The 57,201-nt window shown below is 73.4% G+C and carries 47 protein-coding genes and 2 pseudogenes (1 of these 49 only partly in view); 19 read left to right on the top strand and 30 right to left on the bottom strand.

What is annotated here, in order from left to right:
- Positions 1-506: the 5' portion of an ATP-binding cassette domain-containing protein gene (locus KM933_RS11915; protein ID WP_221351093.1), read on the bottom strand. It extends 460 nt beyond the left edge of the window; only the first 506 of its 966 coding nucleotides appear in the window; its start codon is at positions 504-506; the stop codon falls past the left edge of the window.
- A gap of 111 nt (positions 507-617) precedes the next feature.
- Between KM933_RS11915 and KM933_RS11910 the strand changes: the two genes are divergently transcribed.
- Positions 618-1,322, top strand: coding sequence for a TetR/AcrR family transcriptional regulator (locus KM933_RS11910; RefSeq protein WP_221351091.1), 705 nt, complete (start codon positions 618-620; stop codon positions 1,320-1,322).
- A gap of 168 nt (positions 1,323-1,490) precedes the next feature.
- On the opposite strand, the gene KM933_RS11905 is transcribed toward KM933_RS11910, so the two are convergent.
- The 3 genes from KM933_RS11905 to KM933_RS11895 all read right to left on the bottom strand — a co-directional run bounded on the left by KM933_RS11905 (position 1,491) and on the right by KM933_RS11895 (position 4,092).
- Positions 1,491-2,321, bottom strand: coding sequence for a PRC and DUF2382 domain-containing protein (locus KM933_RS11905; protein WP_221351089.1), 831 nt, complete (start codon positions 2,319-2,321; stop codon positions 1,491-1,493).
- 138 nt (positions 2,322-2,459) lie between these two features.
- Positions 2,460-3,107, bottom strand: a complete 648-nt coding sequence (locus KM933_RS11900) for a sigma-70 family RNA polymerase sigma factor (RefSeq protein WP_221351237.1) — start codon at positions 3,105-3,107, stop codon at positions 2,460-2,462.
- Positions 3,108-3,393: 286 nt separating this feature from the next.
- Positions 3,394-4,092, bottom strand: a complete 699-nt coding sequence (locus tag KM933_RS11895; protein ID WP_221351087.1) for a hypothetical protein — start codon at positions 4,090-4,092, stop codon at positions 3,394-3,396.
- A 195-nt stretch (positions 4,093-4,287) separates the two neighbouring features.
- Between KM933_RS11895 and KM933_RS11890 the strand changes: the two genes are divergently transcribed.
- Positions 4,288-4,728: an SRPBCC family protein gene (locus tag KM933_RS11890; RefSeq protein WP_221351085.1), complete on the top strand. Its 441-nt coding sequence runs from the start codon at positions 4,288-4,290 to the stop codon at positions 4,726-4,728.
- Positions 4,729-4,925: 197 nt separating this feature from the next.
- Positions 4,926-5,585, top strand: coding sequence for an ATP-dependent endonuclease (locus KM933_RS11885; protein ID WP_221351083.1), 660 nt, complete (start codon positions 4,926-4,928; stop codon positions 5,583-5,585).
- Between the two features lie 34 nt (positions 5,586-5,619).
- On the opposite strand, the gene KM933_RS11880 is transcribed toward KM933_RS11885, so the two are convergent.
- From KM933_RS11880 to KM933_RS11870, 3 genes are read right to left on the bottom strand one after another with little or no spacing between them, the layout of a single operon-like run.
- On the bottom strand, positions 5,620-8,016 hold the full coding sequence (locus tag KM933_RS11880; protein ID WP_221351081.1) for a xanthine dehydrogenase family protein molybdopterin-binding subunit: 2,397 nt from the start codon (positions 8,014-8,016) through the stop codon (positions 5,620-5,622).
- The gene (locus KM933_RS11875; RefSeq protein WP_221351079.1) at positions 8,007-8,609 is read right to left on the bottom strand and encodes a (2Fe-2S)-binding protein; all 603 of its coding nucleotides are present in this window, start codon (positions 8,607-8,609) and stop codon (positions 8,007-8,009) included. Before KM933_RS11875 ends, KM933_RS11880 begins: the two co-directional genes overlap by 10 nt.
- Positions 8,609-9,496 (bottom strand): FAD binding domain-containing protein, encoded by an 888-nt coding sequence (locus KM933_RS11870; protein WP_221351077.1) that lies wholly within the window; start codon positions 9,494-9,496, stop codon positions 8,609-8,611. The genes KM933_RS11875 and KM933_RS11870 overlap by 1 nt, the downstream gene beginning before the upstream one ends.
- Positions 9,497-9,803: 307 nt before the next feature.
- Here KM933_RS11870 and KM933_RS11865 point away from each other — a divergent pair, with 307 nt between their 5' ends.
- Positions 9,804-11,597 (top strand): PucR family transcriptional regulator, encoded by a 1,794-nt coding sequence (locus tag KM933_RS11865; protein ID WP_221351075.1) that lies wholly within the window; start codon positions 9,804-9,806, stop codon positions 11,595-11,597.
- Positions 11,598-11,803: 206 nt separating this feature from the next.
- Positions 11,804-12,583 (top strand): hypothetical protein, encoded by a 780-nt coding sequence (locus KM933_RS11860; RefSeq protein WP_221351073.1) that lies wholly within the window; start codon positions 11,804-11,806, stop codon positions 12,581-12,583.
- A gap of 25 nt (positions 12,584-12,608) precedes the next feature.
- On the opposite strand, the gene KM933_RS11855 is transcribed toward KM933_RS11860, so the two are convergent.
- Positions 12,609-13,355, bottom strand: a complete 747-nt coding sequence (locus KM933_RS11855; RefSeq protein WP_221351071.1) for a GntR family transcriptional regulator — start codon at positions 13,353-13,355, stop codon at positions 12,609-12,611.
- 620 nt (positions 13,356-13,975) lie between these two features.
- Between KM933_RS11855 and KM933_RS11850 the strand changes: the two genes are divergently transcribed.
- Together KM933_RS11850 and KM933_RS11845 are read left to right on the top strand one after the other, a co-directional pair.
- Entirely contained in the window at positions 13,976-14,890 is a 915-nt protein-coding gene (locus KM933_RS11850) for a (2Fe-2S)-binding protein (RefSeq protein WP_221351069.1), read from the top strand.
- A gap of 372 nt (positions 14,891-15,262) precedes the next feature.
- Complete coding sequence (locus KM933_RS11845) at positions 15,263-16,297, top strand: DUF2637 domain-containing protein (protein ID WP_221351067.1); 1,035 nt, start codon at positions 15,263-15,265, stop codon at positions 16,295-16,297.
- 50 nt (positions 16,298-16,347) lie between these two features.
- Here KM933_RS11845 and KM933_RS11840 read toward each other — a convergent pair whose 3' ends face one another.
- Both KM933_RS11840 and KM933_RS11835 read right to left on the bottom strand, forming a co-directional pair.
- Positions 16,348-16,848, bottom strand: coding sequence for an ATP-binding protein (locus KM933_RS11840; RefSeq protein WP_221351065.1), 501 nt, complete (start codon positions 16,846-16,848; stop codon positions 16,348-16,350).
- Between the two features lie 392 nt (positions 16,849-17,240).
- Positions 17,241-17,918: a hypothetical protein gene (locus KM933_RS11835; protein WP_260333402.1), complete on the bottom strand. Its 678-nt coding sequence runs from the start codon at positions 17,916-17,918 to the stop codon at positions 17,241-17,243.
- 255 nt (positions 17,919-18,173) lie between these two features.
- Between KM933_RS11835 and KM933_RS11830 the strand changes: the two genes are divergently transcribed.
- Positions 18,174-19,643 carry a helix-turn-helix domain-containing protein gene (locus KM933_RS11830; protein WP_221351063.1) on the top strand — a complete coding sequence of 490 codons (1,470 nt, stop codon included), beginning with the start codon at positions 18,174-18,176 and terminating at the stop codon, positions 19,641-19,643.
- 3 nt (positions 19,644-19,646) lie between these two features.
- Here the strand turns inward: KM933_RS11830 and KM933_RS11825 are convergent, their stop codons facing one another.
- The gene (locus KM933_RS11825; RefSeq protein WP_221351061.1) at positions 19,647-21,407 is read right to left on the bottom strand and encodes a protein phosphatase 2C domain-containing protein; all 1,761 of its coding nucleotides are present in this window, start codon (positions 21,405-21,407) and stop codon (positions 19,647-19,649) included.
- Between the two features lie 516 nt (positions 21,408-21,923).
- Here KM933_RS11825 and KM933_RS11820 point away from each other — a divergent pair.
- Both KM933_RS11820 and KM933_RS11815 read left to right on the top strand, forming a co-directional pair.
- Positions 21,924-22,940, top strand: coding sequence for a helix-turn-helix transcriptional regulator (locus KM933_RS11820; protein WP_221351059.1), 1,017 nt, complete (start codon positions 21,924-21,926; stop codon positions 22,938-22,940).
- Between the two features lie 100 nt (positions 22,941-23,040).
- Positions 23,041-23,415, top strand: coding sequence for a PPOX class F420-dependent oxidoreductase (locus KM933_RS11815; protein ID WP_221351057.1), 375 nt, complete (start codon positions 23,041-23,043; stop codon positions 23,413-23,415).
- Between the two features lie 42 nt (positions 23,416-23,457).
- Here the strand turns inward: KM933_RS11815 and KM933_RS11810 are convergent, their stop codons facing one another.
- From KM933_RS11810 to KM933_RS11785, 6 genes are all read right to left on the bottom strand, one after another.
- Positions 23,458-23,937 carry a methylated-DNA--[protein]-cysteine S-methyltransferase gene (locus KM933_RS11810; protein ID WP_221351056.1) on the bottom strand — a complete coding sequence of 160 codons (480 nt, stop codon included), beginning with the start codon at positions 23,935-23,937 and terminating at the stop codon, positions 23,458-23,460.
- On the bottom strand, positions 23,934-25,316 hold the full coding sequence (locus tag KM933_RS11805) for a DNA-3-methyladenine glycosylase 2 family protein (RefSeq protein WP_308013362.1): 1,383 nt from the start codon (positions 25,314-25,316) through the stop codon (positions 23,934-23,936). Before KM933_RS11805 ends, KM933_RS11810 begins: the two co-directional genes overlap by 4 nt.
- A 181-nt stretch (positions 25,317-25,497) precedes the next feature.
- Positions 25,498-26,664: a ribosome small subunit-dependent GTPase A gene (rsgA, locus tag KM933_RS11800; RefSeq protein ID WP_221351052.1), complete on the bottom strand. Its 1,167-nt coding sequence runs from the start codon at positions 26,662-26,664 to the stop codon at positions 25,498-25,500.
- Between the two features lie 345 nt (positions 26,665-27,009).
- A complete protein-coding gene (locus KM933_RS11795; RefSeq protein WP_221351050.1) occupies positions 27,010-28,557 on the bottom strand; it encodes a cellulose-binding domain-containing protein in 1,548 nt (515 codons plus the stop codon).
- A gap of 164 nt (positions 28,558-28,721) precedes the next feature.
- The gene (locus KM933_RS11790) at positions 28,722-30,053 is read right to left on the bottom strand and encodes a radical SAM protein (protein WP_221351048.1); all 1,332 of its coding nucleotides are present in this window, start codon (positions 30,051-30,053) and stop codon (positions 28,722-28,724) included.
- A gap of 283 nt (positions 30,054-30,336) precedes the next feature.
- On the bottom strand, positions 30,337-31,344 hold the full coding sequence (locus tag KM933_RS11785) for a hydroxyacid dehydrogenase (RefSeq protein WP_221351046.1): 1,008 nt from the start codon (positions 31,342-31,344) through the stop codon (positions 30,337-30,339).
- A gap of 174 nt (positions 31,345-31,518) precedes the next feature.
- Between KM933_RS11785 and KM933_RS11780 the strand changes: the two genes are divergently transcribed.
- From KM933_RS11780 to KM933_RS11750, 7 genes are all read left to right on the top strand, one after another.
- Positions 31,519-32,760, top strand: a complete 1,242-nt coding sequence (locus KM933_RS11780) for an FAD-binding protein (protein WP_221351044.1) — start codon at positions 31,519-31,521, stop codon at positions 32,758-32,760.
- A 203-nt stretch (positions 32,761-32,963) separates the two neighbouring features.
- A complete protein-coding gene (locus KM933_RS11775) occupies positions 32,964-34,235 on the top strand; it encodes an ROK family transcriptional regulator (protein ID WP_221351043.1) in 1,272 nt (423 codons plus the stop codon).
- Positions 34,236-34,507: 272 nt separating this feature from the next.
- The gene (locus KM933_RS11770; protein ID WP_221351041.1) at positions 34,508-35,773 is read left to right on the top strand and encodes an ABC transporter substrate-binding protein; all 1,266 of its coding nucleotides are present in this window, start codon (positions 34,508-34,510) and stop codon (positions 35,771-35,773) included.
- 24 nt (positions 35,774-35,797) lie between these two features.
- Positions 35,798-36,760 (top strand): carbohydrate ABC transporter permease, encoded by a 963-nt coding sequence (locus KM933_RS11765; protein WP_221351040.1) that lies wholly within the window; start codon positions 35,798-35,800, stop codon positions 36,758-36,760.
- A gap of 92 nt (positions 36,761-36,852) precedes the next feature.
- Entirely contained in the window at positions 36,853-37,671 is an 819-nt protein-coding gene (locus tag KM933_RS11760) for a carbohydrate ABC transporter permease (RefSeq protein ID WP_221351039.1), read from the top strand.
- A gap of 12 nt (positions 37,672-37,683) precedes the next feature.
- Entirely contained in the window at positions 37,684-40,653 is a 2,970-nt protein-coding gene (locus tag KM933_RS11755; RefSeq protein WP_221351038.1) for a glycoside hydrolase family 2 TIM barrel-domain containing protein, read from the top strand.
- Positions 40,654-40,698: 45 nt separating this feature from the next.
- The gene (locus KM933_RS11750) at positions 40,699-41,961 is read left to right on the top strand and encodes an MFS transporter (RefSeq protein WP_221351037.1); all 1,263 of its coding nucleotides are present in this window, start codon (positions 40,699-40,701) and stop codon (positions 41,959-41,961) included.
- 70 nt (positions 41,962-42,031) lie between these two features.
- Here KM933_RS11750 and KM933_RS11745 read toward each other — a convergent pair whose 3' ends face one another.
- The 9 genes from KM933_RS11745 to KM933_RS11705 all read right to left on the bottom strand — a co-directional run bounded on the left by KM933_RS11745 (position 42,032) and on the right by KM933_RS11705 (position 51,571).
- Entirely contained in the window at positions 42,032-43,252 is a 1,221-nt protein-coding gene (locus KM933_RS11745; RefSeq protein ID WP_221351036.1) for a cytochrome P450, read from the bottom strand.
- 19 nt (positions 43,253-43,271) lie between these two features.
- Positions 43,272-44,657, bottom strand: coding sequence for an aminotransferase family protein (locus KM933_RS11740; RefSeq protein WP_221351233.1), 1,386 nt, complete (start codon positions 44,655-44,657; stop codon positions 43,272-43,274).
- Between the two features lie 2 nt (positions 44,658-44,659).
- A complete protein-coding gene (locus KM933_RS11735) occupies positions 44,660-45,193 on the bottom strand; it encodes a pyridoxamine 5-phosphate oxidase (protein WP_308013353.1) in 534 nt (177 codons plus the stop codon).
- Positions 45,190-46,431 carry an aminotransferase-like domain-containing protein gene (locus KM933_RS11730; protein WP_221351035.1) on the bottom strand — a complete coding sequence of 414 codons (1,242 nt, stop codon included), beginning with the start codon at positions 46,429-46,431 and terminating at the stop codon, positions 45,190-45,192. Before KM933_RS11730 ends, KM933_RS11735 begins: the two co-directional genes overlap by 4 nt.
- Positions 46,432-46,434: 3 nt before the next feature.
- Positions 46,435-47,496, bottom strand: coding sequence for an LLM class flavin-dependent oxidoreductase (locus KM933_RS11725; protein WP_221351034.1), 1,062 nt, complete (start codon positions 47,494-47,496; stop codon positions 46,435-46,437).
- Positions 47,497-47,542: 46 nt separating this feature from the next.
- Positions 47,543-48,274: a class II aldolase/adducin family protein gene (locus tag KM933_RS11720; protein ID WP_221351033.1), complete on the bottom strand. Its 732-nt coding sequence runs from the start codon at positions 48,272-48,274 to the stop codon at positions 47,543-47,545.
- Between the two features lie 117 nt (positions 48,275-48,391).
- Complete coding sequence (locus tag KM933_RS11715) at positions 48,392-49,759, bottom strand: SUMF1/EgtB/PvdO family nonheme iron enzyme (protein WP_221351032.1); 1,368 nt, start codon at positions 49,757-49,759, stop codon at positions 48,392-48,394.
- A 238-nt stretch (positions 49,760-49,997) separates the two neighbouring features.
- On the bottom strand, positions 49,998-50,498 hold the full coding sequence (locus KM933_RS11710; RefSeq protein ID WP_221351031.1) for a tellurite resistance TerB family protein: 501 nt from the start codon (positions 50,496-50,498) through the stop codon (positions 49,998-50,000).
- A 500-nt stretch (positions 50,499-50,998) separates the two neighbouring features.
- Complete coding sequence (locus tag KM933_RS11705; RefSeq protein WP_221351030.1) at positions 50,999-51,571, bottom strand: helix-turn-helix domain-containing protein; 573 nt, start codon at positions 51,569-51,571, stop codon at positions 50,999-51,001.
- A gap of 87 nt (positions 51,572-51,658) precedes the next feature.
- Between KM933_RS11705 and KM933_RS11700 the strand changes: the two genes are divergently transcribed.
- Both KM933_RS11700 and KM933_RS11695 read left to right on the top strand, forming a co-directional pair.
- Positions 51,659-52,024: a hypothetical protein gene (locus KM933_RS11700; RefSeq protein ID WP_221351028.1), complete on the top strand. Its 366-nt coding sequence runs from the start codon at positions 51,659-51,661 to the stop codon at positions 52,022-52,024.
- Positions 52,021-53,085 carry an alpha/beta fold hydrolase gene (locus KM933_RS11695; protein ID WP_221351026.1) on the top strand — a complete coding sequence of 355 codons (1,065 nt, stop codon included), beginning with the start codon at positions 52,021-52,023 and terminating at the stop codon, positions 53,083-53,085. Before KM933_RS11700 ends, KM933_RS11695 begins: the two co-directional genes overlap by 4 nt.
- A gap of 105 nt (positions 53,086-53,190) precedes the next feature.
- On the opposite strand, the pseudogene KM933_RS11690 reads toward KM933_RS11695, so the two are convergent.
- From KM933_RS11690 to KM933_RS11675, 4 genes and pseudogenes are all read right to left on the bottom strand, one after another.
- A pseudogene (locus KM933_RS11690) lies at positions 53,191-53,553 on the bottom strand (VOC family protein); the annotation flags it as partial.
- Positions 53,554-53,819: 266 nt separating this feature from the next.
- Positions 53,820-54,323 carry a hypothetical protein gene (locus tag KM933_RS11685; protein ID WP_221351025.1) on the bottom strand — a complete coding sequence of 168 codons (504 nt, stop codon included), beginning with the start codon at positions 54,321-54,323 and terminating at the stop codon, positions 53,820-53,822.
- Positions 54,320-56,065, bottom strand: coding sequence for a PHP domain-containing protein (locus KM933_RS11680; RefSeq protein ID WP_221351022.1), 1,746 nt, complete (start codon positions 56,063-56,065; stop codon positions 54,320-54,322). The genes KM933_RS11685 and KM933_RS11680 overlap by 4 nt, the downstream gene beginning before the upstream one ends.
- A 248-nt stretch (positions 56,066-56,313) precedes the next feature.
- Positions 56,314-57,201, bottom strand: a pseudogene (locus KM933_RS11675) (hypothetical protein); the annotation flags it as partial.

Raw genomic sequence — 57,201 nt, 5'->3', positions numbered from 1 at the left:
GTCGTGGGCTCGTCGAGGAAGATGATCGGGGGCTGGTCCAGGAGGGTCAGGGCCAGATCGAGTTTGCGGCGCATACCGCCGGAGTACGTGTGCAGGGGCTTCTTCGCCGCGTCACCGAGTTCGAACAACTCCAGCAGGGCGTCGATCCGGCGGCGGGCGGCCGTCCGGTCGAGGTGCCGGAGCTTGGCGATCAGACGTAAGTTCTCCTCACCGGTGAGGAGCCTGTCCACCGCTGCGAACTGGCCGGTGAGACCGATGGCCGAACGGATGGCGTTCGGCTCTTTCCGCAGGTCGTGGCCGGCGATACGGACCTGTCCCTCGTCGGCCTGGATCAGGGTGCTGAGGATGTGCACCGCGGTTGTCTTTCCCGCGCCGTTCGGCCCCAGCAGGGCGAACACACTGCCGGCCGCCGCGTCGAGGTCGATGCCTGCCAGCACCTCCTTCGCACCATAGGACTTACGTAACCCCCGCACCCACACGGCAGGTACGTCCTGGGTGTCGTTCATCTGCGCCCAACTCCTCTCGTACGGTGTTCAAGTTGCGACTTGAACACCGTACGACAGGACTTGAACGGTGTGCAAGTGCGACTTGGACAGTGTTCAAGTTAGGCTTGGCACATGACACGTCGAACCATGAGCCGGGCTCAGATCGTCAGTGCCGCCATCGACCTGCTCGACGAGGAAGGGCTCGACGGTCTGAGCATGCGACGACTGGGCCAGCGTCTGGGCTCGGCCGCGACGTCGGTGTACTGGCACGTGCAGAGCAAGGAAAATCTGATCGCGTTGGCCAGCGACCGGATCTGGAGTGAGATCTCGATGCTCGACCCCGTGCGGGTGGGGTGGCGGCAGGCAGCCGTCGAGCTGGCGCGCAGCACTTACGCGCTCGGCGTCACACATCACTGGCTGATCCCCGCGGTCCCCAGTTGCCTGGCCTACGGCGCCGGAATGGCCCGTTACCAGGACCACTGCTACGCCATCTTCGAAGCCGCGGGTTTCACCAGGACCGACCTCGACTGGGCGGTCAACACGCTCTTCACCTTCGTGATCGGCGCGACGTACCAGGACTCCACGCAGACCATGATGATGAAGGACGGGAAGAACGGGAAGGACGACGAGAAACTGCAGCTAAGGCTGCAGGAGGCCATGACCCACGCCAACCAGATCGTGGCCCAGTTCCCCCGTCTGCAGGCGAGGACGGCGGAACAGGCCCGACTGAACGCCGATCCGCGCGCCGCGCGCACCGAGGCACTCGAGTTCGGGCTCGGTGTCGTCCTCGACGGCCTGTCGGTCCGGCTCGGCAGGATCCTCGTCCCGGCGGAGTAGGGCCGGCGCAGCCGCGCCCACCGTGGTCACGCCGCGCCTTTCGACGGACCCGGGCGGCGCGGCAGGTGACCGGTGGCACGGCAGGTGACCGGTCCTGACGGCCCGGCCGTCGGCGGATGCGGACGCCCGCCCCATCGGTGGGGCGGGCGCGACCGTTCCGCGTGCCCGCTACAGGGGCGGGCGACCCCTCTCCTCGTCCTCCGCGCCCTCGGCGGCGATCCGCTCCTTGCGGACCTCGCCCGTGACGGTCTCCTCGTCCACGACTTCCTCGGTGTTCAGGCGCACCCGCTCCACCGGGACGGCCTCGGTGTGCACCACGGGGCGCTCCGCGTGCAGGGTGACCTCGTGCTCGGCCTCGGTGATCTCCGGGCCGGCCATGGCGTCGCCCCGGTTCGCGTCCGTGATCGGCTCCCGCTCGACGCGCACCTCCTCGTGGCGCAGGGGCACCGTCTGCTGGACCTCCTCCGTCACCACGTACTTGCGCAGCCGGGCCCGTCCCGCCTCGTACCGCTCGGCGCCGACGTGCATGTGCTCCTCGGACCGGGTCATCGCCTCGTCCCCGGCGGACGGCATGTCCTGTCCCGTGGTGCCGACGACCCCGGCGGTGTCGGTGGTGTCGGCGATCCCGGAGTGTGCCCAGCCGCCTCCGCCGGGCTGGTTGGCCTGCTGCCAGGCGTCGTCCCAGGCCATGCCGTAGTACTCGTACAGCCTGACCTCCTCCGTCTCGGACAGGTGGCCGCCGCTGTCGACGTCGACGTGGGGCGCGTCCTTGACCTTGCCCTTCGGGTAGGGCACCTCCAGGTGGTCCTCGACCATGACCGCTTCCCGGAGCGGTACGAACGACTCGCTGGTGCCGAAGAAGCCGGTCTTGATGCTGACCCACTCCGGCTGACCGGTCACGTCGTCGAAGAAGACGTGATTGGCGTCCCCGATCTTGCTGCCGTCGGCGTCGTACACGGGGTGTTCCAGTACGGCCGGGATCTGCTCCTGGGTGATCATCCTTCAGCACTCCCCTTCTGGGTCCGGTGTGCTGTCCGGGTCACCTGGTCACAGAAGTACGAAACATCACATAGGAGACATTGTGAAAGAGGTGACCGGTGCGGGGGTGCCGGCCCCGGTGGCCGGCACCCCCTGCCGTCAGGCGGCCAGGGCGGCGGGCGCGTCGGCCCCGGCGAACACACCGGCCCCGGAGGGCGAGCCGGTCCCGGCGGGCGGGTCCGGCTCGGCGAGCAGGCCGATGAGCGTCGCCCGGGCGCGCGCCACCCGGGAGCGGACCGTTCCGACGGGGCAGCCGCTGAGTTCGGCCGCCTCCGCGTAGGGCAGCCCCATCAGCTGGGTGAGGACGAACGCCTCACGGCGCTCGTCGGGCAGCCCGGCCAGCAGGTCGAGGAGCGCGATCCCCTCGTCGAAGCCGGGCAGGCCGCACGGCTGGGCCCGTTCGACCGCCAGCCGCCAGTCCGGTACGTCGGACAGACGCGGCCGGGCGGCGGCGTACCGGAGGCTGTCGACCACCGCGCGGCGTGCGATGGCCAGCAGCCACGTGCGGGCCGAGCAGCGCCCCTCGAACCGGTGCAGGCTGCCGAGTGCCCGCAGGAACGTGTCCTGGGCCAGGTCGTCGGCGGCCTGGGGGTCGGCGGAGAGGTACGCCACGTAGCGCACGACGTCACGGTGCAGGGCGCGCACGAACCGCTCGACTGCGTCCGGGTCACCGGTCCGGGCGGCCAGCGCCCAGGCGGTTATCGACTCGTCGGCGGATTCGGCGGCGGCGTCCGGCCGCCGCGGGATGCGCGCACCGCGCGGGCGGCCGTCGCCGTCGCCGCTGTTCCCACTGCTGCTGTTCTCGCCGCTGCTGATCTTGTTGCTGCTGATCTTGTCGCTGTGGTTGCTGCTGCTGTCGCTTCCGTCGCGTGGGACGGGCGGGGCAGGAGTGATCACCAGGTGTCCTTCTCGGGTCATCCGTGATCCGGACCGGCCGCGCGGACGCGCGTCGGCCCGGCGAGGGGGTGCGGCCGTACCGGGGTACGGCCGGGGCCCGAGGCGCGCGGGGCGGCACCTCGGGGATCCGGCTGTCTCAGATGGCAGCGGTCCCCACGGGCGGACCCCGGGAGGTGATGGCGTGGACGAGAAGGAGCCGTCGCGGCGACCGGTCGGAGGAACCGCGGCGGACGTGGAGGCGCGGGCGGTGCGGCGGTGTCGGCAGCGCGAGCAGCAGCCGCAGGGGCGCGGCCAGCCGTCCGGCCACCGCGCGCAGGATGCGGAAGGCGGCGCGCTCGCCGTACGCCAGCCACAGACCGCACAGCAGCGCGGCCAGGAGGTGGGCGGCGAGCATGCCCAGCGAGGACGCCGCGTCCATGTCGTGCACGGCGTGCCCGACCGGGCTCGCGTCCAGGTGACCGGAGCCCATGTGGCCCGCGTGACCCATGTGCCCCACGTCCATGGCGTCCACGGCGTCCATGGAGGAGTGGCGGTGGACCGAGCCCGCTTCCGCCCCCGCGCCCGGGGCGGCCGGTCCCGTCGCCGACTGCGCGAGCGAGAACGACCAGTGGAGCGCGCCCTGGGTGACCACCACCACCGACACGATCAGCGGGAGTCCGCGCTCCCGGCCGGCCAGGCACCAGCCCGCGGCGCCCGTCGCCGCGGTCCCGGCGGCCATGGCCCACCAGGCAACCGGGGAGCCGGACATCATCACGTGGCCGAGGGCGGCGAGCAGCACGCAGACGACCGCGAACACCGCGGCCCGCACCGTGCGAACACCCCACCCAGCAGTCATGACGGGCCTCATCCTCGCATTCGCCGTACGGGTGTCGTGGTGAGGTACGGGAATTGCCCCCGTTCCCCGCTCAACGCGGAGCACGTGATCCAGAGCACAGGACAGGCCCGGAACCCCAGTGGTGTCCGGACCGACGGGGGCGGGTCGGACCGCGGTTGCGGCGCGTTGCCGCTTCCGTGTGCATACGATTCCGGAGTGGTTCTCTTCCTCGTACGCCGGAACACCCCGCTGAGTGCCGACGAGGCATGGCGGCGGCTCACCGTGTGGGAACGGCACGCGGAGGTCGTGCCGTTGACGCGGGTCCGCGTCGTCACGCTGCCGCCGCGCGGGGCGGGCACCGTGTTCGTGGCCCGGACCGGTGTGGGCCCGGTGGCCTTCGACGACCGCATGGAGGTCGTCGTGTGGCGACCGCCGCATCACGGCGCCCCCGGCCTGTGCCGGCTCGTCAAACGCGGCCGCCCCGTCGTCGGCTGGGCCGAGATCGAGGTACGGCCGGAGCCCGGGGGCGGTGCGCAGGTGGTGTGGCGCGAGGAGCTGGGCGTACGGGGGCTGCCACGCGTCTTCGACCCGCTGCTGGAGCGGGCGGGCCGATGGATGTTCGGCCGTGCGGTGAAGGGGCTGCTGACGCGCCCGTGAGAACGCGGGAAGCGGGACGACGCCCCACGGGGGGCGCACGCCCGCCCGCGGTGGGCCGCGTCACGGGTGGGCCGTGTCATCGATGGGCGCGTCACGGATGGGTGCGTCACGGGTGATCCGGCGCGGCGTCCGCGGTCGCGGTTCGCCCCGTCGAAAGTCTGTGGAGCGCAGGCGCCCGCGGTTGCGAGACTGGGGGCATGAACGACACGGGACGGTTCCGTCGGGCGGTCGTCGGCTGGGCGGCCGGTGGTGCGGGGGCGGCCGGGGCGGAGGCGGCCGCGCGGGAGTCGGCGGCCGGCGCCGGGGTGCGTACCGTCGTGCTCGTCGAGGGCGGCAGCGACCGGGCCGCCGTCGAGGCATTGGCGGCCCGGCACGGGCGGGACCTCGACGAGGAGGGGGTCTCGGTCGTGCCGCTCGGGGGCGCGACCAGCATCGGCAGGTTCGTCGACCTGTGCGGGCCCCGGGGGCTGGGCATCCGGCTGGCGGGCCTGTGCGACGCCGCGGAGGAGCGGTTCTTCCGGCGGGCGCTGGAGCGGGCCGGGCTCGGTTCCGGTCTCACGGCCGACGGACTGGAGTCCCTCGGTTTCCACCTGTGCGACGCCGACCTGGAGGACGAGCTGATCCGTTCCCTGGGCACCGACGCCGTCCAGCGGGTCGTCGGGGAGCAGGGCGAGTCGCGGGCGTTCCGCACGTTCCGGAACCAGCCCGCGCAGCGCGGGTGGACCGAGGAGCGGCTCCTCCACCGCTTCATGGGCACCCATGCCGGCCGCAAGGCCCAGTACGCCCGGGAACTCGTCGCGCGCCTGGACCTCGACCGGACCCCGCGCCCGCTGGAACGCCTCCTCGCCCACCTCTGAGCGCCGGCTCACCGTGCCGGTCAGGCCGTGCCGGTCAGGCCGTGCCGGTCAGGTGTTCCGGCCGGACCGGCGTCCGGTTCAGCTCCAGCCCCGTCGCGTCGCGGATCGCCGCCAGGACGGCCGGGGTCGACGACAGGGTCGGGGCCTCGCCGACGCCGCGCAGCCCGTACGGCGCGTGGTGGTCGGCGAGTTCGAGCACGTCCACGGGGAGGTCCGGCGTGTCGAGGATCGTGGGGATGAGGTAGTCGGTGAAGGACGGGTTCCTGACCTTCGCCGTCCCCGGGTCGACGACGATCTCCTCCATCAGCGCCATGCCCAGGCCCTGGACCGTGCCGCCCTGGATCTGGCCGATGACCGACAGCGGGTTGAGCGCCTTGCCGACATCCTGCGCGCAGGCCAGTTCGACCACCTTCACCAGGCCCAGTTCGGTGTCCACCTCGACGACGGCGCGGTGCGCGGCGAACGAGTACTGGACGTGCCCGAAGCCCTGCCCGGTACGCAGGTCGAAGGGCTCGGTCGGCCGGTGCCGCCACTCCTCCTCGACCTCGACGGCCTCGTCCCCGAGCACGTCCGCCAGATCGGCCAGCACCTCGCCGCCGTCGGTGACGACCCTGCCGCCCTCCAGGAGCAGCTCGGCGGTGGCCCAGGCGGGGTGGTACGTACCGAACCTGCGGCGGCCGAGCTCCAGGACCTTCTCGCGGACGAGCCCGCACGCGTTCCTGACGGCGCCGCCGGTGACGTACGTCTGCCGGGACGCGGACGTCGAACCGGCCGAGCCCACCCGGGTGTCGGCCGGCTGGATCGTCACCCGGACGACGCCCAGCTCGGTGCGGGCGATCTGCGCGAGGACGGTGACACCGCCCTGGCCGACCTCCGCCATCGCGGTGTGGACGGTCGCGACGGCCTCGCCGCCGACGACCTCCATGCGCACCCTGGCGGTCGAGTAGTCGTCGAAGCCCTCGGAGAAGCCGACGTTCTTGATGCCGACCGCGTAGCCGACCCCCCGGACGACGCCCTCGCCGTGGGTGGTGTTGGAGAGGCCGCCGGGCAGCTCGCGGACGTCCGCCTGCTCACCGGCGGCGAGCCACTGCCGCCGCGGCGGCATGGGCATCGCCTTGACGCGGCGCAGGAGTTCGGCGACCGGGGCGGGCGAGTCGACGCGCTGACCGGTCGGCATGACCGTGCCCTGCGACATCGCGTTGAGCTGCCGGAACCCGACCCGGTCCATGCCGACCGCGTCGGCCAGCCGGTCCATCTGCGCCTCGTAGGCGAAGCACGCCTGGACCGCGCCGAAGCCCCGCATGGCGCCGCAGGGCGGGTTGTTGGAGTAGAGGGCGAGCGCCTCGATGTCGACGTCGTCGAGCACGTACGGGCCGGCCGACAGGGACGCGGCGTTGCCGACGACCGCCGCGGACGTGGAGGCGTACGCGCCGCCGTCGAGGACGATCCGGCACTTCATGTGGGTCAGCCTGCCGTCCTTCGTCGCCCCGTGCTCGTAGTGGATCCTGGCGGGGTGCCGGTGGACGTGGCCGAAGAAGGACTCGAACCGGTTGTAGACGATCTTGACCGGTCTGCCCGTGCGGAGCGCCAGCAGACAGGCGTGGATCTGCATGGACAGGTCCTCGCGGCCGCCGAACGCGCCGCCGACGCCGGAGAGCGTCATCCGGACCTTGTCCTCGGGCAGGCCGAGCACCGGGGCGATCTGGCGCAGGTCGGCGTGCAGCCACTGGGTGGCGACGTAGAGGTCGACGCCGCCGTCCTCGGCGGGGACGGCGAGGCCCGACTCGGGGCCCAGGAACGCCTGGTCCTGCATGCCGAAGGTGTACTCGCCCTCGACGACGAAGTCGGCGCGCCCGCGTGCCGCCGCGACGTCGCCGCGGACGATGGGCTGGCGGTGGACGACGTTGGGGTGCGGGACGTGGCCGGCACGGTGGTCGGCGCGGTCCTCGTGGAGCAGCGGCGCGCCGGGGGCCGTGGCGCTCGACTCGTCGGTCACGAGCGGGAGTTCGCGGTACTCCACCCTGATCCTGGCGGCGGCGCGCCGGGCGGTCTCGGGGTGGTCGGCGGCCACGATCGCCACCGGCTCGCCGTGGTGGCGCACCCGGCCGTGGGCGAGGACGGGGGTGTCCTGGATCTCCAGGCCGTAGGTCCGCACCCCGGTCGGCAGGTCGTCGTACGTCATGACGGCGTGGACACCGGGGGTCGCCAGCGCCTCGCCGGTGTCGACGGAGAGGATCTCGGCGTGCGCGACCGGGGAGCGCAGGACCTGGCCCCAGAGCATGTCCTCGTGCCACATGTCGGACGCGTACGCGAACTCGCCGGTGACCTTGAGGATGCCGTCCGGGCGGAGGGTGGACTCGCCGACGCCGCCGCCGGTCCGGGAGCCCTGGGTGACCTCGGCGGGGGTGCCGACGGCGGGTTTCACGGGCACGGCCGGACCGCCTCTCCCTGCCGTGCGGCCGCCAGGCGGACCGCGTCCATGATCTTCTCGTAGCCGGTGCAGCGGCACAGGTTGCCCGAGAGCGCCTCGCGGATGTCCGCGTCGGTCGGGGCCGGATTGCGCTCCAGCATCTCGTCGGCCGCGACCAGCAGCCCGGGGGTGCAGAAACCGCACTGGACGGCTCCGGCGTCGACGAACGCCTGCTGGACCGGGGAGAGCCGGGTTGCGCCCTCGCCGGGCGGACCGCCCGGCCCACCCTGCCCACCCTGCCCACCTTGCCCGTCCGGCCCGTCCGGCCCGTCCGGCCCGTCCGGCGCCCCGCGGGCCGCGCGTCGCCCGGCGAGGGCCGCGAGACCCTCGACCGTGACCACCTCGCGGCCCTCGGCCTGTCCGGCCGCGACCAGGCACGAGCACACCGGCACGTCGTCGAGGCGGACCGTGCAGGAGCCGCACTCGCCCTGCTCGCAGGCGTTCTTGGAGCCCGGCAGGCCCAGGCGCTCGCGCAGCACGTACAGCAGGGACTCGCCCTCCCACACGTCGTCGGCTTCCCGCGCACGGCCGTTGACCGTGAGACTGACGCGCATCACACGCCTCCCTCCGCCGCGGCGGTGCCGCGGTACGACTCCCAGGTCCAGGCCAGCGTGCGGCGCGCCAGGACGCCGACCGCGTGGCGGCGGTAGCCCGCGGTGCCCCGGACGTCGTCGACGGGGTTGCAGGCGGCGGAGCACAGTTCGGCGAACCGCTGCGCCACCGAGGGGGTGATGCTCCTGCCGTTGTCCCAGAAGCCGCCCTCGTCGAGCGCCGCGTTCAGGAACTCCTCGGCGGTCCTGGCCCGTACGGGCGTGGGCGCCGCCGAACCGATACCGGTGCGGACCGTGCGCGACGCCGGGTGCAGGGCCAGGCCGAAGGCGCACACCGCGATCACCATGGCGTTGCGGGTGCCGACCTTGGAGTACTGCTGCGGGCCGTCCGCCTTCCTGATGTGCACGGCCCGGATGAGTTCGTCCGCGGCGAGCGCGTTGCGCTTGACCCCGGTGTAGAACGCGTCGATCGGGATCAGCCGCGAGCCCCGTACGGACCCGGCCTCGACCTCGGCGCCCGCCGCGAGGAGTGCGGGGTGGGCGTCGCCGGCCGGGGAGGCGGTGCCGAGGTTGCCGCCGACTCCGCCGCGGTTGCGGATCTGCGGGGATGCCACGGTGTGGGAGGCCAGCGCCAGGCCGGGCAGTTCGCCGCGCAGGTGCTCCATGATCGCCGTGTAGGGGACGGCGGCGCCCAGGCGGACCGACTCCTCGCCGACCTCCCACTCGCCCAGCTCGCCGATCCGGTTCAGGTCCATCAGGTGCTCGGGGCGGCGGTGGTCGAAGTTGATCTCCACCATCACGTCGGTGCCGCCCGCGATCGGCACGGCGGCGGGGTGCGCCGCCTTCGCGGCGAGCGCCTCCTCCCAGCTGGCGGGGCGAAGGAAGTCCATGGCCGGCTCTCTTCTCCGTCTCGGGTGCCGTGCTGTCCGAGCCGGATCGTGTGCGGCGGACCGACTCGTTCCTATGGTGTTCACGTGGACCGGGGTCAGTACACAGCCCGTTCCGCCATCCGGGTCAGTCACCGAAACCATGAAGGAGTTGGCTGGCCAGGGCACGCATCTTGTAGATTCGTATGAACGGAGGTCGTCGGGCAGCCTCCGCGCGCAGGCCCCGGCCCGGGCCGGTTCTCATCCCCCACCCCACCCGTTCCACCCACCCCACCCACCACGGATTTCGAGACAGAACGGCGGCGACGAGATGCGGCTGCGCGCACTGCTGGACACGGACGCGCTGGGTCTGCGGCTGCTCGGCGGACAGGACGAGCTGGACCGCACCGTACGGGGTGTGATGACCACGGACCTGCGGGACCCGAGCCGTTACCTCTCGGGCGGCGAGCTGGTGCTCACGGGGCTCGCCTGGCGCCGCGGTCCCGCCGACTCCGAGCCCTTCGTACGGATACTCGTGGCCGCCGGCGTCACGGCGCTGGGCGCGGGCGAGGCGGAGCTGGGCGCGGTCCCGGGTGACCTGGTGGCGGCCTGCGCCCGGCATCGGCTGCCGTTGTTCGCCGTCAACGAGTCGGTGGCGTTCGCGACCGTCACCGAGCACGTCGTACGGCAGGTCTCGGGTGAGCGTGCGGGGGATCTGGCGGCCGTGGTGGACCGGCACCGGCGGATGATGACCTCGGGGCCCGCGGGCGGCGGGCCGGACGTGGTCCTGGACCTGCTCGGGTCCGATCTGGACCTGCGGGCCTGGGTGCTCTCGCCCACCGGGCGCCTCGTCGCGGGCTCGCACCTCGCGGAGGCACCGCTGCCCGCCGGTGTGCGCGCGACACTGGCCGGCGAGCACCTGGCGGCGGCCCGCACGGGCCGGCGCGGGCCGCACCGGGTGACGGTGGGCCCGGTGACGTACTCGCTCTTCCCGGTCCGCGGCGGCGGGCGCGGCACAGCGGGTGCGCGGGACGTGCGCGACGTGCGCGACGTGCGCGAGACGGTGTTCTCGGAGTGGCTGCTCGCGGTCGAGGCGGACGCCGGGGACTGGCCGGCCGAGCGGCTCGACCTGCTGGAGGGCGTCACGCAGCTGGTCGCCGTGGAGCGCGACCGCCGGGACGCGGCGCGCACCGTGCGGCGCAGGCTCGCCCAGGAGATCCTGGAACTGGTGCAGTCCGGTGCCGCGCCCGCCGAGATCGCGGCGCGGCTGCGGGTCGCGGCGCCCGTGCTGCTGCCCGGTCTCGGCGCGGCCCCGCACTGGCAGGTGGTGGTCGCCCGGATCGAGTGGGACGGACGGGACGGGGCGGCGGGCGGACCCGCGGGGACCTCGGCCGAATCCGGCGATGGCGCGGGCGACGGCGAGGGCGACAACAGCGGTGGCGGCGGTCGACGGACCGAAGGGCCGGCGGGCGGCCCGGTGGCGCAGGCCCTGCTGGAGGAGATCCTGGTCGGCCCCCTGTCGTCGGGCCCCGGGCCGTCCGACCGGATCGCCGTCGCCCACACGGACACGGAGGCCGTGGCGCTCGTACCGCTGCCGGCCGTCTCCTCGGAGCACGACGGCTCGGAGACCGGGCTGCTCGCCGAGGTGGTCCTGGAGACCGTACGCGATCCGCTGTCGGCCGGGCTCGACGGCGACGGGCGGCTCACGCTCGGCGTCAGCGCGGCCGTGCACTCGGCGGAAGGGCTGCGCGGCGCCCTGGAGGAGGCCCGGCACGCGCGCCGGGTGGCCGCGGCCCGGCCGGGGCGGGTGTGCGCGGCGGGCCACCAGGAACTGGCGTCCCACGTGCTGCTGCTGCCCTTCGTGCCGGACGACGTGCGGCGCGCCTTCACGGCCCGGCTCCTGGACCCGCTCCGCGCGTACGACCGGCGGCACCGCGCGGAGCTGATACCGACCCTGGAGGCGTTCCTCGACTGCGACGGGTCCTGGACCCGCTGCGCGGCCCGGCTGCATCTGCACGTCAACACGCTGCGGTACCGGGTGGGGCGTATCGAGCAGTTGACGGGCCGGGACCTCTCCCGGCTGGAGGACAAGCTGGACTTCTTCCTGGCGTTGCGGATGAGCTGAGGTCACACGGCCGGTGAGGTCATACGGCCGTGGACGGTGCGACCCCCGGGGCCCGGGTGCGGCGGGAGGCCGGGGGCGGCACCGGGTGTCGTCCCTGTCCCACGACTTTGTGAAATCCTTCACCCGCCCCCTTGGCCGGGCGCGATGATTCGTGCTGAGATGCCGCCACCACTCAACAGCTCAATGGCGTGCTCGGGGAGGGCAACGTGGCGCATCCCGCCATGTCCGGTTCTGGTTACGGAACGACCGCAGGCGAAGATCCCCTCCAGACCGCGGTGTGGCGGCTGCGCTCGCGTGCCTGCTGGGCCGACGCGGCGGCGCTCCTCGAACCGCACACGGCGTCGGCCGCTCTGCAACGGGCCTCGCTGCTCGTCGAGCGGTGCCTCTACACCGAACAGGGCTGGGCGGAGGCGGAGGACGCGCTGCGTACGGCGGAGGCGCTGGCCCGGAGTGACGACGAGCGGGGCGCGGCGGCGTGCGAGCGGGGGCAGCTCGCGTACGCGTCCACGCTGCTCGCGGTCCGCGACCGCGCCGACGAGGCGCGGGCCGCGCTCGGCCGGGCGGCGGCCCTGATCGCGCCGGGCGCCCGGGGGCGGGCGCTGCTCGACTTCCGGCGGGGCCTGCTCGCGGAGAACCTCGCCCGCTCCCCGCAGTCCGCGCGCGCCGCCTACCGGCGTGCGCATGCCGGCGCCACGGCGCACGACGACCCGCTACTCCTGTCCTTCACCTGGCGCCACCTCGCCGGACTCGCGCTGCGCGAGGGCGAGTTGGCGGAGGCCCGGCACGGCTTCGCCGAATCCCTGCGCATCCGCGAGGAACTGGGCTACCTCGTCGGCACGGCTCCGGCGCTGGCCTCCCTCGCCGACGCGGAGTCCGAACCGGAGGCGTCCCGCCTGCGTGCGGAGGCGGGCCGGCTGTTCCGCCTCCTGGGGGGCGTACCGACGTGGCTGGCGGAGCAGCTGACGCCGCCGGCGGCCACTGCGTGAGAGCGGGACCGCCGGTGCCCGCCCGCTACGCGCCCGGGAAGTGGTTCCGGATGAGGGACTGCGCCGTCGGCAGGTCCTGTGCGGCCAGTGCGTCGAGCAGGGCCGTGTGCTGGGCGGCGTCCGCCAGGAGGTCGGTGCGCGGGCGGCGGGCGGGAGCGCCCGCCAGGGGCCACTGGGCGCGGCGGTGGAGGTCGTCCGCGAGATGCACCAGCTGGCGGTTGCCGGAGAGCGCGAGGACGGCCGCGTGGAAGGCGCGGTCGGACTCGGCGTAGCGCGCGTGGTCGCCGGTGGCCGCCGCGGTCACCGTCGCCTCCGCCAGCGGGCGCAGCTCCGCCCAGCAGGGGGCGGCCACCGTACGGGTCAGCCGCAGCATCACCGGCATCTCGACGAGGGCCCGGATCTCGGCGAGCTCGGCCAGTTCCCGGGCTCCGCGCCGGATGACCCGGAAGCCCCGGTTCGGCACGACCTCCACCGCGCCCTCGTTCGCGAGTTGCTGCATGGCCTCGCGCACGGGGGTCGCCGACACGCCGAAGCGCTCGCCGAGCGCCGGGGCGGAGTAGACCTCACCAGGGGCGAGGTCACCGGTGACGAGGGCGGACCGCAGGGCGTCGAGGACCTGACCGCGGACGGAGGACCGCTGGATCACGGGCCGGGGGGCGGCGGAGGCGAAGGCAGAACCGGCACCGGCACCGGCACCGGCACCGAGGGACGGAGCCGGGGCGGGGGCGGGGGCAGGGGCCGGGGTCGTGAAGGGCTCGCGGGTCCCGGGCACGCACTGCCCGTACGGCGCGCCCTGCCCGTCGTGGGTGCCCTGGCCGTCATGGGTGCCGGGCGGCTGCGGGTCCGGTATGTCCCCTGCATCCTCTGCGTCCTCTGCGTCCCCCGCGCCCCCGCGCGCCCCCCGCGGCCGGGACGGCCGGGGTGTCGGGATCTCGCCGTGCGTGTGCTCGCCGCGTGCCGCCGGCCCGCCGGGACCGGCAAAAGGCGCGGCGGCCGCAGGCTCCACGGATCCTGCGGGGCCCGCGGGGCCTGCTGTCGCGGGGATGTCGTCCCGCGCGCCCCGGTCGCGGCTCGTCCGGCGTTGCCGCGCACCGTCCTCCGACCGTGCCTGAGCGGGAATCCGCACGGTGGCGACCCCGGCACGGGCCTCCTCCGCACGGGCCACCCCGGCGCCCGTCCGCACGCTGCGGCCCGCGGAGTGCCCCGCAGCGCCTGCCGGGCCCTGTGTCTCGCGTGAGTCCGGCTTCTGCACGGGAGCCTCCTGGCGGGGTGGGCGGTGGAGAGGGGAAATACGGACGGGGCGCGGTACGACCCCGACGGGACAGGGTAAACCGCGACCCTATCGGGTAAGGTAAGCCTTACCTGTCGATGATCGCGAAACGGGGTCCCCGCATGTCCGCTCCCGCCTTGGCCGAGAAAGCGCCCCGTGCCGTCGCGCACCCGGTCCACTCGGTGCTGACCGAGGCGTACACGCGGATGACCGAAGTGTTGCCGGCCCTGGGGGTCACGGAGCTCGCCCCGGGCGAACCGGCCCCGACGGGTGACGGCATGTTCGCCGTCGCCCGGCTCGCGGAGGCCGGGGCCGACCTCGACGCCTTCCTCGCCTGGGACGACGAGCAGGTGCTGGCCGAGCACGGCCGACGGGCCCGCCCGGACGTCGTCGCCAGCTTCGGCCTGCACCGGTACGCCTGGCCGGCCTGTCTGCTGATCACGGTGCCGTGGTTCGTGCTGCGCCGCGTCCCCCGCTTCCCCGTGCAGGACGTCACCTTCCAGCGCATGCCCGGCCGCATCGCCGTACGCGTGGGTGAGTTCGCCTGCCTGCCGGACGACCCGGCGGCGGCCCTGCCCGGTGCCCGCGTCGTCCCGGACGAGGAGGCCCTGCGCGCGGAGGTGCGGGCGTCCGTGGCCGAGCACCTGGAACCGGTCCTGAACGGTTTCGGCCCGCGCATGCGGCGCCGGGACCGCGCCCTGTGGGCCATGGCGACGGACGAGGTCGTCGAGAGCCTCTGGTACGTCGCCGGCCTCCTGGGCGAACAGCAGCGCGCGACGGTGGAGCTGGAGCGGCTGTTCCCCGGCTCCACCCGTCCGTACGTCGGTAAGGCCGGCTTCCGCGAGGTGACCGGTACGAACGGCCAGTGCCTGCCCACCCGGGACCGGGCCAGCTGCTGCTTCTACTACACCCTCGACGCCGAGGACACCTGCGCCAACTGCCCCCGCAACTCCGAGGCCGCCCGTATCGCGAAGCTGACGGCCCAGGCCACCGAGGCGGCAGCGGCACAGGCAGCACAGACGATGCAGGCCGCGTAGACCGCGCGGACCGCATGGGCGGCCCGGACCGCATGGGCGGCCCGGACCGCATGGGCGGCCCGGACCGCGAGCCGGGCCCCGCGTTCGCACCCCTCCGCATCCCGTAAGATCAACTCGCGGAAGCGGTCGCCCGGGTCACAACTGCTTCACGAATTCCTCACCCGGCGCAGGAACTTTCCGTGGAACCACCCGTAAGGGTAATCTGACTCGAACTCAACTCCTGCTCCTCAAGCGGCGGTTCGAGGAGAATGCCGCCCATGCGCATCCCCTTGCACTCTCCTGGCGGCCTCTTGCCCCGAAACCCCCTGAGGACCCGCGGGATTGGGCCACTATGACGGGCGTCACGCCCTATCCCAATGCAAGGGACCCCAGATGAGACTGACCGACATATCGCTGAACTGGCTGCTACCCGGCGCCGTGCTGCTCCTGGGCCTGCTGGCGGCGGTTGCGGTGCTCGCGCGTGGCAAGCGCGCCGGGGAGAAGACCCACGCCGAGGACTCGTGGGAGCGCTCGGAGGAACGCCGCAGGCGCAAGGAGGCCGTCTACGGCACCGCTTCCTACGTCCTGCTGTTCTGCTGCGCCGCGGTCGCCGCCGCGCTCTCCTTCCACGGCCTGGTCGGCTTCGGCGAGCAGAATCTGAACCTGTCCGGCGGCTGGCAGTACCTCGTGCCGTTCGGTCTGGACGGCGCGGCCATGTTCTGCTCCGTGCTCGCGGTGCGCGAGGCCAGCCACGGCGACGCGGCACTCGGCTCCCGGATACTCGTGTGGACGTTCGCGGCCGCCGCCGCCTGGTTCAACTGGGTGCACGCCCCCCGGGGCCTCGGCCACGCGGGCGCCCCGCACTTCTTCGCCGGCATGTCCCTGTCCGCCGCCGTCCTGTTCGACCGTGCGCTGAAGCAGACCCGCCGTGCCGCCCTGCGCGAGCAGGGTCTGGTGCCCCGGCCGCTGCCGCAGATCAGGATCGTACGGTGGCTGCGTGCCCCTCGTGAGACCTACGCCGCCTGGTCGCTGATGCTGCTGGAGAACGTGCGCAGCCTGGACGAGGCGGTCGAGGAAGTGCGTGAGGACAGGCGGGAGAAGGAGCAGGACCGGCTGCGCCGGCGCGACCAGGAGAAGCTGGACCGCGCACGGATCAAGGCGATCACCCGCGGCCACCGCGGAATGATCGGACGCGGCGGCCGCCAGGCGGAACTCCAGGCGGCCCAAGCGGCTCCCCAGACCGCCGCGGAGCCTGCCATAGCAGCGCCGGAACTGCCCTCACGCGCCGCCCGGCCCTCGTTGCAGCCCGTCCGCCGCGGCGGTGAGCCGTCGACGGTCGACCTCACCGCGGAGGACGACACCATGGCCCTCCCGCGGCTCGACTCCCTGGAGCGCAAGCTGAAGGACCTGGAGCAGCAGTTCGGCTGAGCGGGACCCGGGCCGTTCGACGGCCCTCCGCCGGACGGGGGCGCGGCAGTTCATGCCGCGCCCCCGTCCAGTTCGAACCACACCGCCTTTCCCACCCCGTGCATGCGTACGCCCCACGCGTCCGCGAGCGACTGCACCAGGACCAGGCCCCTGCCGTGCGTGCCGTCGTTCACGTTCGGTACGCGGAGCCTCGGCCTGCGTGCCTCGAAGTCCCGTACCTCCACCCGGAGTCCGCGCGGGCCGACGGTCGCCGTCACCAGCGCCTCCTCATCGGTGTGGACGAGCGCATTGGTCACGATCTCGCTGGTCAGCAGCTCCGCCGTCTCGGACCTGCCGGGCCTCCCCCAGTGGGTGAGCAGTTCCCGCAGCGCCCTGCGGACCTCGGGCACCGCCCGGAGGTCGCAGCGCCGCAGCCTGCGCCTGAGATGTGAAGGGCCCTGCCGGCCGGGCGTGCCCTCCGTCGGGTTCTCCACGGCCTGAGCCGTCTTCGCCGTTTCCGCCGAGAAGGCCCCGGATAAAACGGGACCGCCTCCTCGTGCATACCTGTTCATGACCCCCGCCGAGCTGTCGGTTCCCCCTGTAACTCGTTCACGGAATGCATGCCCCGTCCGGAATGGCGGCAGTCATGTCGAATCTTGAACGTCTTCTCGTGGGCGGGCAGTTGGGACATCCGCGTTCCGGACCGGCCCGGAACGCGCCATCCGTCCGGAACGTCCCGGGGCGCCACGGAGCACCCCGAAGCACCCCGAGGCGTCACGGAGGGCCCGGCGGGGCGCACCACCCGCAGCCGAGGTGCGCGGCCGGCGTGCCGACCGTCGGCGCTCGGCCCGTCCGCCGACGCGCACCTGCCGCACCGGCCGTACACGAACCGGTCGGCGACCGCTCCGGAACCGGTCGGAAGCCGACCGCGGGCCGCTTCCGCCGGTCCCGGCCTCCCGGTCGGTCAGTAGAGCTTGCCGACCGCGGTGGTCGTCGTCTTCCTGAACGCCTTCACCGGCGCGTCGGAGAAGTCGCCCATCTGGCCCCACCGCACGACGGTGACGGCCCTGCCGTCCCGGCCGACCGAGTAGAGGTGGATGTCGGTGGAGCCCCAGGAGCTGCTGGTGTGCATCCCGTGGACGTGGGCGCCTTCCTCGACGGGCAGCGTGCCGTAGTCCTTCGTCGTGGCCTCGGTCTCGGTGTCGCCCGCCTCGATCCTGGCCGCGCAGCCCTTGATCTCCTCGTTCAGCCGCTCGGCGAGGGCACCGGCCTTGGCGTGACTGCCGAGGACGAAGGTGAGTTGCTGGGCGTTGGTCTCCAGGTCGGTCCGGAAGTCGCGGTACGAGGAGTCGTAGCCCGGCAGCGCCTCCTCCAGGCAGAGCAGCAGTTCGCCGGGGACACCCGGGGTGACCTCACCCGCCGTCCAGGCGGACGTGGGGTGCGGCGGCAGTTCCGGGGCCGCGAGGAACCCGGGCGCGACGCCCTGCCGCACGGGGGCGGGTGCCGGGATCCTCGTCGTGGTGTCCGCCGCGGCACCGGCCGGGCCGGCGAGTGCCGTGCCGACGGCCAGTCCCGCGGCGGCGAGGGCGGTGAGCGTGACGGTCCGGGCGTGGTCGGTCATGGTCCGGGCGCGGTCGGTCATGGGAGGTCCCCCTGTGTCTGCGTGCCCCGCACGATTCGTGTGCCCGGGCATGTCGAGTACGTGTGTTCCGGCAGGTGTGTGGATGCCGCCGCGGAGGCCCGCCGTGGGCTGTCGCCGGCTGGTCGGTCCGGCGGCGGTCGGTGCGGCACCAAGAGCATCGGCCGCCACTCGGGGCCTGCGCAACCGGCGGCGGGGTTTCCGTCGTGATGGAACCATCCCATCCCCCTTGACGTGCAGACATATGGAGTGCCTGGGATGGTCATCCGGGACGGCAGACGCCCCGCCGGCCGGGGCGACGACGAGCACGGGGGAACAGTGTCGACTCGGGACGACGACGTCGAGGGGTTCGCGGCTCTGCTGAGACGTCTGAAGGCACGGACGGACCGCAGTTACGGTGCCCTGGCGCGCCGGGCGGACATGAACACCTCCACGCTGCACCGCTACTGCGCCGGGGACGCCGTGCCGGTCGACTTCGCCCCCGTGGAACGGTTCGCCAGGCTGTGCGGGGCGACGCCGGCCGAACGGCTCGAACTCCACCGGCTGTGGATCCTGGCGGTCGCGGCACGGCAGCGTCCGCGCACGCCCGCGGGCCGGCGCGACGAACCCGAGCCCGTACCCGTACCCCAACCCGAGCCCGTACCCGAGCCCGAGTGCGGCCCCGGAGCCGGTGCGGGGGACGCGTCCGCCGTGCGCACATCCGGTACTTCCCGTCCCCACCCCCACCCGCGTCCGTGGAGCACCCCGTCCCGGCGGCGGATCGCCGTCGCCGTCGCCGCCCTGGCCGCGCTGTTCGCCACGCTGGGCGGTCTGTCGGCCCTCCCCGCCGACGGGCCCGCCGACGGCGCTTCCGAGACCGCCGGCCCGTCGTCCCCCGTACCGGCGGTCGCCCCGGGCGCACGGCAGCGCCCGTCGGCGGACTCCTCGGCCGACGGGACCAGCCCTTCTCCCCCTGCCGGTGACGCCACCGGCAGGGCGTCCGAGTCCCCCGGCGGGGGCAGCGGCGGGGTGCCTCCGGTGCCTTCGAAGGAAGCGCGGGACTCGGGAAACCCGCAGGACGCCCGGGACACCGGGCCGGACGGCGGCGGTCCCGGCGCCGTACCGCTCACCTGGACCGCGAACTCGCAGGTCTGGCAGTCCGGTTGCGACCACGACTACGTCATCCGGAAGGACCCGCGGCAGGTCCCGCCGCCGCCCGCCCCGCAGGACGCCGGAGCCTGGGCCGCGACCCAGGCAGCCGTGCACGGGCGGCAGACCGACGTGGAGATCTCGGTGCAGGGCCGCACCTCCAGGGCCGTCGTCCTCACCGCGCTGCGGGTGCGGGTGGTCGGCCGCACCGCGCCCGTACCCGGCAACGTCTACGCCATGGACCAGGGCTGCGGCGGCGCGGTCACCCCCCGCTCCTTCGCCGTCGACCTGGACCGGAACCGCCCGATCGCCCGATCGGTCCCCGGCAACGACACCGGCACACCGATCCCGGCGGTGCGCATGCCCTACCGGGTGTCCGCCGAGGACCCCGAGGTGCTGCTGGTCACCGCGCGCACGAAGACCTGCGCCTGCTCCTGGTACCTCGAACTCGACTGGTCCTCCGAAGGGCGCACCGGCACGGTCCGCATCGACGACCGCGGCCGTCCGTTCCGTACGAGCGGCATCGAAGGGCTGCCGCGCTACTGGTACGCCCCGGACGGTTCCGACGGTGCGCGGCGACGCTGGGTCCCCGCCGGCTGACGGTCACGCCTCCCAGACGGCGGCGGCGGTCCGGTCGTCGGCGTACCCCTTGACCCGGACCGTGCTGTCCGCGAGGAACGCGGCCAGGCCCGGCGGGCCGTCGCCCGACCAGCGGGAGGTGAGGTGCTCGACCAGGCGCGGTTCACCGCGCAGGGGTTCGGCGAGGCCGCCGGTGCACAGGAGGAGCGCGTCGCCCGGACGGGCGACGGAGGCGCGGAAGCGGAAGGGGTCGCGGGCCGGGGCCTCGGGAGCCGGTTCGTAGGGGCTCGGGGGTGTGGTGATGCCCAGGTCCATGGTGAGCCGGTCGCCCGCGGGGGTCTCGTGGGGCAGCGAGCCGAAGCCGACGACCGCCTCGCCCGTGGTGTCGGCGGCGCGCGGTTCGAGGTCCTGCCACTCGCCGTCGCGCAGCCTGAAGAGACCGCCGGCCCCGACGCCGAAGAAGACGCGCGTACGGCACTCGGGGTCGGCGGGCAGCAGGAGGCAGCGCAGGCTCGCGGTGTACTCCTCCGGTTCGATACCGCGCTCCGCGGCACCGGCCCGCAGCTTGCCGAGACTGCGGTCGGTGAGGCGGTGCAGGCCCGACTTCAGGTCGCCGCGGCGGGCGGCCCTGATGTCCTCGGCCAGCCGGGCGTGGCTGCGGCCCACGGCCCTGCCGATCCACTGGCACGCCTCGGCCGCGGCGCGGTGGGCGTCGGGGGTGGCGCGGGCGCCGGTCGCCATCGCCACGAGGACGAGGGCGCCGTCGCCCGTGCCGAAGCGGGCGGTGAGCAGGGAGTCCCTGCGGGGCTCGCCCCGGTAGCGCGCCGAGTCCCCGCGCACCGACACGGCGCGCAGGGTGCACGTCCCGTACGACGCCCCGTCCAGCACGGTGTCGGCCACGAGGTCGTCGAGGGCGTCCGGGTCGGCGGAGGGCAGGGCGGTGGGTTCGGGGGCGTAGGTGGGCGGACCGGAACCGACGTGGCCGAGGGGATCGGGGGTGTCGGGGAACTGGAAGGGCTGGTCGGGCGGGGCGCCCGCGGGGGCGTCGCCGGCACCGGCACCTGTGTCCGTGCCCGTGCCCGCCGTCTGCCCGGCGACGGGGGCGTCCCCGTGCGTCGGCGTCCCTGCGGCGGTCGGCGGCCGGGACGTCGGTGCGGCCGATCCCGGTACCTCGGTGGACATGCCGGTGGACGGCGTCGCTCCGGGTCCCGGGAGGAAAGTGGTCGGGCGCGGGGGTTCGGCGGACGGGGCTTCCCAGGGGGCCCGCCGGCGCCGGGACCCGCCGCCGCGTTGCGAGGGTTCGGGGTCCGGGGCGGCGGGGACGGGGCCGCGCGGGTCGGCCGTCCGCGGCTTGCCCGCCGCGGGTGCCGCGCCCGGGCCGCTCGGGGGCCACCAGGGCGGAGGATCGTTTTCCGCGAAACCGGTCGGCGTCCCGCCGAGTCGTGTGTCCGGTACGGGTCGTGAGAGCTGGTCACGCCGTTCCCCGCGCCCCTGGGAGGACGCGGGGGGCACAGGGGTGCCGCCCTGCGCGGGTACGTTCCCGGTCGGCGTTCCGCCGGGGGCCGGGTCCGGTGCGGGGTGCGGGGGTCGGGCGTGGTGTTCCTCGCGGCCCCGGCGGGAGGGCTGTTCGGGCGTGGGTGTTTCCAGGGTGTTCGTCGCCGAGACGAACCTGTCGTCCAGGGAGTCGGACGCGGGCGCCGGCCCGGTGTCCTCCGTGGCGTCGTCGTACAGCTGCCCCCACCAGTCGTCCTGACGACCGGTCGGCCTCTCCCCCTGCTGGCTCATCCCCTAATTGTCACCGTGGAGGCCGGATGGAAACGGGGCATCGGGAAAAACCGGCCGCGGGGGCGGGGGCGGGCCGCGGCACGGGACCGCCGGGCGATCCCACCCCCCACGGGAGAACCGCCCGGCGGCGCCGGTGTGACCCGGCTCCGGTCGGGAACCGGGGCTCGCGTCACGCTCTGGGCGACCGGTTCCCCGGCGGCGCGCGGGGCACCGGTCCGTACGGCCCCGAGTGCGGCCTGCCCGGCCGGGGCCGTGCCGTGATCCGGTCCCGGAGCGGGTTCCACCAGCCGTCCCGTTCATCCGCCCCGGTGCCGTTCTCCTCGTCATTGGCCGGTCTTCGCCGGTCTTCGCCGCTCTTCGCCGGCCCCCACCCGTCCCCACCCGCCCTCACCCCCGTCCCCACCCGCCCCCACCGCCCTGGCAGACCCCCGGACCGTGCGGCGATGATGTGCCGAGGCGGTTCTGCGCCGTGGCCGTTTTCCGCCACGGGCCGGTCTTCGGGAAGGGTGTCGCCGCATGCTGGGAGCGACGGGTCTGGCCGCGCTGGGGCTGGACGAGGCACACGAGTCGGCGTACCGCACGCTGGTGTCCGCGGGCGCCGCCGACGTGCCCGACCTCGCGCGGCGGCTCGCACGCGCAGAGCCCGACACCGAGCGCGCGCTGCGCGGGCTGGAACGGCACGGGCTCGCCGCCCGGTCGTCGGCGCGGCCCGGCCGCTGGGTCGCCGCGCCGCCCGGTGTCGCGCTCGGCGCGCTCCTCGCGCAGCGGCGTCACGAGCTGGACCGGGCGGAGCTGACGGCCACGCTGCTCGCCGAGGAGTACCGCGCCCAGGCCACCGAGCCCGCCGCGCACGACCTGGTCGAGGTGGTGACCGGCGCCGCCGCGGTCGCCCAGCGGTTCCTGCAGTTGCAGCTCGGCGCGAGCGACGAGGTCCGCGCCCTGGTCACCGGCAGCCCCGAGGTCGTCCCGGCGGCGGACAACGCCGCGGAGGAGCAGGCCGCCGGCCGCGGGGTCCGCTACCGCGTGGTCGTCGAGCGGCCGGTCCTGCACCAGCCGGGCGGCATCGCCGGTCTGTCCGCCGCGCTCGGCCGCGACGAGCGTGTACGGGTCGTGGACACGGTGCCGACGAAGCTGGTGATCGCCGACCGGACCCTCGCCATGGTGCCGCTCACCTCGCGGGCCCCGGAACCCGCCGCCCTCGTCGTCCACGCGAGCGGCCTGCTCGAATCGCTGTCGGGCCTGTTCGAGTCCGTGTGGCGGGACGCCCTGCCGCTGCGCCTCGGCGGGCCGGGCGCGCCGGGCACGGTCGTCGAGGAGGAGCCGGACGGGCCGGACGGCACCGACCTGGAGATCCTCTCCCTGCTCCTCGCCGGGCTGACCGACGCGAGCGTCGCCAAACAGCTCGGGCTGGGCCTGCGGACCGTGCAGCGCCGGGTCAAACGGCTGATGGAGCTGACAGGTGTGACGACCCGGCTCCAGCTCGGCTGGCACACGTACGAGAAGGGCTGGGTGGCCCGGGGCCCGCTGGAGTGATCCGCACTCCGCCGGCGGAGCCCCGGGGGGGGGGGCGGCTCCTGGGACCCGCGGACGGGATCCGGTGCGCGGGACGCCGGAACCGTGTTTGGCTGCTGGCATGACCGCATTCAGTGAGGCCGAGCGGATGTACCTGAAGTCCCAGCGGCTGGGCCGGCTGGCCACCGTCGATCAGCACGGCCAGCCGCAGGCGAACCCCGTCGGCTTCCACCCGCAGGACGACGGGACGATCCTCATCGGCGGCTACGCGATGGGGGCCACCAAGAAGTGGCGCAATCTCCAGAAGAACCCGAAGGTCGCCCTGGTGGTGGACGACGTCGTCAGCGTCCGTCCGTGGAAGGTGCGCGGGGTGGACATCCGCGGGGACGCCGAACTCCTCACCGGCCCCCATACGCTGGGTCCGCACTTCAGTGAGGAGCTGATCCGCATCCTCCCCCGGCGGATCCACAGCTGGGGACTGGAACCGGAGGAGTAGCACGGGACCGGACGGGCGGGGGGCACGGGACCGGCGGATCCCTCAGCGGCCTTCCAGGGCCAGGAGCCGGATCTTGCGTTCCGGTCCGCCCGCGTAGCCGGTGAGGGATCCGTCGGCGCCGATCACGCGGTGGCACGGGCGGACGATCAGCAGCGGATTGGCGCCGAGCGCCCCGCCGACGGCCCGCACGGCGATGCGCGAGGCACCGATCCGGGCGGCGATCCCGCCGTACGTGGTGGTCGTCCCGTGGGGAACGGAGTCGAGGGCGTTCCAGACCCGCTCCCGGAACTCGGTGCCGCTCGTGCGCAACTCCAGCCGGAACTCCTTGAGTTCGCCGGCGAAGTAGGCGGCGAGCTGCCGTCCGGCCTCCGCGAAGGGTTCCGGTGCGCGCCGCCAGCCGGGCTCGACCGTGCGTCCGCCCTTCTGGCCGGGCACGGAGAGGGAGGTCAGCGCGCCGGACCCGTCGGCGGTCAGCAGGAGTTCGCCGACGGGGCTGTCGAGGGAGGTGTAGTACGTGGTCACGTCTTCTCGCCTTCCGGGCGGGCCGTTTCGAGGTGCCGCAGCGCGTAGGAGCGCCACGGCCGCCAGGCGTCGGGGACCGGCGCGCCGGGCGGAGCCGCGTCGGGGTCGCCGAGCGCACGGGTGCGGATGACGGTCACGACGCGTGCGTCCAGGCCGGGCAGGGCGAGCAGCGCGGCCTGCGTCGCCTCGCGGTCGGCCCCCGGGTCCAGCCGCAGGCTCCCGTCGGCGAGGGCGGTGGCGAGGGCGCCCGGTGGGCCGCCGCAGTCCGCGAGCGCGGCCGGCCCGGGGAAGAGGTGCGTGAGCGTCCCGCAGGGCGGGTCCAGCGTTTTCCCGTACGCCCGCACGAGCCGCTCGGCCCGGTGCCGTCCGACGAGCGCGCGGACGGCCAGTTCCTCCGGGTCGGCCGCGCCGGGCGACCGCAGTCCCGGCCTGGCCGCCACCAGCGGGGCGAGCCGCGGGTCCGCGCCGAGCCGCTCGTCGACCGCGTAGGGGTCGGCGTCGAGGTCGAAGAGGCGGCGCAGCCGCTGCACGGCGGTGGTGAGGTCCCGCAGGTCGGTGAGGTGCAGCCGGGCGTCGAGCCAGCCGCCGCCGTGGCCGGACGCGCCCGCCGTCCGCTCCCCGACGGCGACGATCCCCGTCCCGTACGGCAGCCGCAGGGTACGGCGGTAGGTGCGGGCCCCGGAGTCGCCCGTCACCTCCTCGATCCCGGGCACGGCCTCGGCGGCCAGCAGGTCGAAGACGGCGGTCGCCTGGTACGGGCCGCGGTGCGCGAGGCGCAGCGGGATGCCCGCCGAGGGGGTGGCCGGGGGACGCGCCCCGCCCCGGTGCGCGGCGGTGCGCAGTCCCGTCGGTGTGGTCGCGTACACCGTGCGGACCGTGTCGTTGAACTGCCGCACGCTCGCGAAGCCGGCCGCGAACGCGATCTCCGTGACGGGCAGCCGGGTGGTCTGCAGCAGGATCCGTGCGGTGTGGGCGCGCTGGGCCCGGGCCAGGGCGACCGGTCCCGCACCGAGTTCGGCGGTGAGCTGCCGCTGCACCTGGCGTGCGCTGTAGCCGAGCCGGACGGCGAGTCCGGCGACGCCCTCGCGGTCCACGACCCCGTCGCCGATCATCCGCATGGCGCGTCCCACGACGTCGGCGCGCACGTTCCATTCGGCGGATCCGGGCGCCGCGTCCGGGCGGCATCTGCGGCACGCCCGGAAACCCGAGCCCTGGGCGGCGGCCGCGGTGGCGTAGTACCGCACGTTCTCCCGCTTCGGCGTCACCGCGGGACAGCTGGGCCGGCAGTAGATCCCCGTCGTCCGCACGGCGAAGAAGAACGCCCCGTCGAACCGGGCGTCCCGGCTGCGTACGGCTCCGTATCCGGTCTCCTCGTCGATCACCCCTCCAGTCTGCGCCGCCGCCGGCGGCCGGACCGGCGGGTTTCGGACACGGCGTCACCGCTGCTCCGTGCACGGCGTCACCGCTGCTCCGTACCGGGCTTCCGGCGCCCGCGGCCGTCCGTCCTCGGCCGCCGCGGGGGCGGGACCCGCCGGGCCCCGCCCCCGCGTACGGGGAGCCTCAGCGCCAGGTCCGGGTCCCCCGCTTGGCCTCCATGGCGGCCCGCCCCTCGGCACCGCGGCGCTTCCACTCCCTGCGCAGTTCGGAGCGGACGCGGGCGTCGGTCTTGGCCACGATCCGCTGGTTCTCGCGCAGGAGCTTGCGGTAGCTCTCCAACCGGCGCTCGGGGAGTTCGCCCGAGTCCAGCGCGGCCAGTACCGCGCAGCCCGGTTCGGCCCCGTGCGCGCAGTCCTGGAACCGGCACGAACGGGCGAACTCCTCGATCTCCGCGAACACCTGCCCGACCCCGCTGCCGGCGTCGAAGAGCCCGACGCCGCGGAGGCCGGGGGTGTCGATGAGGACGCCGCCGCCGGGCAGCACGAGGAGGTTCCGGGTCGTCGTCGTGTGGCGGCCCTTGCCGTCGACGTCGCGTGCCGCGTTGACGGCCATCACGTCCTGCCCGAGCAGCGCGTTCGCGAGCGTGGACTTGCCCGCTCCCGACTGCCCGAGCAGGACGGACGTCCCGCCCGACACGACGGCGCCGAGCACGTCGAGACCGGCTCCGTCCGTGGAGCTGACCGGCAGCACCTGCACGCCCGGCGCCGCGGTCTCCACGTCCTGCACGAGGTACGCCAGGCCCACCGGGTCCGGCACAAGGTCGGCCTTGGTCAGCACGACCAGCGGCTGCGCGCCGGACTCCCAGGCCAGGGCGAGGAACCGTTCGATCCGGGCGAGGTCGAGCTCCACCGCCAGGGACACCGCGACGATCGCGAAGTCCACGTTGGCGGCGAGGATCTGCCCCTCCGACCTCTTGGACGAGGTGGAGCGCACGAAGGCGGTACGGCGCGGCAGGTACGCCCGCACGTAGCGGGGGTCCCCGCCGGCGTCGACGACGGCCCAGTCCCCGGTGCAGATGACCCGCAGCGGGTCGTTCGGGGTCACGAACTCGGTGTCGACCCGGACGGGGCCGCCGGCGGTGAGCACGTCGCACTGTCCGCGGTCGACCCGCAGGACCCGCCCCGGCACGAGCCCGCGTGCGAGGTGGGGGGCGGCTTCAGCGGCCCACGCGTCGTCCCAGCCGTAGGGGGCGAGCGGATGGTCCTCGGAAGCGGCACCAGGAGAGGCAGACGGAAAGGAGGAGAGGGAGGAGAGGGAGGAGGGGAAGGACGGAAAGGACGGGAAAGACAAGGGGTGACCCTTCGAAGGGTGGCCCCGGCCGCGCGCACTCGGGCGCGGAGAAGAAGGTCGTCAGCCGGTGACCACGGAGGTGGATTCGATGAACTTCCGGATGCGGGCAGCGCCCAGCGCCATGACAGCCATCGTTCACACCTCCTGTTGCTCGTCACCGAACCGGCCGCGGGGCCGGTGGGCCTCCGCGTGAAGCAGCACTCACGATAGGGGGGCGTCCTCGCGGGCGCCACCGGTTTTCCTCCGCGGGCGAACGGGATGCCGGGGGCGGCGCGCCGGTGCTGCCCCGGGGCCCCGAGGCCCCGGCAGGCGCCGGGCGACCCTGCCTTCGCCGATCCGGACGGCTCAGCCGGAATGCGTGCAGGGCCGGCCGTTCAGGGTGAAGTGGACCGGTGGCGAGTTGCCGCCGTGCCGTGAGCCGAGGAAGCCCACCGCGAGGGAGCCGCCCGCGGCGACGGACTTGTTGTAGTCGGCGGCGCGCGCGGTCACGCGCGCGCCGTCCTGGTCGACCTCTCCGTCCCACATCTGGGTCACCTGCTGGCCGTCACGGAAGGTCCAGCCGACGCGCCAGGTGTCCAGGGCGTGGTCGGACGTGACGGTGACGGTCGCCTGGAAGCCGTCGGGCCACTCGCTGACCACGTCGTACTCGGCGTGGCAGACGGCGGGTCCGCCGGAGTCGGCGCCGGGGGTTCCGGGGACGTCCCGCTCGACCGCGGACGAGGAGTCCCCCTGGACCGCCTTCTCCGACCCCGGACCCGTACCCGTGCCCGTGCCCCTGCCGGTGGCCGTGCCCGTGCCGGACCCCGGGGTGCGGGGCGCCGCGGTGGACGACGTCGACTCGCCCACCGAACCCGCCCCGGAACCCGAGGGCAGCGCGTCGAACGAGGGCACCGACTCCCCCGCGGGCTGCCGTCCCGACTCCGCCACCGTGCCGGAGCCGTCGTCCGAGCCGAACGGCACCAGCGTGACGGCGAGGGCCAGCAGCGACACCCCGGCGGCCGCGGCCAGCAGTCCGGCGCGGCCGATCCGGGCCCGGCCGCCTCCCTCCCCCACCCAGCCGGCCGGTTCGTCCTGGTCGGTGGCGGCGCTGCGGCTGAGCCCGGACTCGACGGCCCGGCGCCGGCGCTCCAGGTAGGCGAGCCCGCCCCAGCCGATCACCCCGCCCGCGAGCGCGGCGGGCAGCCCGCCGCCGGAGTGCTTGAGGCAGGCGGCGGCCTCCGCGCACTCGACACAGCGCGCGAGGTGCCGCGACAGGTCGTCCGGCACGTCGGCGGCGGGCGAACGGGTGACCGCGTCGAGCAGTCGCGCGTAGCTGCGGCACTCCCCGGCGAGCGGGGTGTCGAGGCGGTTGCGGTGGCAGCGGTCGCGGAACACCCCGCGCACCTGCTGGAGTTCCTCGGCGACGCCCGCCGGATCGAGCCCGAGCCGTCGGGCCACGGCGGCCGCCGGCAGGGCCTCGACCTCGGCCAGCCAGAGCAGCGCCGCGTCCGGTTCCTGCATGTCGCGCAGTCCGCGCAGGGCCAGCGGCCGGTGCAGGGGCGGCCCCGAGAAGCGCTCGGCCTTCTCCGAGTTGAGCCACAGCCGCAGGTCGGGGTCGAGGCGGGCGCCCTGGCCCCGGGACTCCCAGGCTGCGGCCGTCTGCCGTACGGCGGTCAGGAGGAGCGGTATGCGGGGCAGCCGGGGCGTGCGCGCCCGGCGTCCGAAGGTCCTGCCGCCGGTGTCGGCCTCCGCGGCACGCGCTTCGCGTATGCCGCGGGAGAACGCCTCGGAGGCCAGTGGGCGGGCGTCGGCGGAGCCGCCGGTGCAGAGGTCGGCGTAGGAGAGGACCGCGTCCCAGCACTCCGAGAACAGTGCGGCCTCGGCGGCATCCTGGGGGGTCGGCAGGTCTGGCATGGGCGGGAGCTTCACCTGCATCCACAAGGGGGGTCAACTCACCTTTTGAATACGGGAGTTGCGGGGGATGTCTCACGACCCGGCGAGCTTTTCACGACCCCCGCACAACTGACAAGCGGCACCGCCGAATCCGGTTGCCGCCCGCCATGTGCCCCACCGGCCCCTCAGCTCACGGAGATCTTCCCCGCCTCCTCGTTCGCCGGCAGGCTGTCCATGAAGGAGCTCACCGAGAACACCGCGTTCCCCGGTCCGGGCGGGCCGTATCCGGGCGGCGAGGAGAGCCCGAAGTCCTCCATCGTCGAGCGGTATGCCTCCAGCAGCCGGATGTGGTACTCCAGCGGTGCGCCCTGCGGGTTGGCCTTGCCCAGCGGGGTCGTCGGCTCCGGGCACCAGGTGGTGAAGCGGGGCGTGATGCCGTGCGACATGAAGAACCGCAGCCCCTCCGTGGTGGACGCGATGGCCTCGTCGACCGTGGTGAACCCGAAGGGCTCGGCCATCTCGACACCCGCGACGAAGTTGGGTATGACGTTGCGCGCGCCGAAGACCTCCGCGGAGTCCAGGATGCGCTTGTGCCACTCGTCGCGGCCGACGTAGCGCTCCTTGCCGGGGCAGTACATCTTGAACAGGTACTCGTCCCACACCTCGTAGTTGGGGTGGTAGATCTGCACGCCGTAGTCCTTGAAGCGCTGCACGTCGTCGCGGGGCAGCGCCTGGGCGACGACCTTGCCGATCCACCGGCCCGGGAAGTGCTCCTCGATGGCCTTGGCGTACATCCCGTAGAAGTCGGCCTCGTCGCGGCCCTGCAGCCTGGAGGTGATCGCGCCGCCGGTCAGCGTGTAGGCGGTGGACGCCTTCGCCGTGTCGTAGCGGTCGATGATCTCCAGCGCCTCCAGGACCTCGTCGACGTCCTTCACCCCCGTGTAGGGGCGGCCGGCCGCCTTGTGCTGGCGCCAGTTGTGGTTGATGTCGCAGTACTGGCACTCCTCCTTGGCGCCGAAGTACTGGCAGACCCGGAAGACCGTGAGGTAGACGAGGTAGCCCCACTGGATGGTCGGGGCCACCTCCATGACGGACTTCCCGTTGGAGAGCTTGTGCCGGTAGTACTCCGGCATCGGCGGCACCCCGACGTCCGAGATGCGCTTCCCGTCCAGGTACAGCCCGAGCAGGCCGTCCGGGCCCGCGGCGACCCGGTAGGGCGAGGACGGGTTGACGCGTACGGACACGACGGTGCGCCGCAGGTCGTACGGGCCGCCGGTGAGGATGATCTCCTCGGGCGGCCGGCGCAGGGCGGCCTCGCCCAGCTCGGGCAGGGTCCCGTGGTCGAAGGAGAAGATGAAGTACGACTTCGGCTTGACGTCGCCGCCCTCGTTGTCGCTGAGCGCGGAGTCGTCGAAGGCCACGCCCCCGCGGAGGAGGTCCTCCTTGAGGACGGCCTCCCGCGGTACGTGCGGGAACCTTTCCATCAGATCCTCGACCAGCGCGGTTCGGCTGCCCATCCCGTCCTCCTCGCTCCCGGCGACCATGTTCGACTCCTCACGGTATGCCCCGCCTCCCGGACGGTCCGTGCCGGGTCCCCCGACCAGCGGACGGGACAATAAAAATGCTGGTCAGAGACGTGGGACCGGCTGATCGACCGCCACGGTCACGACGGGGGCGCGGGTACCGCCGCCGACGGGCGGCGGGACGGCAGGACGGCAGGACGGCGGGACGGCAGGAACGGGAAGGGGAAGGGGGAACAGGGAAGGGGGGAGGGGAACGAGAGAGTGGACGGGGCCGGTGTCACGCGGTGCGCTCCAGTACGGCGGGGTCGACCGCGTGGGCCGGCCGCAGTCCGGCGGCCAGCCGTTCGGCCTCCTCGGTCACGGCCAGGCCCAGGCGGGCCACCTCGTTGCCCTGCGAGCCCGCGAGGTGGGGGGTGAGGAACACGTTCGGCAGGTCGAAGAACGGCGAGTCGGCGGGCAGCGGTTCGGGGTCGGTGACGTCGAGGACCGCCGAGAGCCGGCCCGCGCGCAGCTCGTCGATCAGGGCGTCGTGGTCGAGGAGGGCGCCGCGCGCGGTGTTGACGAGCACGGACCCCGTGGGCATCAGCGCGAGTTCGCGGCGGCCGAGGAGGTGGTGGGTCTCGGGGATCTGCGGGGCGTGCACGGTGACGATGTCGCTGGTGCGCAGCAGGTCGTCGAGCGGCAGCAGGGTGACGCCGAGGGCCGCGGCCTCCGCCTCCCCGACGTACGGGTCCGCCAGGCCCACCCTCAGGTCGAAGGGGCGCAGCAGGTCGATGAGCCGTCTGCCGACGCGGGAGGCGCCGACGACGCCCACACGGCGGCCGAAGTTGCCGATGCCCGGCACGATCGCGCCGTGCGGGAACGCGCGCCGGTCGCGGAAGCGGTCGCGGTGGGCGAGGACGTCCTTGCCGGCGAGCAGGATCATCGCGAGCGTGTACTCGGCGACGGGCAGCGCGTTGGCCCCGGCCGCGGAGGAGACGAGGAGGCCGCGTTCCCAGACGGCCGGCGAGACCAGGTTCTTGACCGAGCCCGCCGCGTGCAGCACGGCCCGCAGCCTCGGGGCCGCGTCGAGCACCGTCCCGTCGATACGGGGACAGCCCCAGCCGGTGATCAGGATCTCGGCGCGGGCGAGCGCGTGCCGCACGCCGGGTTCGGTGAAGTCCTCGACCACGAGGGCGGGATCGATCTCCACCGCGTTGCCGAGACGGGTCAGTACGTCCGGGGGGAAGACCTGGGGCACGTTCTGGGCCGTCATGGCGAAGACGGCGACGGGGCGCTCGGGCAAGACGGTGCCTTCCGGCTCGGTGGCGCTCCTCTGTGGCGACCGGTCTCCACGGTAGGTCTCGCGAAGTGGCGGGGCAACGGAGACCGTCCCGCGCCCCTGGGGCGGAACGGGGGGAGGTAGGTTCCAGGAGTGGCCGTCTTTCCCGGCCACGGGAACCTCCGGGAAGGACGAGGGATGGCCGAGGGCCTGACGAACTGGGCGGGGAACGTCACGTACTCCGCCAAGGAGCTGCAGCGGCCGGACTCCGTCGGCGCGCTGCGGTCGCTGGTCGCGCGCAGCGGGCGCGTACGGGTGCTCGGCAGCGGGCACTCCTTCAACCTGATCGCCGATCCGGGCAGCGGGGGCGTGCTGCTGTCGCTGACCGCGCTGCCGCCGTCCGTGGAGGTGGACACGGCGGCCCGTACGGTCCGGGTGGCGGGCGGGGTCCGGTACGCGGAGCTGGCGCGGGCGGTGCACGCGCAGGGGCTCGCGCTGCCCAACATGGCCTCGCTGCCGCACATCTCGGTGGCGGGCTCGGTGGCGACCGGTACCCATGGCTCCGGCAACACGAACGGTTCGCTGGCGTCCCCCGTACGGGAGGTCGAGCTGGTCCTCGCCGACGGGTCGGCCCTGACCGTCGGCCGCGACGACCCCCGCTTCGACGGGACCGTGACCTCGCTGGGCGCGCTCGGTGTGGTCACCGCGCTCACCCTCGACCTGGAGCCGGCCTTCGAGGTCGCCCAGCACGTGTTCGGGCGGCTCCCCTTCGCCGGCCTGGACTTCGGGAAGGTGTCCGCGTCGGCCTACAGCGTGAGCCTGTTCACCGACTGGCGGCAGTCCGGGTTCGTGCACGCGTGGGTCAAGCGGCGCACCGACGCGCCGTGGGACGGGTTCCCGTGGGCCGAGCCGGCGGCGGAAGCGATGCATCCGGTGCCGGGGATGCCCGCCGTGAACTGCACGCAGCAGTTCGGGGTGCCGGGGCCCTGGCACGAGCGGCTGCCGCACTTCCGGCCCGAGTTCACACCGAGCAGCGGGTCCGAGATCCAGTCGGAGTACCTGCTTCCGCGGCCGTACGCCGTCGACGCGCTGGAGGCGCTCGACCGCATACGTGACGTGATGGCGCCGGTGCTGCAGATCTGCGAGGTGCGCACGGTCGCCGCCGACCGGCAGTGGCTGAGCCCGGCGTACGGGCGGGACACCGTCGCGTTCCACTTCACGTGGGTGGACGACGCGGCGGCCGTGCTGCCCGTGGTGCGGCGGATGGAGGAGGCGCTGGCGCCGTTCGACGCGCGACCGCACTGGGGAAAGGTTTTTTCCGTGGCGGCGCCGGTCCTGCGGGAACGGTACCCGCGGCTGGCGGAGTTCGCGGCGCTCGCCGCGGAACTCGATCCGGCGGGCACGTTCCGCAACGCGTTCGTGGACGAGGTGCTGGGGTAGGCGGGGCGGTTCCGGCCGGGCGGGCTGACGGGCCGGTGGCCGGGCTGGCGGACGCCGGCGGCCGGGCGGGCCGACGGCGCCGGGGCTTCGTCCAGCCCTTTCGGCAAGGGGTTGTCGAAAGGAAGGCGCGGTCATAGCCTTGCGCCGCGTCGGGGACGGCGGGGTGGGGCTCGGGCCGGGCTAGCGCTAGGGGGCACGTTCTCGTGAAGCGCACGTCACGCGACATCCGCACCGCCAACCGCTACGGGGTGCTGCGCCAGATCATCGCCCGCTCGCCCGTCTCCCGGCAGGAGCTGGCCGCCGCGACCGGGCTGAGTCTCGCCACGGTCGCCACGCTCGTCGGTGAGCTGCTCGACCTCGGGATGCTCACCGAGGTCGGCTTCGAGGACTCCGCCGGGGGCCGCCCGCGGGGACTGGTGGGCGTCAACGCGTCCGGGGGCGCCCTCATCGGCGTCGACATCGCGGAGACGTACGTACGCGTCGAGCTGTTCGATCTCGCGCTGCGCGTGCTCGCCCGCGCCGGTGAGGACCTGCGCCCCGGCGGGAGCCGCCCGGAGCAGGTCGTCGGGCACGTCGTCTCCGCCGTCGGCTCGGTCGTCACGCAGGCCGGGGCCGGGGGCGCGCGCGTTCTGGGCGTCGGCGTCAGCGTGCCGGGGCAGGTGGACCGGGAGGCCGGTGTCTCGGAGTACGCGCCGAACTGGGACTGGCACGACGTGCCGCTCCTCGCCCTGCTCGCCGAGCACCTCGCGTACCCGCTGTACCTGGACAACCCGCTGCGCGCCTGCGCGGTCGCCGAGCTGTGGTTCGGGGCCGCGCGCGGACGCGGGGACGCCGTGGTCGTCAACCTCGGTACGGGGGTCGGCGCCGGTCTCCTCCTCGGCGGCGCCCTGCACCGGGGGGTCGGCAACAGCGCCGGCGAGTGGGGCCACACCACGCTCGTCCTGGACGGGCGGCCGTGCCACTGCGGCAACCACGGCTGCGTGGAGACGTACGTCGGGGCGCCCGGCATCATGCTGAACCTGCGGGAGGCGAGTCCCGGCAGCGCCCTGCTGCACCCCGAGGACCAGACGGCGACGATCGACGCCCTCGCGCGGGCGGTCGCCGCGCGGGACCCGGTGGCCACCGCGGTCCTCCGGGACACCGCGCGCTATCTCGGCGCCGCCGTCGCGGACCTGGTGAACCTGCTCAACCCGGAGGTGGTCGTGCTCAGCAGCTGGGTCGCGGCCGCGCTGGGCGAGCCGCTGCTGCACGAGGTGCGCGAGGCGGTGGCCCGGTACGCGCTGAAACGGCCGCTGGCCGGCACCGAGATCGTCCTCTCCCCCATTCCCACGGACCCGGTCTGCCTGGGCGCGGCGACGTTCGCGCTCGAAGGGGCCCTCGCCCCGGCGGGCCCCAGGCCCGCCGACGGCACGGCGGGCGGCACGGCGGGCGGCTGGTTCGTACGCGCTTCGTCCAACCCCTTGCCGAAGCGTTAGCCGAAGGTTAACGTCCCGCACCGCACAGGAATCCGCGCGCACAGCGCCGTCCCACGTACAGCGCCGTCCCACGTACAGCGTCATCGCACGCACTGCGCCCACTCACGTACAGCGCCTCCGCACGTACAGCGCCTGCGTACACACTGCGCATCCGCACGCACCTCGCGTCCCCCGCACCTCGCGTCCCTCCTGCATCTCGCCACCCCACGCCTCTCGCCGCCCCGCACACGGCGGCAGTGCGCCGCAGCCACACTCGAGACAAGGACGTCAGAATGCCGGCACCGAGCAGCAGCACCTGGGATCGTCGTTCCGTACTGCGGGCCGCCGCGGGCCTCGCCGCCCTCGGCCCGCTGGCCGCCTGCGGCGGCGACACCGGCCGCGAGGGCGGCGGCGGTTCCGGCAAGAGCCTCGTGCAGTACTTCCACGCGTACGGCGAGGCCGGTACGCAGGAGGCGATCAAGCGCTACGCCAAGGCATACGACGAGGCCCGGGTGACCACCCAGTGGATCACCGGCACCAACTTCGAGAGCAAGCTGTTCTCGGCGCTGCTCACCGACGACGCCCCGGACGTCTTCGAGTTCCACCCGCAGCTCCAGCTGATCAGGAGCGGTCAGGTGGCGCCGCTGGACGACATCATCGACCCCGTGAAGGCCGACTTCAATCCGGCGGACATCGCGTCGCACACCGTGGACGGCAAGGTCTACGGCGTCCGCATGATCGACGACCCGCAGTTCTTCTACTACCGCAAGTCCTTGCTGGAGAAGGCGGGTCTGGGCGTCCCCCGGAGCCTCGACGAGCTGGCCGAGGCCGCCGCCGCGCTCACCACGGACAAGGTCAAGGGACTGTTCATCGGCAACAGCATGGTGTCGACGAACCACGCCCTGGTCTGGGCGGCCGGCGCCGACCAGCTCGACGACCGCAACCGGATCGCGTACCACACCGACGACGTGGCGGCCGCGCTGAAGGTGTACCGCAGGATGTTCACGAGCGGCCATCTGCTCCTGGACGCGCCCGCCGACTACTGGGACCCCTCGGCCCTCGTCCAGGGACTCACCGCGATCCAGTGGTGCGGCATGTGGGCCATGCCCGTGATGCAGAAAGCACTCGGCGACGACCTCGGCATCTTCCCCTTCCCCCCGGCGGCACCCGGCGCGAAGCCCGCCGTCTACAACGGCGGCTGGTCGATGTTCGTCAACGCCAAGGGAGAGGACGTCGACCTGGCCAAGGACTACGTCAAGTGGCTGTGGATCGACCAGAAGGAGTACCAGGAGGACTGGGCGCTCGGTTACGGCTTCCACATCCCGCCGCGCACCTCGATCGCCGAGTCGGCCACCGAGCTCAAGTCGGGCCTGCCCGCCGAGGCCGTCAAGCTCTTCACCGACTACGGCCGCTTCGACAACATCTCCTGGACCCAGGCGATGATCACGGCGTTCGAGGAGGTCGTGGCCAACGCGGTCCGCAAGGGGACGGACCCGGAGAAGGCCCTGGACGCCGCGGACGAGAAGGTCGGCCGCGAACTCGAGAAGCTCTTCGCCTAGGCCGGCGGACGGACAGGCAGCGGCATGTCGACCACCACGACGCGTGACGCCACCCGCCCCGTCCCGGCCGAGGCCCCCGCGGCCGGGCCCCGCGGGGGCGTGCGGGGCAGCACGCTCAGCTTCTGGCTCTTCACCGGACCGTTCCTCGCCGGTCTGGTGGTCTTCGTCTACGTCCCCATCGGGTGGAGCGCCTATCTGAGCTTCTTCGAGGCGCGCTACACGGTGACCCCCGACAAGTTCATCGGCTTCGACAACTACGCGCTGATGCTGACGAACGGCGACTTCACCGGCTCGCTCGTCACCTTCACCGTCTTCGCCGCGATCATCGTGCCGGTCACCTGGGCGCTGTCGCTGGGTCTCGCGCTGATGGTGCACCGGCTGCGCTTCATGAAGGCGTTCTTCCGGTCGGTCTTCTTCCTGCCGACGGCGTGCAGCTTCGTCGCCGCCTCGCTGATCTGGAAGATGTCCATCTTCAGCGGCGTCCGCTTCGGCCTGATGAACACCGTCCTCGGCTGGTTCGGGGTCGAGAACACCGCCTGGCTGGCCGACCCGGACCCGCCCTGGTACTGGCTGGTCATCGTGACCGTCCGGCTGTGGCTCCAGGCCGGCTTCTACATGATCCTGTTCCTGGCGGCCCTGCAGAACATCCCACCGGTGCTCTACGAGGCCGCCGCGATCGACGGTGCCCGGCCGGGCTGGCAGACCTTCCGGCACATCACCCTGCCCCAGCTGCGGGCCACGTCGACCGCCGTGGTGCTGCTCCTGCTGGTGGCCGCGTACCAGGCGTTCGACGAGTTCTTCAACCTGCTGGCCAAGTCGACCTGGGGGCGCCCGCCCCTCGTGGAGCTCTACTACACGGCGCTGGGCGACGACCAGGACTACGGCGCCGGCAGCGCGGGCGCCGTCATCCTGACCCTGCTGATCTGCATGGTGACCCTGCTCCAGGGCCGGTTCCTCGGCTTCGGCAGGGGGGACGACTCCCGATGACGACCGTGCACCCGCCTTCACCCTCGCCTCCGCCCTCGCCTCCTCCTTCGTCCCCGCCACCGTCCCCGTCCCCGTCCCGCGTCCGGCGCGGTGTGCTCGGCTCCGCCGGCCTCCACTTCGCGACCGGCGTCTGCGCGCTGCTCTTCCTCGTCCCCTTCTACCTCATCGTCCGCAACGCCCTGTCCACGGACGCGGAGATCACCGGCGAGGACTGGCAGTGGTTCCCCGCCGACGTCCGGTGGGACAACCTCACCGAGCTGTTCGACGACACGACCGTGCCGTTCGGGCGGTCCCTGTGGAACTCGGCGGTGGTCGGGGTCCTGCACACCGTCGGCACGCTGCTGGTCTGCTCGCTCGCGGGCTACGGCCTGGCCCGTATCCCGTACCGGCACGCGGACAGGATCTTCTACGCGGTCCTGGTGACCCTGATGGTGCCGGCCGCCGTCACCTTCGTACCGAGCTTCGTGCTGGTCTCGTCGCTCGGCTGGGTGTCGAGTCTGCAAGGGCTCGTCGTTCCGGGGCTCTTCAGTGGTTTCACCTGCTTCCTGTTCCGGCAGTACTTCCTGGGGTTCCCCAGGGAGCTGGAGGAGGCGGCGCGCGTGGACGGGCTCGGGTACTGGGGCGCGTACTGGCGCATCGTCGTGCCCAACTCGCTGAACTTCTTCGCCGCGATCGCCACCATCACCTTCATCAGCGGCTGGAACGCCTTCCTGTGGCCCCTGGTCATCGGCCAGGACCAGGAGGCGTGGACCGTGCAGGTCGCGCTCTCGTCGTACATGACGAACCAGACGGTCAACTTCCACCTGATCTTCATGGCCACCGCAGTGTCCATCCTGCCCCTGGTGCTCGTGTTCCTGTTCCTCCAGCGCTGGCTGGTGCAGGGGGTCGCGCAGACCGGTATCAAGGGCTGACCGAGGAGAACGATGTCTGTCCGCACCACCTCGCCCATGTCCCCTTCCACCCCGGCAGGGGCCACGTCCGTCCCGTACGTCGAGGACGTCTCGCCCGGGAGCGGCGTGCTGCCGCCCCGGGCCTGGTACGCGTCCTCCGACGCCGCCTCCCTCTCGCTGAACGGCACCTGGCGCTTCCGGCTGTCGGCGACGGCGGACGCCGAGGACGACTCCTTCGCCGGGCACGGGTACGACTGCGGGGACTGGGCGGAGGTGACGGTGCCCGGTCACTGGGTCCTCCAGGGCGGCGGGGCCTTCGGCGCCCCGGCCTACACCAACCACCGCTATCCCTTCCCGGTGGACCCGCCACGGGTGCCGACGGAGAACCCGACCGGTGACCACCTGCGGTTCTTCGACCTGCCGGACGACTGGCCGCGACGTGCCGCCGGGGAGGAGGGCGGGGAAGCCGGCGCGGTCCTGCGTTTCGACGGGGTCGAGTCCTGTGCCCGGGTGTGGCTGAACGGGACGGAACTGGGTGGGTTCAAGGGGTCCCGGCTGCCGCACGAGTTCGCGGTCGGGCACCTGCTGGAGCCCACCGGGAACGTACTGGCCGTGCGGGTCCACCAGTGGTCGGCGGGCTCGTACCTGGAGGACCAGGACCAGTGGTGGCTGCCCGGCATCTTCCGGGACGTGACGCTGCTGCACCGGCCGGCGGGCAGTGCGCGCGATTTCTTCGTGCACGCCTCGTACGACCACCGCGAGGGCACCGGCACGCTGCGCGTCGACTCCGGCGCCGGCGGCCGGGTCGTCGTACCGGACCTGGACATCGATACCGGGACCGGGCGGGCCGTCACCGTGCCGGTGCGGCCGTGGACCGCCGAGACGCCCCATCTGTACGACGCCGTGCTGGTCACGGGCGGGGAGCGGGTCCCGCTGCGGATCGGTTTCCGTACGGTCGCGCTGGAGGACGGGCTGATCCAGGTCAACGGCCGGCCGGTGCTCTTCAAGGGCGTCAACCGGCACGAGTGGCACCCTGAGCGCGGCCGTGCCCTGGACCTGGAGACCATGCGCGAGGACGTGCTGCTGATGAAGCGGCACAACGTGAACGCGGTGCGCACCTCGCACTACCCGCCGCACCCGGCCTTCCTCGACCTGTGCGACGAGTACGGGCTCTGGGTCGTCGACGAGTGCGACCTGGAGACCCACGGTTTCACCGAGCAGGGCTGGCGCGACAACCCGGTGGACGACGACCGCTGGACCCCGGCGCTCCTCGACCGGGCGGCCCGGATGGTCGAGCGCGACAAGAACCACCCCTGCGTCGTCGTCTGGTCGCTGGGCAACGAGGCCGGCACCGGGCGCGGCCTCACCGCCATGGCCGAGTGGATCCGCGGCCGGGACGGATCACGGCTGATCCACTACGAGGGCGACCACGACTGCCGCGACACGGACGTCTACTCGCGGATGTACGCGGACCACGCCGAGGTCGAGCGGATCGGCCGGGGCCTGGACGGCGGTCCGCTCAAGCGGCGCGCACTCCCCTTCATCCAGTGCGAGTACGCGCACGCCATGGGCAACGGACCGGGCGGGCTCGCCGACTACCAGCGGATCTTCGAGGCGCACGACCGGATCCAGGGCGGTTTCGTCTGGGAGTGGATCGATCACGGCATCAGGGACGAGCGGTACGGCTTCGCGTACGGCGGCGACTTCGGGGAGGAGCTGCACGACGGGAACTTCGTCTGCGACGGGCTGCTCTTCCCGGACCGCAGGCCCTCGCCGGGGCTGATCGAGTACAAGAAGGTCGTCGAGCCGGTCCGCATGGAGGGCGGCGGTGACGGCGGCGGCGGGGGCGGCGGTACGGTCCGGGTCACCAACGGGTACGACTTCGCGGACCTGTCGGCCCTGGACTTCACCTGGTCGTACGAGGTCGACGGCGAGGCGGTCGGGTCGGGCCCCCTGAAGGTGCCCGCGCTCGGACCGGGCGAGTCCGCCGAGGTCGGCCTTCCGGAGCCGCCGGCGGACGTGCGGGACGCCGAGAGCCGGTGGACGGTCCGGGCGGTGCTCGCCGGGGACACGGCCTGGGGACCGAAGGGGCATGTGGTGGCGTGGGTCCAGCTTCCGGTCGCGGAGCGGCCGCCCGTCGGCTTCACCACCGGTGAACGCCCCGTCCCCGACGGACAGGGCGGCATCACGCTCGGCCCGGCCGTCTTCGCCGCCGGGACGGGCGAGCTGGCGCGTGTCCACGGGATCGACGTCATCGGCCCGAAGCTGGACGTGTGGCGGGCGCCGACCGACAACGACGAGGGCGCGTCCTGGCAGCCGGACATCCGCCACGGCCCGCTCTGGCGCAGGCTGGGCCTGCACCGGATGCGGCACCGCCTCGACGCGGTGGAGCCGGGCGGGGACGCCCTGACGGTACGGACCCGGGTGGCGCCGGCCGGGGCGGAGGCGGGCCTGCGCACGGTCTACCGGTGGACGTCCGACGGGACACGGCTGGGGCTGACCGTGTCCGTGACGCCCGAGGGCGACTGGGGCGGCCTGCCACTGCCCCGGCTGGGCATCCGCCTCGGGCTGACCACCGCGGTCCGGGTGAGGTGGCACGGCGGCGGTCCCGGCGAGGCGTACCCGGACACCTGTTCCGCGGCGCTGCTGGGGCGCTGGGAGTCCACGGTGGAGGAGCTGCAGACGCCGTACGTGCGCCCGCAGGAGAACGGCGCCCGCGCCCGGGTCCGCTGGGCGGAGTTCGACCAGGGGGCGGGCCTCCCGGCCCTGCGCGTCGAGGGGGAGCCGGAGTTCTGGTTCACGGCCCGCCGCTGGACGAGCGAACAGCTGGACGCGGCGGACCACCTGACGGACCTGGTGCCCGGTGACACGGTGTGGGTGAACCTCGACCACGGGCAGCAGGGCATCGGCTCCCAGTCCTGCGGCCCGGGCGCGCTGCCGCGGTACCAACTGCGCGCCGAACCGGCCGAGTTCTCCTTCGTGTTCTCGGAAGCCGGCGGCTGAGGCGGTCCGGACCGAGGCGACCCGGGTCGCGTAGAGTGCGGCGCCGTGTCCGTCCTCTCACCTCGACGCGCCCTGTGGAGCGACCGGCAGTTCCTGCTGCTCGCCTCGGCCCGGACCGTCTCCGTCCTCGGCAACGGCTTCGCCCGGGTGGCCCTCGGGTTCGCCGTGCTGGCCCTGCCCGGGGCGACCCCGGGGCGGCTGTCCCTGGTGCTGGCCTGCCAGGCGCTGCCGCAGCTGGTGTTCGTCCTGCTGGGCGGGGTGATCGCGGACCGGATGTCCCGGGCCCGGCTGATGGTGGTCGCCGACGCCGTCGGCGCGGCCGCCTACGCCGGACTCGCCGTCCTGGTGCTGTCCGCTCACGCGCCGCTGGTCGCGCTGTGCGCTCTGGCGGTGGTGGCGGGGACCGCGACGGCGCTGTTCGCGCCGGCGATGGACGGGCTGGTGCCGCTGGTCGTCCCGGCGGACCGGCTCCAGCAGGCCAACGGCCTGCTGCGGGTCGGCACCAACACCTCCCTCCTCCTCGGCCTCGCCCTGTCCGGCGTCGCCGTCGCGTGGCTCGGGGCGGGCTGGGCGCTGGCCCTCAACGCCGCGTCCTTCGTCGTGAGCGCGGTCCTCACCGCACGCCTGCGCGTGTCCGCGCCGCGGCGGGTCAAGGGCTCGTCCGGCTGGGAGGACCTGAGGGAGGGCTGGCGGGAGTTCGCCTCCCGGCAGTGGCTGTGGGCCGTCGTCGCGCACTCCGCCGTGGTGGTCGCGGGCCTCAACGCCACCGTCGGCGTCCTGGGCCCGCTGGCCGCCGAGGAGCAGTCGGGCGGTGCGCGGGCCTGGTCGCTCGTCGTGGCGGCCCAGGCGCTCGGCACCGTCGCCGGGGCGGGGCTGGCGGTACGGATACGGGTGCGGCGGCCCGTGCTGGTGGCGGTGCTGGCCACGTTCCCGGCCGCGCTGCCGATCGCCCTGCTCGCCGCAGCCGCCCCGGCCTGGGCGACGGCCCTGGCGATGTGCTGCTCGGGCGTCACCACGGCCGTCGGCGCGGTGCTGTGGTCCACCACGATGCAGCGGGAGATACCGGAGGAGGTCCTGTCCCGCGTCAGCTCGTACACCTGGTTCGGCGCGCTGGGCTTCGCCCCGCTGGGCCTGCTCGCGGCGGGGCCCGCCGCCGACGCGGTGGGCCTGCGGCGGGCGCTGGCGGGCTGTGCGGCCCTGGTCGCCCTGGCGGCGGCCGTGGCACTGCTGGCCCCGCAGGTCCGCCGCCTCCGCCTCACCACGGACCCGCCCGCACCGGAGCCGGCGGCGGAACGCGAAGCGGCCTGACCGCGCCGTGCTCCGCCACGACGGCGCCCACGCGTTCGCCACCGCCGGCCTGTGTCCCGGCCTGCGCTGATCAGGCGCGGGGCGGCCCCGGGTCGTGCGACCACGTGACGGGGATGCTCTCGTAGCCGGTGAGGAGGCGGTCGGGGAGCCAGTGCAGCCGGCCGGGCGGGACGGCGAGGCGCAGGTCGGGCAGGCGGCGGAACAGGGCCGGGACGGCGACGTTGAGCATCAGGCGGGAGATGGGCGCGCCCAGGCAGCGGTGCATCCCGTGGCCGAAGGTCAGGTGCCCGGGCTCGTTGCGGGCGAAGTCAATGGTTTCCGGGCGGGAAAACCGTTCGGGGTCGTGGTTGGCGGCCGGGATGGCGGGCAGGACCGCGCTTCCGGCCGGGATGGTGACGCCGGCGATCTCCACCTCCTCGGTGGTGATCCGCAGGAGGCTGGACTCCACGGCGTTGGTGAACCGCAGCAGTTCCTCGATGGCGGGTTCGGTCTGCTCGGTCGTGGCCAGTTCGGCGGCGCGCGCCGGGTCGCGCAGCAGCGCGACGACGATGAGACCGAGTTGGTAGACGACGGTGTGCAGGCCACCGATCAGCAGGAACATGGCGAGCGCTTCGAGTTCCAGCTCGCTGATGTGGCCGTCGGTGTAACAGCGTCGGGAGAGCATGGCCAGTACGTCGTCGCCGGGCTCGCCGCGGCGCCGGGCGATGACCTCCTTGAGATGCTGGTGCAGCAGCTCGCGCGCCTCGTCCACCTCCTGCTGGGTGTGGCCGCTGAGGTCGGTGAGCACCTTGGTCCAGTGCAGGAGGTCCTGGCGGTCCCCCGTGGGGATGCCCAGGTATTCCAGCAGGACGGCGGCGGGCAGCTTGTTGCACAGCGCTTCCGCGAGGTCCAGGGGCGGGTGGCTGCGGGCGAGTTCGGTGAGGAAGACGTCGGTGACCTCTTCCACGCGGGGCCTCAGCCGCTCCACGTGCTGCCGGCTGAACGCGGAGGCGACGGTGCGGCGCAGTCGCGGGTGTTCGGGCCGGTCCATGTTGGCGAGGGTGGACAGCAGGAGGTGGTCGGCGATGCCGACCGCGCCGAGCCGGAGCCCGGCGAGCTCCAGGCTGCGGGAGAAGCGCGGGTCGGTGAGGACCATGCGGGAGTCGTCGTAGCGGGTGATCAGGTAGGCGGGGTCGCCGCTGGGCATGGCGACCGGCACGACCGGCTCGTCCTCGCGGAACGCGGCGTACTGGGCGGGCAGTTCGGTGGCGGGAACGCGGGGAAAGGGGAAGCGGTGTCGGCAGTGCGGCATGGGTCTTCTCCGTCGGCGCTCAGGGGCTGGGAGCAGGGGACGCGGACCGGGGCGCGGAGGCGGCCGCGCCCCGTGCCGGGATGCTCGCCAGCACGTCGGCGAGCGCGGCGACGACTTCGTCCGTCTCGTTCTCGGTCATCACCAGGGGCGGCGCCAGCGTCAGGGCGCGCGGGCCGCCGCGGACCAGGACGCCGGTACGGTCCCGGACCAGGTCGGCGATGGCGTAGGTGCCCTCGGGCAGGGGTGTGCGGGTGGTGCGGTCCGTGACCAGTTCGACGGCGGCCATCAGCCCGTACTGCCGGGTCTCCCCGACCAGGGGGAGGTCGTGGAGCGAACGCAGTCCTGCGGCCAGGTGCGCGCCGGTCCGGTCGGCGGCGTCGAGGAGGTTCTCGCGTTCGATGATGTCGAGGTTGGCCAGGGCCACCGCGCATCCCGTGGGGTGGCCGCTGTAGGTGTGGCCGACGGGGAATCCGGCGTCCGCGCTGAGGACGTCCGCCAGCCGTGCGGTCAGCAGCACCGCGCCCAGCGGGAAGTATCCCGAGGTCAGTCCTTTGGAGAGGATGGTCAGATCGGGCCGTACGCCCATGCGTTCGGCGGCGAACCAGTGACCGAGGCGGCCGAAGGCGGTGACCACCTCGTCCATGACCAGCAGGATGCCGTGGTGGCGCAGCAGTTCCGCGACGCGCGGCCAGTAGTCCGGCGGTGGGGCGATCATGCCGCCCAGGGCCAGCACCGGCTCGCCGATCAGCGCCGCGATCCGGTGGGCGCCGATCTCCGCGATGGCCGACTCCAGTTCGTCCAGCAGCACATCGGTGACCTTCTCCGGCGCGTCGGCCAGCCCCATCGCGTACGGGTAGGGCGCGGTGACCCGGTGCACGTGGCCCGGCTGAGGGCCGAATCCGGTGGCGTAGAGGGGGAAGTCGGAGACTTCGCCGCTCGCGTAGCCGGCGCCGTGATAGGCGCCGGTACGGGTGAGGATCCAGGTGCGCCCGGGCTCCTTGCGCCGGTGGTGGTAGTGGCGGGCCATCCGTAGCGCGGCCTCGGTGCCCTCGGACCCGCCGCTGGTGAAGTAGACGCGAGCGGTGTCGGGGTGACTGAGCCGGACCAGTCGCTGCGCGAGCGTGATGGCCCGGTCGTGGGTGAAGTCCCAGAAGGCCGTGGAGTATTCGAGGCGGCGCATCTGGTCCGCGGCGACGTCCGCGATGTCGGAACGGCCGTGCCCGACCTGGCACAGCCACATGCCCGCGGTCGCGTCCAGGTACTCGCGCCCCTCCGCGTCGCGCAGCCGGCACCCCCGGCCCTCGACCATGACGATGCGGCCCTGCTGCGAGGCCGGGAGGAAGGGGTGCACGAGGTGTTCCCGGTCGGCGGACACCAGGGCCTGCGAGTCGTACGCGGTGGGCATGGTCACGGTTTCCTCACAGGGGTGCAGGGCGGCGGGCCGGCGCACGTGGGGGCCGGCCCGCCGGGGGCGGGGCGGAAGGACAGGTCCGCGATGCGCAGGGAGTCGGGAGCCAGGCGCGCCCAGCGGTTCGCGGTCGCGGCGGGCCCGGAGCACCGGAACCGCGCGTCCCAGTGCTCCTCGTCGGGGCCGAGGTAGCGGCTGAGCTTGCGGCGTCCCCGGGCGGCGTCGAACGCGGTGACCGTGCCGTGTCCGCGGGCGAGGACCTGGCGGACCCGGCCGGTGCCCGGATCGCAGGTGTCGACGACCAGGGTGAAGGCGGAGTCGGTGGTCAGGCGCCGCTCCAGCCCGGACCAGGTGCCGGTGATCACCCAGAACTCCTCCTCCTCCCACAGGTACCAGACCGGCTGGAGGGCCAGTCCGCAGGTGGCGAGCCGCGCCACCAGCGGCTGGGCCAGAAAGGTGTCCACGGCGAAGGGCGACTGCGGACAGGGGCCCAGATGTCCGTCGGGGCCCCGCCGGTGGATGATCGCGGTCACCGTCGGCCCTCCCCCCGCCGCGCCGGCGCCCGCAGCCGGTCGAGGGCGCGGGCCAGCCGGGCGCAGCCTTCGGCCATCTCGCCGGGCCCGGCCGCCGCGTACGACAGACGCAGGGTCGAGGTGTCCGGAGCCCGGGCGTAGAAGGCGGCGCCGGGCACGAAGGCCATGCCTTCACGCAGGGCGCCGGTGAGGAGCGCCTGGGTGTCGTCGCCGTCGGTCAGCCGGGCCCAGAGGAAGAATCCCCCCTCGGGGACGGTGAACGAGAGCGCGTCGCCCAGGTGTGCGCGGACGGCGGCCGTCAGGATGTCACGGCGCTCCCGGTAGATGCCCCGCAGGCGGGCCAGTTGGTCGTCGAGCAGGCCCGGAGTGGTGATCCAGGCGTGGACCAGCAGCTGGGTCAGTGCGGAGTTGCCGAGGTCGGTCGCCTCCTTGAGCCTGCCGAGGAGCGGGGCCAGCGACTGCGGCGCGCACAGGTATCCGGTGCGGGCGGCGGGGCTGAGCACCTTGGAGAAGCTGCCGAGGGTGATCACCCGCTCGGAGAAGGCGGCGACGGGTGCGTCCGGATCCGGGCCCCGCGGTGTGAACCCCAGCTCCCGATAGGGGTCGTCCTCGACGACGACGCAGCCGTGGCGCTCCGCCAGCTGCCCCAGCCGGGCGCGCTGACCGATTCGGAGACTGGCGCCGGTGGGGTTGGCGAAAGACGGTACGACATACACGATCCGGGTGCTCGCGTGCTCTTCGAGGGCCCGGGTCAGGGCGGTCAGTTCGGGATCGGCGGCGATGGGCACGTCGTGCACCCGCGCCTGGTGGAGACCGAGGAGCTGGAGAGCGCCGCTGTAGCTGGGGCGGTCGACGAGCACGGTGTCGCCGGGGTCGAGCAGGGCCCGGCACACCAGGTCGAGGCCCTGTTGCGATCCGTGGGTCACGAGGATCTGCGTGACGTCGACCGGGCGGCCGGTGCGGTGGGACTCCTGGCCGGCGATCCACGCGCGCAGTGCGGGCAGACCGCTGGTATCGGTGTACTGGAGAGCGCCGGGGCTGCTCAGGACGCCGTCGATCACCCCGAGGGTCTGCTCGACGGGCAGTGCTTCGGCCGCGGGGCACCCGGCGGCGAGGGAGATCGCGCCGCCGGCGGCGGCCTCGCGCAGGGCCGTCGCGATGACGGACGGGGCCAGGCGTCGGCCGTGCCGGGAGACGCGCCAGGGTGCGGGCGGGGTGGGAGGGGAACCGGCCGGCATCGCCTACGAGCCCGTCAGCTTCGGCAGGACGTCCCGTCCCAGCAGGGAGACGGTGCGGGTGGCCGCGTGCGGGGAGATGTCGCCGAACCGTACGTGCAGACTGGCTTCGGCTCCCGGATAGCGCTCCGCGACCGTGCGCAGGCTTTCGACGGCGTCGCCCGGTGAACCGACGATGACGTTGCCGTCCTCGACGAGGTCCCGGAATCCGGTCGCCCGTACCGCCGCTTCCATTTTCTCGTAGCCGGGGTACTGGTCGGAGGTCACCCCGCGCCAGCTCGCGTACGCGTCCAGCTGCTTGGTCCGGTAGTCGGCGAAGTGCCGTTCGGCCTCGGCCAGGGCCCGGGAGCGCTCTTCGGCGAGGTACGCGTGGTAGCTCACGTGCAGTCGGCCGGGGCCGGGATGGCCGTGGGCGGCGCGGGCCCGGTGGTAGAGCTCCAGCAGTGCGGTCAGCCTCTCGTGGGTCGCCACGACAGGGATGATCATGAGGTTGTGGCCGCGTTCACCGGCCCACACGAAGGAGTCCTCCGAGGTCGTGGCAGCCACGAACACCGGTGGATGCGGGCGCTGTACGGGCTGGGGCAGCAGCCTGGGCAGCGGCCCGAACCGGTGGAAGGAGCCTTCCCAGCGGAAGTGGTCGGCCGACCACAGGCGCACGATCGCCTCGACGCCCTCCCGCATCCGGGCCTTGCTGTCGGCCATCGGCACGTCGAAGGCGTCGAACTCGGTGGGCAGGAAGGCCCGTCCGAAGCCGGCGTCCAGCCGCCCGCCCGACAGGTTGTCGAGCATGGCGAGCGAGGCCGCCAGCTTCACCGGGTGGGAGAAGGCCGGGACGCAGGCACCGGTGACCAGTCGCAGCCGGCTGGTGCGGGCGGCCACCGCGGAGAGGAAGACCACCGGGTCGGGACTGTATCCGCCCCAGGGGTGGAAGTAGTGCTCGACGGCCTTGACGTGGGCGAAACCCAGGCGATCGGCCACGGCGCACAGATCGAGGCACTCCGCGTAGTACTGGGCGGCCGGAATCTCGTCCGGGGCGAGCGTGGGCAGGAAGTTCAGCCCGATTCTCATGGTGACGACCCATCTGGTGAATCCGCGTGACGAGGAGCCGGACAGGTCAGCGAACGCCCAGGTGCTGGCAGAGGTTGTCGAACTGCCGCTCGGCGTACTCCAGCTTGCCGAGCATCGCACCGGTCTGCCGTGCGACGTCGGCGGGGATCCGGTGCGGGGTGCCCACGGCCTCCGCGAGCAGCTGGACGTCCGCGGCGCGTTCCATCGCCACGTGCAGCCAGGCCGCTTCGGCGATCGACCGGCCGCCGGTGAGGAAGCCGTGGCTCTGGAGGATCACCGCCGATCCGTTCCCCAGGGCGGCGGCGATCTCCTTGCCTTCCTGCCGGTCGGTGACCGGCCCGCCGAAACGGGGGTAGACCTCATGACGTTCGAACAGCAGGCAGGCGTCCTGGGTGATCGGGTCGAGAGGGCGGCCGAGGGTCGACCATGCCTTGCCGAGCCGTGAATGGGTGTGGGCGAAGGCCGTGAGGTCGGGCCGGGCGCGGTGCAGCTCGCCGTGCAGCGCGTCGACCGACGGGTTGACCGTGCCACGGCCTTCGACGACCCTGCCCTCCGGGTCGATCAGCAGCAGATCGTCCACCCGCACCTGGGTGAAGTCGACACCCAGCGGATTGACCCAGTAGTGGTCGCGTCGCTGTGGATCCGTGGTGCTGAAATATCCCGCCAGACCGTGTCCGAAGCCCTGTGCGCCGAACAGCCGGATCGCCGTGACGAGGCGCTGTTTGACGAAGCGGAGCTGGTCCGGTGAGGGCGGGGCCGATGGGGAAAGGGTGGTCATACTCGGGTTCCCTTCGTGTGTCGGAGTCGGAGTCGGAGTCGAAGTCGGTGACGGTCGAGGGCGCCGCAGCCGGCGGGCACGGCCCCGCGGCGGCTGCGGCTGAGGTGTGGACGCGGTTCAGGCGGTGGGGGCGGCGGGGTAGACACACCGGAAGCCGACCTCGTTGTGCCGGTCGGTCAACAGGTCCTTGCCGCGGTAATAGGTGGTCATGCACACCGGCGGGGAGGTCCAGGTGCCGCCCTTGAGCACGTGGAACGCCTCGGGCCGGTTCATGAACTGCGGTCCGGCGCGCCCCTTGAAGAACGGTGCCATGTCCTGCCGGGAGAAGAAGTTCGTGCGGGTCAGCTCCCACACGTTGCCTGCCATGTTCAGGGCCCCGTAAGGGCTGGCGCCCTGCGGAAGCGAGTCCGCCGGCAGAACGGGCTCGGGCGGCCAGGTCGGGGACGTCCGCACCAGCAGGGCCTCCAGCTCGGCCAGGTCGCGCGGGTTGTCGCCCGGATAGGCCGTCTCGACGCCGTGCGCGCGGGTGCTGTCCCATGTCTCGCCCCAGGGATAGCGGCGGCCGTCGGTGCCGCGGGCCGCCTTCTCCCATTCGTCCTCCGACGGCAGCCGCCCGCCCGCCCAGCGGGCGAAGGCGTACGCGTCGTACCAGTCGACGCCGACCACCGGGTGGGCGGGGTGGTTGAACCGCGCGTCACGCCAGTGGGCCGGGGTGTGGTCCTTGCCGTCCCCCTGGTCGGGATGCGCCCACCGGGAGGGGTCGCCGTCCCGGGCCGCGGCCTCGGTGTCGGCGAGGAAGCGCGCGTACCGTTCGTTGGTGACCGCGACGCGGTCGATGAAGAACGACGGCAACTCGACGACGCGCAGCGGATTGTCGGCGTCGTCCATCTGGAACGGCCCCACCTCCGAGACCCGGGCGCCGCCGATCGAGAGCCCGCCGGGCACCAGGACGGCGTCGCCGAGGTCGGGCTCCCTGCGGGAGGCCGCCACCTGCGCGCGCAGCTGCGCGAAGTGCTCGTCCTCCAGACGCCGCAGCTCATCGGGGTCCCGGGAGCCGAAGATCTCCCACAGCGCGCGCTTGGTCAGTGCGGCGCCGCAGCCGACCGGTTTGCGGGCACGGTCGGGACGGCTGAAGTTGCTCGGCCAACCGGAGATGCGGATCAGATGCTCGGCGGCCTCCGGCATCCGCAGCGCCCCCACCACGTTGATGGCCGTGAACGCCACCCAGTCCACGTCGTCGTGGGTCGCCGCGCAGATCGCCTCGCGGGCCGGCGGGGAATCGCCGAACCGGCCGAAGAGCGTTTCGACGCAGATCCGGCGCACGTTCCAGTCGGCGTGTCCCACCGTCCCGCGGCACAGCTCCTGTTCGAAGTCCGGCGTGGCGGGCTCCTGGTCCAGTTCCTTCTTCAGGACGCGCAGTCGCTCCAGGTACTCGGCGTCGCCCAGGGCGGCGAGCGAGGGCGCATCCGGCAGTTCGTAGCGCACGGTGTTGTCTGCCTTCGGGTCATGGATGACCGCGAGTGCCGGACGCGTTCGGCGTACGGCACTCGCGGCTCGATTCGGCCGTGCGGTGTCACCCGTCACGGCCCCTCCCACCACGAGGTGGGATCAGGTCACCACTTCGTGGCGGCTTCGCCCGCTTCGCGGGAACCCAGGAAGTCTTCGGCAGTCATGTCTGATCACCTCCCTCGCGCGGAGAGCTGAGGGCACCGGACACTCCGCCTCAGAAGGGACGGCTGTCCGCGTTCGGGTAGCACAGACGCAGGCGCCGCTCGGACAGCTCGCGCTCCTGGCGGTCGATCTCGATCATCTGCTGTACCGCGTCCCGGGAGATGCCCAGCGTGTCGGCCGCCTCGTGGATCTTCTCCAGCTCACCGGACGCGAGCGTGCCGTCCGCCGAGCAGACCCGGATCGTGTCGTAGACGAGACAGCCGCCGGACTCCGCGGCACCCTTGCCGCCGCGCAGGACGGTCTGGAGGTCGTCGGTGCCCGCGTAGGTCTTGAGCTCCTCGACCACGTCGTCCGGACCGTGCATGCCGGCGATCAGGCCGACCACGTAGTCCCGCTCCTGGGGCGCGAGCTCCCCGTCGCCGTTCGCGCAGATCAACAGGGCCTTGCCGTAGGCGCTGAAGTCGGTCTCGCCCGGTGCGCGCTCGAACCCCCAGAAGTCCTGGAAGATCCAGCGTCGTCCGATCTCAGAAGCACTATCGGTGGTGGTTGTCATACTTTTCACCCCTCAGTCAGCGTTTCTCGGCCCAAAAAAAGATGACAGACATCCACCGGCCGGAACAGCGGAAAGTGACGACAAAAGCACTCAGAGTAGTTGTCCTATTGCCGGATAGTCCGGTGGAAACACCCGGCCATACCTCGCCACGGGCCCCGGAGGAACCAGGCATTTCGGTGCGACGGCCTCCCGCCGCACCCGATCGCGGGGGCCGAAGCCGTAGCGGCGGCCGGGGCCGCCCGGGACCGCCATGCCGGCCTTCGGCCGCGGGCAGTTCGCGGGCGCGGCGCCGGTCGCAGACCGGACCGGAACCCGGGATGCCCCGAGCTGGCGCGTGGGCGGTCCGCCGGGGCGCGCATGAGCAGGCACACCCCCTGCCGCACCCCTGTTCCGGCGTCTTGGACCGGGTCCGTGGCGACGACGAGCCGCGACAAGCGGTTCATGTCGTCCGCGCCGCTCGGCACGCCTCCGGGCGACTCACCCCGGCCCGGTCGGCACCCCTAGTCCACGCGAAGATGGGCGCGGGTCCCCTGCGGGCCGAACAGGATGAGGAGTTCGACCACCCGCCCGTCGGCGCTGCCCAGCCAGTGGGGCAGCGACGTGTCGAACTCGGCCGCCTCACCGGACGACAGGGTCAGGTCGCGTTCGCCGACCAGCAGCCGCAGCCGGCCGTTGAGTACGTACAGCCACTCGGAGCCCTCGTGCGTCTGCGGGGTCGGTTCCAGCGGTTTCGGCCGCGCGGGAATGATCATTTTGAAGGCCTGCGTGCCCCCCGGCTGCCGTGACAACGGTATGAAGATCATGTCGAACCGTCGGATCGGCTTCAGATGGATGCGGGGGTCTCCGGTGCGCGGGGCGCCGACGAGGTCGTCCAGGGGGACGTTGTAGGCGCGGGCCAGCGGCAGCAGCAGTTCCAGGGTCACCCGGCGCTGCCCGCTCTCCAGCCGGGACAGCGTGCTCTCCGAGACCCCGGTGATCGGCGCGAGGTCGGCGAGGGTGAGTCCGCGTTCGCGGCGCAGCGTACGCAGCCGGGATCCGACGGAGCCGAGCACGTCTTCCGGTTCACTGTTCATCCTGCCATCTTGCGTTAACCGCAAGACGGCGTGCCATTTTCCGGCGGTCGGCCGAAGGTGGGGGCTCCCCGGCAGAAGGAGCCCCCGATGAGCGCCACCGACGCGGTCGAGTTCCGGGACGGCCACCACGCGGCCCGTCCCGCGTCCGCCGGTCCGCAGCCGAACGCACGACTCACCGGGATCGCCGCGGGCCTGGAGCCCGGCACCGCGCCGGACCTCGGTCACGGCGGGGGCGGTGACGCGACGGGGCTCGCCCGCCAGGGGTGGCGGGTCACCGCCGTCGACGTGTCGGCGGTGGCCGCCGGGCGTCCCGCCGGCCCCGCCGCCGCGCACGGGCCGACCGGACGGATCGCGGCCGGGAGGCACGATCCGGGCGAGTCCTTTCCGCACGGCGCCTTCGACCTCGTGAGCGCCCACTGTCCGCACACCCCACCCACAGGGAAGAACACATGACGACCTCACCGTGGCGCTCCTGGCGCCGCTCGCCCCGTCCCGCCGGAACGGCAGCCGCTCTCGCGCTCGCCTTCGCGCTGACGGCCGGTGCCGCCGCCTGCGCCACGCAGGAAACCGGCACTCCCGGCCGTACCGCGGACGCCCCGGGCCGCGGCCCCGGCGTCGCGGCCCACACCGCCGTCACCCGCGACGACCCGGAGTTCACCGGCACCTTCGAGCACGGGTTCGCCGAGGTCGACGGCGTCCGCATGCACTACGTGAAGGGTGGCAGCGGCTCGCCGGTGGTACTCGTGCACGGCTGGCCGCAGACCTGGTACAGCTGGTGGGACATCATGCCGGAGCTCGCCGAGCATCACACCGTCTACGCCGTCGACCTTCCCGGGCTGGGCGACAGCACCGGCTCCCCGACCGGTTACGACAAAGCCACCCTGGCACGGTACGTGCACACGCTCGTCGCCGAGCGGCTCGGGGTGCGGGACGCCCGTGTCGTCGGACACGACCTCGGTGCCGCGGTGGCCTTCCAGTACGCCGCCCGGTTCCCCGGGGACACCGAACGCCTCGGCTACCTCGACCTGCCGCTGCCCGGACCCGCCATGGACGGGGCCGCCTACCGCTCGCTGAGCTGGCACATCGCCTTCCACTCCCAGCGCCGTGTCCCCGAGGCGATCGTGCACGACAACGTCCGTGACTACCTGGAGCTGTTCTACCCGCAGGTGTCGTTCAGGGGATCGGCGTTCGGCGGCACCTCGGAGAAGTCGCCGTTCAGCGACGAGGAGATCGACGAGTACGCCCGTACCTACAGCCGGCCCGACGCGCTGTCCGGCGGCTTCGAGCTGTACCGCAGCCTCGACAAGGACGTCCAGGACACCGAGGCGGCCGCACCGGTGAAGGCCCCGACCCTCCTCATGGCCGCCCAGGGACAGCTCGACGGGATACGTTCCACCGTGGATGCGCGCATGACGAACATCGTGCGGGCGGTGGACGTGCCCGGGGCAGGCCATTGGCTGGTCGAGGAGAACCCCGGGTTCGTCGCCGACGAGTTGCTGCGCTTCCTGGACTGAGAGGGTGCGCCTTCCCGGGCCGGCACCGCCGCCCGCGGGCCGGACACGGGTGCGCGACGGCGGGGCCTGGGCGCGACCGGACCCGGCCCCGCGTCAGGACCGGGCGAGGACGCAGAACTCGTGGCCCTCCGGATCGGCGAGCACGGTCCACGGCACGTCGCCCTGCCCCACGTCGACGGGCGTCGCTCCGAGCGCCCCGAGCCGCGCGACCAGCTCCGCCTGCTGGGCCGCGGAGGCGGTGGCGAGATCAAGGTGCACCCGGTTCTTCGTCGCCCCCTCGGGTTCCGGGACGGCGATGACGTCGACGCACAGGCCGACCGGGTCCAGCCGGTCGAAGCCGGCGGATTTCGCGGCGGTCGCGCCGTCTCCGCCGCCGGAGACCTCCCACCCGAGCGCCTCCGCCCGGAACCGGCCGACCGCCGTGTCGTCGAGGGCCTTCATGTTCACCAGCACAGGTCGCAACGCCATGCCGACGATCCTAGAACCGCCTCACGCGCGGGCGGACGGCCGATCGGCTTCCGGGAGCGGCCGGGTCACGAACCCGCACGGCCCGCCGTCACGCGTACCTCCACCCAGGTCGTTGCGTGACTCGTGAGGTCACGGCGCCCCTGTCGCAGTGGCGTCTGCGATGCGCCCCGGACGTTCACCGGGCCCGTGTCCGTGGCGCCGGCCTGGACCGGCCTGGACCGGCCTGGACCGGCCTCGTGGAGCCTGCCAAGTCGTCCTGATCCCGGTCAGTGGTCCGCACAGCACGGTGTGGGGTCCGGTACCTCGAACGGGACCAGGACCCCGCCCACCGCGGGCATCAGGGTCAGGACGAGTTCGCCGTCCTGCCACTGCGGCCGTACGTGGTCCCGGGTCACCACGGCCTGGTCCGGCGGAGGTTCGCCGGGGGCGCCGAGCACCACGACCCGGCTGATCGCGGAGCGCGCCCGCAGCTCCGCGACCGTCACCGTGCCGGTCAGCGCGGACGCGCCCGGGTAGAGGACGGCCCGGCCCACCGCGTCGGGTGCGCCGGCCGTCACCTCGTACCCCTTGGCCGCCAGGAGCCGCGCCGTCCCGCCGGAGGCCGGCGTGAGGGACAGCACGACCCGCGGCCGGTCCCCGCGCACCAGGTGTGTGCAGCCGAACGCGTCCTCGGGGAGGCCGAGTCCGGCTGCCAGCTCCAGCAGCAGGTGGTCGGCCGCGCGCAGCTCCCGTACGCCCGCGTCGACCGTGATCACGTGGGACGGGTTCACGCGGGCAGGACCCACACCGGGTTCGAGTAGAACCACAGGTCCTTCCACGGGTCGGCGTCGCCGACGACGTCGATGGCGGGACCGGCGGGGTCGACGGCCGCACCCCGCGCGCCGACGGCGGACCGGTTGCCGTCGGAGCCGCGCAGGCGCAGGTAGAGCGGGCGGTCGACGCGGCCGAGGGAGTACGTGATCCGGACCGTGCCGGTGGACTTGTTCACCTCGTACGACTTGACGACCTTGGTGGTCGGCGCGGTCATCGTGTCCTTGTCGGCGGCCGGGCCGGTGACGTCGCCCTGGATGACGTCGACGCGGGCGAGCTTCGGGACGAACCCGGCCCAGTTGGCCTCCTGGGCGAGGGCGATGTCCACGGTCAGCGTGACGTTCGTGCCCTTCCTGACGTGCAGGGCGCCGCCGAGCGTGGCCCAGCGGCTGCCGCCGGAGACCCGTACGTCCAGGCCGCTGATCAGCTGGCCGTGGTCGACCCACACGCGCCCGGCGCGGATGCCGTCCATCACGGCGGCGTACGAGAAGTCCTCGGCGCCGACGTGGGTCCTGCTGTACTGGCCGGGCCAATAGTCGCCCTGCGTGGTGTCGATCTGGCCGCCGTACACCGGGTCCGGGTAGCGGCCGTCGGTGGTGAAGTCGCCGCCGGGGCCGCGTACGGCGGTGTCGGCGTAGACCTGGTGCGAGTCGGAGTTGGCGCTGATCCACCATGCCTTGCCCTCGGCGAGGAGGCTGTCCCAGAGGCCGCCGACCGTGGAGGTCATCCAGTCGAAGCCGCCCCAGGTGCGGTAGCTCTCCGGCGGGTAGCCGGGGAAGGAGTTGGCGCTCGGGTTGTTGTCGTAGATGCCGCGGGCCCGGCCGGGGCCGTGCGGTGCGGGCAGTCCCGCGGCCTGGTGGCCGGGGGCGCCCTCGAAGCCGACGGCTATCTGGTGGCTCGCGGGGGTCGCGTCGCGCCAGGCGCGGATCTCGTGCGGGGAGTCGACACCGCGGCGCGCCGGGTGGTTGGCGAGCATCAGCGCGTCCTTGACCTTGCGGCGCTGGACCTGCTGGCCGAGGAACGCGAGGCCCGCGACGGCGAGTGCCTCGTTGGCGGGGGTCGAGTCGGAGGCGCTCTTGACGCTGCCGTCGTAGTCGTTCTCGAACTGCTTGAGGACGGAGACCTCGTTCTTGCCGGGGTGCACGAAGACCGTGCCGTGCTCGGCGCCGGGGATGTTCCATTCGAGGCCCTGGAAGACGAGCGTGTCCTCGTACGCGTCGCGGGCGGCCTTGATGTCCGGGTTGACCTTGTCGACGCCGATCTTGGCGTGCGCCACGCTGCCGTGGTCCGTGATGACCAGCCAGTCCATGCCGTGCCTGGCGCCCTGGCGGACCTGGTCGACGACACGGTACTTGCCGTCGCTGCTGTACTGCGTGTGGATGTGGTGGTCGCCGGCCAGCCAGAGGAAGCCCTTGCCGCGGCGGCCGCCGGACGAGGTGCGCGCACCGGCCGCGGTCTGCGCGGCGGCCGTTTGGCCGGCCGCCGCGCCGAACGTGCCCACGGTGGCCAGACCCGCGCCGAGCAGGCCCGCGCGGCGCAGCATGGAGCGGCGCGACTGCTGCTCGGGGGTCAGGGCCTCGTCGGGCACGGAGGTGTCGAAGGCGGCGGGGAGGGGGGCGCCGTCGTGGCCGTGGTCGTGGTGGTGGCCCCCATGACCGTGCCCGTGTCCGTGGCTGTGCCCGTGACTGTGTCCGTGCCCCATGTCGATCTCCTGTGTCCGGCGCCGCCGGTGCGGTCGCGCGCTATGGAGACTCGATGCGGGACATGAACACCCGCCGACATGGGGGTGATGATCGGGCGACTCCGGCACGGCGGATCGCCGCAGTTCCCGGCCCTCTCCCAACTACCCTTACAGGACACGCTGGTTGACTTTACTTTCACTCCTCCCGCTCCGCTTTCCGGGGGCATCCCACCGTGAGAAGGATCACGGCGCAGGCCGCTTCGCCCCGCTCAGACCCGGCTCGCGTCCTTACGGACGACCCGCGCGGAGCGACCGGGGTCTTCACCGGGCAGGCCCGGCGGGAGCACGGGTGCCAAGGCACGGAACACCGCCTCCATGTGCTGGTCGTCGTATCCGGCGAGGGTCTCGCTGGCCTGGAGCAGCAGACCGCCCGCGCGTAGCGGGCGCACCGCGTGGAAGGCGCCGGTGGCCTCCACCGCTGCCGGGCCGCCGAGCCGGTCGGCCAGTTCGGCGGGAACACCGGTGACCCACGAATAGCCACGCAGCAGGGTCCGCGACTCCCGCAGGGAGCGGCGCCGCGGGCGCTTGAGCACCGCCTCCAGATCGGTGGTCTCGTGAAAGGTGCGGTGGTCGATCCGCGCGAAGGCCGGGTTGGCCCCGTCCAGGGCGGTGGCGAGGAAGTCGACCAGACCCGCGCACCACGCGGCGTCCGCGACGCGCTCGGCACCCCGCACCGCAGCCGACAGCTCGGTGTGGCTGCCGTCGCGGCCCGTCTGCGTGCCTCCCACGCGGCCCACGTCGTCGACCCAGGCGTCGCCGCTGTCGGGGGAGGGCGCGTGGAAACCGGCTGCGGCGTAGAACGGCGACGGCCGCAGCGCGTCGGCCAGTCGGTCCCAGGAGGCGCGGACGTCGCGCACCCGGATGTCCCGGCCACCGGTCATCGACTCCGTGACCAGGGCCCAGGATTCGGCCGTCTCCTCGTCCCCGGCGGGGAAGAGCCGGTCGGTGGCGGTGCGGAACCAGTGGACGAGGAGGTCGCCGCGGGGCGCCGTCGCCCGATCGTCGAGCGTGGCCCACAGGGCCACGTCCATGGTCAGGGTCTCGTCGTCCACTGGCTGCGTGCCTTTCTCGGTGTTCCGGGGGCCTCGGTCGTCGGC

This window comes from Streptomyces beigongshangae, assembly GCF_019710745.1.
Classification (GTDB): Bacteria; Actinomycetota; Actinomycetes; order Streptomycetales; family Streptomycetaceae; genus Streptomyces; species Streptomyces beigongshangae.
The sequence above is the reverse complement of the archived record's forward strand: the minus strand, read 5'-3'. Positions and strand labels throughout refer to the sequence as shown.

Coding starts and splice junctions, on each gene's coding strand:
- KM933_RS11910 (WP_221351091.1), top strand. CDS start 618: ATGACACGTCGAACCATGAGCCGGGCTCAGATCGTCAGTGCCGCCATC.
- KM933_RS11905 (WP_221351089.1), bottom strand. CDS start 2,321: ATGATCACCCAGGAGCAGATCCCGGCCGTACTGGAACACCCCGTGTAC.
- KM933_RS11895 (WP_221351087.1), bottom strand. CDS start 4,092: ATGACTGCTGGGTGGGGTGTTCGCACGGTGCGGGCCGCGGTGTTCGCG.
- KM933_RS11885 (WP_221351083.1), top strand. CDS start 4,926: ATGAACGACACGGGACGGTTCCGTCGGGCGGTCGTCGGCTGGGCGGCC.
- KM933_RS11875 (WP_221351079.1), bottom strand. CDS start 8,609: ATGCGCGTCAGTCTCACGGTCAACGGCCGTGCGCGGGAAGCCGACGAC.
- KM933_RS11870 (WP_221351077.1), bottom strand. CDS start 9,496: ATGGACTTCCTTCGCCCCGCCAGCTGGGAGGAGGCGCTCGCCGCGAAG.
- KM933_RS11865 (WP_221351075.1), top strand. CDS start 9,804: ATGCGGCTGCGCGCACTGCTGGACACGGACGCGCTGGGTCTGCGGCTG.
- KM933_RS11850 (WP_221351069.1), top strand. CDS start 13,976: ATGTCCGCTCCCGCCTTGGCCGAGAAAGCGCCCCGTGCCGTCGCGCAC.
- KM933_RS11845 (WP_221351067.1), top strand. CDS start 15,263: ATGAGACTGACCGACATATCGCTGAACTGGCTGCTACCCGGCGCCGTG.
- KM933_RS11840 (WP_221351065.1), bottom strand. CDS start 16,848: ATGAACAGGTATGCACGAGGAGGCGGTCCCGTTTTATCCGGGGCCTTC.
- KM933_RS11835 (WP_260333402.1), bottom strand. CDS start 17,918: ATGACCGACCGCGCCCGGACCATGACCGACCACGCCCGGACCGTCACG.
- KM933_RS11830 (WP_221351063.1), top strand. CDS start 18,174: ATGGTCATCCGGGACGGCAGACGCCCCGCCGGCCGGGGCGACGACGAG.
- KM933_RS11825 (WP_221351061.1), bottom strand. CDS start 21,407: ATGAGCCAGCAGGGGGAGAGGCCGACCGGTCGTCAGGACGACTGGTGG.
- KM933_RS11820 (WP_221351059.1), top strand. CDS start 21,924: ATGCTGGGAGCGACGGGTCTGGCCGCGCTGGGGCTGGACGAGGCACAC.
- KM933_RS11815 (WP_221351057.1), top strand. CDS start 23,041: ATGACCGCATTCAGTGAGGCCGAGCGGATGTACCTGAAGTCCCAGCGG.
- KM933_RS11795 (WP_221351050.1), bottom strand. CDS start 28,557: ATGCCAGACCTGCCGACCCCCCAGGATGCCGCCGAGGCCGCACTGTTC.
- KM933_RS11790 (WP_221351048.1), bottom strand. CDS start 30,053: ATGGGCAGCCGAACCGCGCTGGTCGAGGATCTGATGGAAAGGTTCCCG.
- KM933_RS11780 (WP_221351044.1), top strand. CDS start 31,519: ATGGCCGAGGGCCTGACGAACTGGGCGGGGAACGTCACGTACTCCGCC.
- KM933_RS11770 (WP_221351041.1), top strand. CDS start 34,508: ATGCCGGCACCGAGCAGCAGCACCTGGGATCGTCGTTCCGTACTGCGG.
- KM933_RS11765 (WP_221351040.1), top strand. CDS start 35,798: ATGTCGACCACCACGACGCGTGACGCCACCCGCCCCGTCCCGGCCGAG.
- KM933_RS11755 (WP_221351038.1), top strand. CDS start 37,684: ATGTCTGTCCGCACCACCTCGCCCATGTCCCCTTCCACCCCGGCAGGG.
- KM933_RS11745 (WP_221351036.1), bottom strand. CDS start 43,252: ATGCCGCACTGCCGACACCGCTTCCCCTTTCCCCGCGTTCCCGCCACC.
- KM933_RS11740 (WP_221351233.1), bottom strand. CDS start 44,657: ATGCCCACCGCGTACGACTCGCAGGCCCTGGTGTCCGCCGACCGGGAA.
- KM933_RS11730 (WP_221351035.1), bottom strand. CDS start 46,431: ATGCCGGCCGGTTCCCCTCCCACCCCGCCCGCACCCTGGCGCGTCTCC.
- KM933_RS11725 (WP_221351034.1), bottom strand. CDS start 47,496: ATGAGAATCGGGCTGAACTTCCTGCCCACGCTCGCCCCGGACGAGATT.
- KM933_RS11720 (WP_221351033.1), bottom strand. CDS start 48,274: ATGACCACCCTTTCCCCATCGGCCCCGCCCTCACCGGACCAGCTCCGC.
- KM933_RS11710 (WP_221351031.1), bottom strand. CDS start 50,498: ATGACAACCACCACCGATAGTGCTTCTGAGATCGGACGACGCTGGATC.
- KM933_RS11705 (WP_221351030.1), bottom strand. CDS start 51,571: ATGAACAGTGAACCGGAAGACGTGCTCGGCTCCGTCGGATCCCGGCTG.
- KM933_RS11700 (WP_221351028.1), top strand. CDS start 51,659: ATGAGCGCCACCGACGCGGTCGAGTTCCGGGACGGCCACCACGCGGCC.
- KM933_RS11695 (WP_221351026.1), top strand. CDS start 52,021: ATGACGACCTCACCGTGGCGCTCCTGGCGCCGCTCGCCCCGTCCCGCC.
- KM933_RS11680 (WP_221351022.1), bottom strand. CDS start 56,065: ATGGGGCACGGACACAGTCACGGGCACAGCCACGGACACGGGCACGGT.